This window comes from Mesobacillus maritimus, from assembly GCF_019749255.1.
GTDB lineage: Bacteria > Bacillota > Bacilli > Bacillales > Cytobacillaceae > Mesobacillus_B > Mesobacillus_B maritimus_A.
This window is the reverse complement of record NZ_JACWFH010000031.1, coordinates 139,032-196,702: the sequence shown is the minus strand read 5'-3', so window position 1 is coordinate 196,702 and position 57,671 is coordinate 139,032. Positions and strand designations below refer to the sequence as shown.

Annotated in this window: 49 protein-coding genes, 1 tRNA gene and 2 other annotated features (1 of these 52 only partly in view); of the genes, 6 read left to right on the top strand and 44 right to left on the bottom strand. The window is 40.9% G+C overall.

Annotation, left to right across the window (positions count from 1 at the left end; translation table 11 throughout):
* The 14 genes from H0185_RS20400 to H0185_RS20335 all read right to left on the bottom strand — a co-directional run.
* On the bottom strand, positions 1 to 493 hold the 5' end (the start) of the coding sequence (locus H0185_RS20400) for a rod shape-determining protein (protein ID WP_221875335.1). The gene continues 530 nt to the left of window position 1, outside the view; 493 of the gene's 1,023 nt are visible here — the first part of the coding sequence; it begins with the start codon at positions 491 to 493; its stop codon lies beyond the left edge, outside the window.
* Positions 494 to 649: 156 nt separating this feature from the next.
* Complete coding sequence (gene radC, locus H0185_RS20395; protein WP_221875350.1) at positions 650 to 1,321, bottom strand: RadC family protein; 672 nt, start codon at positions 1,319 to 1,321, stop codon at positions 650 to 652.
* An 84-nt stretch (positions 1,322 to 1,405) separates the two neighbouring features.
* The gene (locus tag H0185_RS20390) at positions 1,406 to 1,978 is read right to left on the bottom strand and encodes a Maf family protein (protein WP_221875334.1); all 573 of its coding nucleotides are present in this window, start codon (positions 1,976 to 1,978) and stop codon (positions 1,406 to 1,408) included.
* Positions 1,979 to 2,181: 203 nt separating this feature from the next.
* Positions 2,182 to 3,189 carry an SPOR domain-containing protein gene (locus tag H0185_RS20385; RefSeq protein ID WP_221875333.1) on the bottom strand — a complete coding sequence of 336 codons (1,008 nt, stop codon included), beginning with the start codon at positions 3,187 to 3,189 and terminating at the stop codon, positions 2,182 to 2,184.
* A 130-nt stretch (positions 3,190 to 3,319) separates the two neighbouring features.
* A complete protein-coding gene (locus tag H0185_RS20380; RefSeq protein ID WP_221875332.1) occupies positions 3,320 to 4,171 on the bottom strand; it encodes a hypothetical protein in 852 nt (283 codons plus the stop codon).
* Positions 4,168 to 4,896: a PilN domain-containing protein gene (locus H0185_RS20375; RefSeq protein ID WP_221875331.1), complete on the bottom strand. Its 729-nt coding sequence runs from the start codon at positions 4,894 to 4,896 to the stop codon at positions 4,168 to 4,170. Before H0185_RS20375 ends, H0185_RS20380 begins: the two co-directional genes overlap by 4 nt.
* A gap of 3 nt (positions 4,897 to 4,899) precedes the next feature.
* Positions 4,900 to 5,892, bottom strand: coding sequence for a type IV pilus biogenesis protein PilM (gene pilM / locus H0185_RS20370; RefSeq protein ID WP_221875330.1), 993 nt, complete (start codon positions 5,890 to 5,892; stop codon positions 4,900 to 4,902).
* Positions 5,893 to 5,909: 17 nt separating this feature from the next.
* Entirely contained in the window at positions 5,910 to 6,656 is a 747-nt protein-coding gene (locus H0185_RS20365; RefSeq protein WP_221875329.1) for a prepilin peptidase, read from the bottom strand.
* Between the two features lie 49 nt (positions 6,657 to 6,705).
* Entirely contained in the window at positions 6,706 to 7,134 is a 429-nt protein-coding gene (locus tag H0185_RS20360; protein ID WP_221875328.1) for a type II secretion system protein, read from the bottom strand.
* A 117-nt stretch (positions 7,135 to 7,251) separates the two neighbouring features.
* Positions 7,252 to 8,457, bottom strand: a complete 1,206-nt coding sequence (locus H0185_RS20355; RefSeq protein ID WP_221875327.1) for a type II secretion system F family protein — start codon at positions 8,455 to 8,457, stop codon at positions 7,252 to 7,254.
* A gap of 1 nt (position 8,458) precedes the next feature.
* Positions 8,459 to 9,499, bottom strand: a complete 1,041-nt coding sequence (locus H0185_RS20350; protein ID WP_221875326.1) for a type IV pilus twitching motility protein PilT — start codon at positions 9,497 to 9,499, stop codon at positions 8,459 to 8,461.
* Between the two features lie 12 nt (positions 9,500 to 9,511).
* On the bottom strand, positions 9,512 to 11,170 hold the full coding sequence (locus tag H0185_RS20345; protein ID WP_221875325.1) for a GspE/PulE family protein: 1,659 nt from the start codon (positions 11,168 to 11,170) through the stop codon (positions 9,512 to 9,514).
* Positions 11,171 to 11,193: 23 nt separating this feature from the next.
* Positions 11,194 to 12,546, bottom strand: coding sequence for a VanW family protein (locus tag H0185_RS24535; protein ID WP_221875324.1), 1,353 nt, complete (start codon positions 12,544 to 12,546; stop codon positions 11,194 to 11,196).
* 90 nt (positions 12,547 to 12,636) lie between these two features.
* Entirely contained in the window at positions 12,637 to 13,590 is a 954-nt protein-coding gene (locus H0185_RS20335; RefSeq protein WP_221875323.1) for a hypothetical protein, read from the bottom strand.
* Between the two features lie 250 nt (positions 13,591 to 13,840).
* Here H0185_RS20335 and H0185_RS20330 point away from each other — a divergent pair, with 250 nt between their 5' ends.
* The 3 genes from H0185_RS20330 to H0185_RS20320 are packed head-to-tail and all read left to right on the top strand — an operon-like array spanning position 13,841 to position 15,941.
* Complete coding sequence (locus H0185_RS20330) at positions 13,841 to 14,284, top strand: type IV pilus modification PilV family protein (protein ID WP_221875322.1); 444 nt, start codon at positions 13,841 to 13,843, stop codon at positions 14,282 to 14,284.
* Between the two features lie 3 nt (positions 14,285 to 14,287).
* Complete coding sequence (locus H0185_RS20325; protein WP_221875321.1) at positions 14,288 to 14,764, top strand: PulJ/GspJ family protein; 477 nt, start codon at positions 14,288 to 14,290, stop codon at positions 14,762 to 14,764.
* Positions 14,748 to 15,941, top strand: a complete 1,194-nt coding sequence (locus H0185_RS20320; protein ID WP_221875320.1) for a type II secretion system GspH family protein — start codon at positions 14,748 to 14,750, stop codon at positions 15,939 to 15,941. The genes H0185_RS20325 and H0185_RS20320 overlap by 17 nt, the downstream gene beginning before the upstream one ends.
* Before the next feature lie 45 nt (positions 15,942 to 15,986).
* Here the strand turns inward: H0185_RS20320 and H0185_RS20315 are convergent, their stop codons facing one another.
* The 3 genes from H0185_RS20315 to H0185_RS20305 all read right to left on the bottom strand — a co-directional run bounded on the left by H0185_RS20315 (position 15,987) and on the right by H0185_RS20305 (position 21,759).
* Positions 15,987 to 17,315, bottom strand: a complete 1,329-nt coding sequence (locus H0185_RS20315) for a bifunctional folylpolyglutamate synthase/dihydrofolate synthase (RefSeq protein WP_221875319.1) — start codon at positions 17,313 to 17,315, stop codon at positions 15,987 to 15,989.
* A gap of 84 nt (positions 17,316 to 17,399) precedes the next feature.
* Complete coding sequence (locus H0185_RS20310) at positions 17,400 to 20,039, bottom strand: valine--tRNA ligase (RefSeq protein WP_221875318.1); 2,640 nt, start codon at positions 20,037 to 20,039, stop codon at positions 17,400 to 17,402.
* Between the two features lie 54 nt (positions 20,040 to 20,093).
* Positions 20,094 to 20,337, bottom strand: a binding site (T-box leader).
* A 105-nt stretch (positions 20,338 to 20,442) separates the two neighbouring features.
* Complete coding sequence (locus H0185_RS20305) at positions 20,443 to 21,759, bottom strand: O-antigen ligase family protein (RefSeq protein WP_221875317.1); 1,317 nt, start codon at positions 21,757 to 21,759, stop codon at positions 20,443 to 20,445.
* Between the two features lie 214 nt (positions 21,760 to 21,973).
* Here H0185_RS20305 and H0185_RS20300 point away from each other — a divergent pair, with 214 nt between their 5' ends.
* Complete coding sequence (locus H0185_RS20300) at positions 21,974 to 22,165, top strand: hypothetical protein (protein WP_221875316.1); 192 nt, start codon at positions 21,974 to 21,976, stop codon at positions 22,163 to 22,165.
* An 18-nt stretch (positions 22,166 to 22,183) separates the two neighbouring features.
* On the opposite strand, the gene ysxE is transcribed toward H0185_RS20300, so the two are convergent.
* The 8 genes from ysxE to hemA all read right to left on the bottom strand — a co-directional run bounded on the left by ysxE (position 22,184) and on the right by hemA (position 31,447).
* Positions 22,184 to 23,245, bottom strand: a complete 1,062-nt coding sequence (gene ysxE, locus H0185_RS20295) for a spore coat protein YsxE (RefSeq protein WP_221875315.1) — start codon at positions 23,243 to 23,245, stop codon at positions 22,184 to 22,186.
* A 188-nt stretch (positions 23,246 to 23,433) separates the two neighbouring features.
* On the bottom strand, positions 23,434 to 24,747 hold the full coding sequence (gene spoVID, locus H0185_RS20290) for a stage VI sporulation protein D (RefSeq protein WP_221875314.1): 1,314 nt from the start codon (positions 24,745 to 24,747) through the stop codon (positions 23,434 to 23,436).
* 372 nt (positions 24,748 to 25,119) lie between these two features.
* The gene (gene hemL, locus H0185_RS20285; protein ID WP_221875313.1) at positions 25,120 to 26,409 is read right to left on the bottom strand and encodes a glutamate-1-semialdehyde 2,1-aminomutase; all 1,290 of its coding nucleotides are present in this window, start codon (positions 26,407 to 26,409) and stop codon (positions 25,120 to 25,122) included.
* Between the two features lie 131 nt (positions 26,410 to 26,540).
* Positions 26,541 to 27,521 (bottom strand): porphobilinogen synthase, encoded by a 981-nt coding sequence (gene hemB, locus H0185_RS20280; RefSeq protein WP_221875312.1) that lies wholly within the window; start codon positions 27,519 to 27,521, stop codon positions 26,541 to 26,543.
* Positions 27,518 to 28,306, bottom strand: a complete 789-nt coding sequence (locus H0185_RS20275) for a uroporphyrinogen-III synthase (RefSeq protein ID WP_221875311.1) — start codon at positions 28,304 to 28,306, stop codon at positions 27,518 to 27,520. The genes hemB and H0185_RS20275 overlap by 4 nt, the downstream gene beginning before the upstream one ends.
* Positions 28,303 to 29,238: a hydroxymethylbilane synthase gene (gene hemC, locus H0185_RS20270; RefSeq protein WP_221875310.1), complete on the bottom strand. Its 936-nt coding sequence runs from the start codon at positions 29,236 to 29,238 to the stop codon at positions 28,303 to 28,305. The genes H0185_RS20275 and hemC overlap by 4 nt, the downstream gene beginning before the upstream one ends.
* A 14-nt stretch (positions 29,239 to 29,252) precedes the next feature.
* Entirely contained in the window at positions 29,253 to 30,086 is an 834-nt protein-coding gene (locus H0185_RS20265) for a cytochrome C assembly family protein (RefSeq protein WP_221875309.1), read from the bottom strand.
* 14 nt (positions 30,087 to 30,100) lie between these two features.
* Positions 30,101 to 31,447 carry a glutamyl-tRNA reductase gene (gene hemA, locus H0185_RS20260; RefSeq protein WP_221875308.1) on the bottom strand — a complete coding sequence of 449 codons (1,347 nt, stop codon included), beginning with the start codon at positions 31,445 to 31,447 and terminating at the stop codon, positions 30,101 to 30,103.
* A gap of 296 nt (positions 31,448 to 31,743) precedes the next feature.
* On the opposite strand from hemA, the gene H0185_RS20255 reads away from it, so the two are divergent.
* The gene (locus tag H0185_RS20255) at positions 31,744 to 32,235 is read left to right on the top strand and encodes a LiaI-LiaF-like domain-containing protein (RefSeq protein WP_221875307.1); all 492 of its coding nucleotides are present in this window, start codon (positions 31,744 to 31,746) and stop codon (positions 32,233 to 32,235) included.
* 542 nt (positions 32,236 to 32,777) lie between these two features.
* On the opposite strand, the gene yihA is transcribed toward H0185_RS20255, so the two are convergent.
* From yihA to H0185_RS20160, 19 genes are all read right to left on the bottom strand, one after another.
* The gene (gene yihA / locus H0185_RS20250) at positions 32,778 to 33,365 is read right to left on the bottom strand and encodes a ribosome biogenesis GTP-binding protein YihA/YsxC (protein ID WP_221875306.1); all 588 of its coding nucleotides are present in this window, start codon (positions 33,363 to 33,365) and stop codon (positions 32,778 to 32,780) included.
* The gene (gene lon, locus H0185_RS20245; RefSeq protein WP_221875305.1) at positions 33,362 to 35,683 is read right to left on the bottom strand and encodes an endopeptidase La; all 2,322 of its coding nucleotides are present in this window, start codon (positions 35,681 to 35,683) and stop codon (positions 33,362 to 33,364) included. The genes yihA and lon overlap by 4 nt, the downstream gene beginning before the upstream one ends.
* Before the next feature lie 1,078 nt (positions 35,684 to 36,761).
* Positions 36,762 to 38,474, bottom strand: a complete 1,713-nt coding sequence (lonB, locus tag H0185_RS20240; RefSeq protein WP_221875304.1) for an ATP-dependent protease LonB — start codon at positions 38,472 to 38,474, stop codon at positions 36,762 to 36,764.
* Between the two features lie 157 nt (positions 38,475 to 38,631).
* Complete coding sequence (gene clpX, locus H0185_RS20235) at positions 38,632 to 39,894, bottom strand: ATP-dependent protease ATP-binding subunit ClpX (RefSeq protein WP_221875303.1); 1,263 nt, start codon at positions 39,892 to 39,894, stop codon at positions 38,632 to 38,634.
* Between the two features lie 360 nt (positions 39,895 to 40,254).
* On the bottom strand, positions 40,255 to 41,544 hold the full coding sequence (gene tig, locus H0185_RS20230) for a trigger factor (RefSeq protein ID WP_221875302.1): 1,290 nt from the start codon (positions 41,542 to 41,544) through the stop codon (positions 40,255 to 40,257).
* Positions 41,545 to 41,700: 156 nt separating this feature from the next.
* The gene (locus H0185_RS20225) at positions 41,701 to 42,723 is read right to left on the bottom strand and encodes a tetratricopeptide repeat protein (protein ID WP_221875301.1); all 1,023 of its coding nucleotides are present in this window, start codon (positions 42,721 to 42,723) and stop codon (positions 41,701 to 41,703) included.
* Between the two features lie 184 nt (positions 42,724 to 42,907).
* On the bottom strand, positions 42,908 to 43,492 hold the full coding sequence (leuD, locus tag H0185_RS20220) for a 3-isopropylmalate dehydratase small subunit (protein WP_221875300.1): 585 nt from the start codon (positions 43,490 to 43,492) through the stop codon (positions 42,908 to 42,910).
* 21 nt (positions 43,493 to 43,513) lie between these two features.
* Complete coding sequence (gene leuC / locus H0185_RS20215) at positions 43,514 to 44,929, bottom strand: 3-isopropylmalate dehydratase large subunit (RefSeq protein WP_221875299.1); 1,416 nt, start codon at positions 44,927 to 44,929, stop codon at positions 43,514 to 43,516.
* Between the two features lie 199 nt (positions 44,930 to 45,128).
* Positions 45,129 to 46,241, bottom strand: coding sequence for a 3-isopropylmalate dehydrogenase (gene leuB / locus H0185_RS20210; protein WP_221875298.1), 1,113 nt, complete (start codon positions 46,239 to 46,241; stop codon positions 45,129 to 45,131).
* A gap of 30 nt (positions 46,242 to 46,271) precedes the next feature.
* Positions 46,272 to 47,810: a 2-isopropylmalate synthase gene (locus tag H0185_RS20205; protein ID WP_221875297.1), complete on the bottom strand. Its 1,539-nt coding sequence runs from the start codon at positions 47,808 to 47,810 to the stop codon at positions 46,272 to 46,274.
* Entirely contained in the window at positions 47,797 to 48,816 is a 1,020-nt protein-coding gene (gene ilvC, locus H0185_RS20200; RefSeq protein WP_221875296.1) for a ketol-acid reductoisomerase, read from the bottom strand. The genes H0185_RS20205 and ilvC overlap by 14 nt, the downstream gene beginning before the upstream one ends.
* Positions 48,817 to 48,874: 58 nt before the next feature.
* Complete coding sequence (ilvN, locus tag H0185_RS20195) at positions 48,875 to 49,390, bottom strand: acetolactate synthase small subunit (RefSeq protein WP_221875295.1); 516 nt, start codon at positions 49,388 to 49,390, stop codon at positions 48,875 to 48,877.
* Positions 49,387 to 51,105, bottom strand: a complete 1,719-nt coding sequence (ilvB, locus tag H0185_RS20190; protein ID WP_221875294.1) for an acetolactate synthase large subunit — start codon at positions 51,103 to 51,105, stop codon at positions 49,387 to 49,389. The genes ilvN and ilvB overlap by 4 nt, the downstream gene beginning before the upstream one ends.
* Before the next feature lie 132 nt (positions 51,106 to 51,237).
* Positions 51,238 to 51,498, bottom strand: a binding site (T-box leader).
* A 6-nt stretch (positions 51,499 to 51,504) separates the two neighbouring features.
* A complete protein-coding gene (gene ilvE, locus H0185_RS20185) occupies positions 51,505 to 52,434 on the bottom strand; it encodes a branched-chain-amino-acid transaminase (RefSeq protein WP_221875349.1) in 930 nt (309 codons plus the stop codon).
* A 455-nt stretch (positions 52,435 to 52,889) separates the two neighbouring features.
* Positions 52,890 to 52,966 (bottom strand) — tRNA-Arg (locus tag H0185_RS20180).
* 135 nt (positions 52,967 to 53,101) lie between these two features.
* Positions 53,102 to 53,620, bottom strand: a complete 519-nt coding sequence (locus tag H0185_RS20175) for a metallophosphoesterase (RefSeq protein ID WP_221875293.1) — start codon at positions 53,618 to 53,620, stop codon at positions 53,102 to 53,104.
* Positions 53,617 to 54,222: an XTP/dITP diphosphatase gene (locus tag H0185_RS20170; protein ID WP_221875292.1), complete on the bottom strand. Its 606-nt coding sequence runs from the start codon at positions 54,220 to 54,222 to the stop codon at positions 53,617 to 53,619. Before H0185_RS20170 ends, H0185_RS20175 begins: the two co-directional genes overlap by 4 nt.
* Positions 54,223 to 54,234: 12 nt before the next feature.
* A complete protein-coding gene (gene rph, locus H0185_RS20165) occupies positions 54,235 to 54,990 on the bottom strand; it encodes a ribonuclease PH (RefSeq protein ID WP_221875291.1) in 756 nt (251 codons plus the stop codon).
* A 120-nt stretch (positions 54,991 to 55,110) separates the two neighbouring features.
* Positions 55,111 to 56,202 carry a GerMN domain-containing protein gene (locus H0185_RS20160; RefSeq protein WP_221875290.1) on the bottom strand — a complete coding sequence of 364 codons (1,092 nt, stop codon included), beginning with the start codon at positions 56,200 to 56,202 and terminating at the stop codon, positions 55,111 to 55,113.
* A 185-nt stretch (positions 56,203 to 56,387) separates the two neighbouring features.
* On the opposite strand from H0185_RS20160, the gene H0185_RS20155 reads away from it, so the two are divergent.
* Positions 56,388 to 57,299: a nuclease-related domain-containing protein gene (locus H0185_RS20155; RefSeq protein ID WP_246629314.1), complete on the top strand. Its 912-nt coding sequence runs from the start codon at positions 56,388 to 56,390 to the stop codon at positions 57,297 to 57,299.
* The last annotated feature ends 372 nt before the right edge of the window (positions 57,300 to 57,671 follow it).

Genomic DNA, 57,671 nt, shown 5'->3' with positions numbered 1-57,671 from the left:
CAGTCGTTCCTCCACCAATGTCGACTACCATGCTTCCTGTTGGTTCCCATACAGGGAGGTTGGCACCAATCGCTGCTGCGAACGGTTCTTCAATCGTGAACGCATCGCGAGCACCAGCTTGGCGAGTCGCGTCAACAACGGCACGCTCTTCAACCGCGGTAATTCCTGATGGCACACAAACCATAACGTACGGCTTGCCAGCAAACCAGCCTTTATTTTTCGTTGCTTGCTTAATGTAATACTTCATCATCGTTTCTGTTGTTTCATAATCAGCGATGACGCCGTCTTTCATTGGGCGAAGGGCAACAACATTCCCTGGGGTACGGCCAATCATGTTTTTCGCGTCATTCCCTACAGCGACAATCGATTTTGTATCCGTTTGGAATGCCACAACAGATGGCTCCCTAAGGACGATCCCCTTTCCTTTCACATAAATCAGTGTATTAGCGGTCCCTAAGTCAATACCCAGGTCTCTTGTCCCAATTCCTAGCATGGTTGTATCTCCCTTTCTTAACAAAAATGCATTTAAAAGTTCATTATCTATGTTCACAGCGATGTCGTATTTTAGGCCATTTTTAGATGAACATACTCATCCTCTAGTAAAAACCATAAGATATATTATAGCGTAACGATAATTAAAATCCTAGTCTCAAACATAGCCTTTTTCCTTAAGACTAACAAATTTATTATCACCAATAATTAAGTGGTCTAACAAGTCGATCCCAATCATTTTGCCGCATTCCACAAGACGCTTCGTAACCTCAATATCTTCCCGGCTTGGCGAAGCGTCTCCACTAGGATGATTATGTGCACAAATAATCGAAGCAGCCGAACGACGCACTGCTTCGCGAAATACCTCGCGCGGATGGACGATACTGGCATTCAAGCTCCCGATAAAAATCGTTTGGCGGTGAATGATTTGATTTTTCGTATTCAAATATAGGCAAACAAAGTGCTCCTGTGAGAGATATTTCATATCATTCATTAAATATTTCGCGCCATCCTCTGGTGAACGAATCACATAACGATCTTCATGAGTATGACTCGCTAGCCGTCTACCAATTTCGACAGCTGCTAGAAGATGAATCGCTTTGGCACGGCCAATTCCTTTGATTGCGGTTAGCTCTTCTAGCGTTGCATCTTTAAGTAATCTCAAGCCTTCGAACTCTGCTAGCAGTCTGTTAGCAAGCTGCAACACCGATTCTTCTTTCGTTCCGGTTCCTAAAAGAATCGCGACAAGTTCATGGTTCGATAGACTTTGCGCTCCATTAAGAATAAATCGTTCCCGAGGGCGTTCATTTTGTGGGTAATCCTTAATCATAATTGAAGTGGTTTGCAATCAACTTTCCTCCCTATCATGGTGACAGGGAACAGTTTTAGAAGAAGGATGTAATTGGAAAGTAAGTTAATACGGAAGGACGTACCCAGCGCGTCGCAGTTCACGGACGGTTCTAGCTACCGGTAAGCCTACTACTGAGAAATAATCTCCTTTTATTTCTCGGACAAGGAAGCTCCCAAAGCCTTGTATCCCATAACCGCCTGCTTTATCGAACGGTTCCCCACTGCTTATGTAGGCGTCCATTTCTTCTTGAGACAGCTCCCAGAATACCACGTCTGTTTTTTCATAAAACTGAATTTCTCGTTCTGGGCTAATAATACATACACCTGTAAAAACGGAATGCGTTTGCCCGGAAAGCTTTTTCAGCATGAATAAAGCTTCTTCACGGTCGCTCGGTTTTCCAAGTATGTCTCCTTCATGAACCACAACCGTATCCGAACCGATAACAAATGCATCTGGTTCTTTTTCAGCAACAAAGCTTGCCTTTCGCGAAGCAAGTTCCTTCACAGCTTCTTCAGGTGTCAATTCAGGACTGAAACTCTCGTCAACATTACTGCTGGAAATTTCAAAAGTTAAGTGGAGATTTTCAAGAAGTTCTTTTCGTCGTGGAGAGGATGAGGCTAAAATAAGTCGTTGCATAACATCACCTTTCATATTCTTTGCATTTTTTTGGAGAGATACAAGTTAATCGTATCAAATCTCAGCACTTCTCACAATCTTTAGGAGATAAAAGAAGACAAAAAATTCAGGGCCTGTCGAATAGGAAGACAGACCCTGTTATTATGTTGTATTTCCCAGAAAATATACCTAGGAACTCGAAGGATATTTGTAAGTTTTTGTCACTATTTCCCAAGTGATTGCCAAGAAGCGAGAAATGCCAGGCTTTCCTTTTGAACTCCACTGTTATCCTTTGCTAGAAAGGCAGTTGCTCCCTTTTCGAGATTTTTCTTAGCAGCCTTGATTTCTTTATTATTGATTTTAGCTTCGTCTACCTTTTTGAGTTTCGCAAGTTGATCTTCAACATCCTTTGAATTAGCATAATCTCCACCTGAAAGGATAGCGAACAGCTCTGGTGCAATCGTCAAAACACTACTTTCTTCTTTTGTTAGCCCCTCTACGCTGAAACCTCCAACCTCAAGGGGTTTCGAAAACACTTCCGCTCCTTTACTTGCAAACTCAGCACCTACCACTTTAGCGTCTTCAAGAGAACCAGCCATTCCTAATAGCAATAGAAACTGTCCATTCACTGACACCGCTTGGGCATCAATCCCTTTGCCTTCAAGTTCTTTTCCCGCGGTATTGGCGGATTCTTCAGTGGAAAAAGCACCTCCCTGAACTACAAAGGTCGACAATGTAGGAAGTTCCACACTCTCTGTTCCGGTTCCACCCTCAGCTGGTTTATCTTTTGCAGGCGCAGTTGTAGCAGGAACAACAGTTTCTACTGCATCTGGTTTAACCGTATTCAGGATAATCATTCCAAATCCAAGGCCTAAAACCACTGCAAAAAGAATATTCAAAGCAATTCGTGGGAAAACACCTGATGAGTTTCCACGTTTTTTATTAGGAGGTTGCGGCAATCCCGGCAAACGAAAACCTCTTTGCTTCGTATCCTTCGGTTTTGAAACCACCTGAAAATCATTTCCATCCTCTTTTGATACTTCTGGCAAAACCCAGTCAAACGAATCATCAGCTGATTCTTTCGCAGCAGCTGTTTCGTTCCAAGCTTTAATCTTAGGTTTAGCCTCTGATTGAGTTGTACTTTCGGTGTCCTTATTGCTCTTCGGCTCTTCGTCCTTATGTGGGCGTTCCTTGCCGTTGATCTTTATCGTAATGGTTTTGTGCTTGTCCAAATGTCAGCCCTCCCGATTCCTGCACATAAAATTGGTTTAATCCTATCATATGCATAAAAAAAAAGAACAAGACTTTTGTCGTCTTGTTCAGGAATGCTTTCGTCAAATTTTTTACTAGATTAGGTTACCATTATTCAGAGGTTGATTCTCCGATTACATCAGGAGAGCTTGCAAATGGATTGGATTTGTTTCCAGGAGCTGGTACTTCTAGCTCTGGGAGCTGGTCTTGTAAGTCTTCAAGCGTTGGCATGTAGAACGCTGAAAGAGTAATAGAGTAAGAAAACTCCTGGATCTTATCTTCAACATTCGTTAATTCAGTAGAACCAGAAAAAGCGACAGACTCAATCACCACTCGTCGATTTAAACCTTCAAGAGCACCTAAGAAATCCATCAAGTCCTTATAACTAGGGGAGGTGACGGATAGATTGACATTTAGCTTTTTGATTCCTTCTGGAAGAGGCAGAGGTTGATATTGCTCTTCACCCTCAGTAGCTTCAGTTTCTTGAGTAGACTGGGGATTTTGTGTAACCTCACTAGATTCATTGGTTGTTTCTTGAGTAGCTTGAGGATTTTGAGTTCCCTCGCCAGTTTGATCTGTTGTTTCTTGAGTATTCTCCGCACCTGCATCCTCTAAAGTTCTTGCTGCTACATCTCCTTCAGAGAAAGACATATTGGAGATTAAGCTATTAGATATAACCTCTGCTTGGTTTAAATCCAGGATTAGTTGCTCAAGCTGTTGTTTCACTGGTACTTTTTTTTGCAGTTCAGCTACACTTTGCGGTGATGGTGCACTTGTACCCGCCAGTTTCTCCTCAATTGTCGCAAGCAATTTTTCTTCGGTTTGAAGTTGCTGTTCTTTGTTACTAATCTCGGTTTTCTTTGGGTTTAAGAACAAATAGTTTCCACCGAAAATCACCGCAGAAACAATTACAACCGCCGCTATTAGCACCAATAGTTCTTGTTTCGATAAGCGAAGGCTCATGATTCTTCTCCTCCTTCGCTAGTAGCTACGGAGTTTTTATTGTTTTGCTCAGCATTGATGTATTTTCGATTTAACGTTAACTGATACTGGCCAATATATCTTGGAACAATATCCGTATTTGTTTTTGATTCTTCCACTTCTTTTTCTGGTTCCGTGTCAGTAGTGTTTTCATCTTCGCTTGTTTCCGGTGCCTCATCACCATCAGTATTTTCTTGCGTCTCAGTCGAACTAGATTCAGCTGTTGCCGGTTCACTTGTACTGACCGAACTTAACGTGACTGCCTCAAACCACTCGGAATCTAGCAATGTTTTTAAATAATAGGCTGCTTCTTTACTCGTATCAAATTGGACCGTTAAGTTGACAGTTCCTGATTCAGCGTAAGAAATATTTTCAATAAAGCCCCGTTTCGGCAACAGAGCTGTTACATGCTTAATGATTGGCACGGTTTTTAAAGGGTCCTCACTTGCCCATTTAACGGCCGTTTCAAGTGTGGCAACTGAGTTTGAAGCTTGATCGCTGACAACTTTTTCCTGTTGAATTTGAACCAATTGCTGAGTTGTGGCAATTTGATTATCCAATGCTACAAGTTCATTTTTGTAACTGTTTCCTTGCCATAAAAGTGTAATCCCTGCAACTAGCATTAAAAGAACAGCACCTAAGAGGATACCAATGAGTTTAAAATTTCTAGGTTGTTTTTTTGGTAACAGGTTAATTTCAACAAGCATCGGTTACACCTCTTTTAAAGCTAGTCCCAAAGCAAGATAATGCGAGGCTGGCAACGGTTTATTTTTAACAGTAGGAATATCATTATTATGAAGCATATTTACGGGAATCTCTAAACGGCTCTGCAATTCTACTATAATCCTCTTTAAAAGCGGATGGTCACCAATCAAGAGGATTTTCGACAGTTCATTTTTCCCTTGGTTTAACGAGAATTGATAGAAGTCAATCATCATATTAATCTCTTTCGTTACTTCTTCAAATTGCTCCATAAACTGTGTTTCATCCCCAATAAAAGTAAACTGTTGAAAGCCACTTCGACCAACTTGCGTATTCCATTGTTTATGGTCAAACGAAAGCTGATGGTGACGCGTAAAGAAGGGAATTTCATTTTCAAAAATACTCATCGTTACTAAGTCTAAATCATACTGGATAATAAAAAGGTTTTCATTTCCAGGCTTTTTAGCAAATTGATGGTAGAGTCGATACAGGGCAAGCGAAGACATATCGGCTGCCTCCGGGCTTAGTTTAACCGAAGAGAATAACTCTGAATACCCCAATATATGCTCGCGATGTGCAGCAAATAGTAAGATTTCACGCTTTTCTTCTTGCTGGGGTAGAACAATATAATCAAAGACCGGATCTTCAAATGGCAGATGGACACTTTCACCAATCTCCAAATACAGATAGCCTTCAATTTCATCTATCTCAACATCCGCAGGAATCGGCACTTTCCGGATCGTCACAAACGGATCCGGGACAAGAAACCGCACCTTGCGTCGTTTTATTTTCCAAACATCAATACATTCTTCAAGAATGATTTTCAGTGTTTCCTGATCAATAATTTTTCCTTCCTTAACAATCCCTGGCGGCAAAAAACGCTCTCCCCATTTTAAGGGAAGAGAGTCTTGTCCGTTTTTCAGTTCAATGTAGCGGATGCTATGATCATTAATCACAATCTCAACGGGACGAGATTTTAATGCTATGAGGGGCAATGCCATTTGAGTTCCCCCTTCAATTAGAAGTATAAGTTTAAGTATAGTGCAACCAATGTATCACCGAAGTAATAAGCGATTAGTGTTCCAACAGCAATAAATGGTCCGAACGGAATCGGTTTACCTTTCTTTACAAGCCCTAAGGCCATGCCTAATAAGCCAAGAACAGCTCCTAGTAGGGTCGAAAAAAAGAAAGATAAAAAGAACATTTTCGTGCCAACTACAAAGCCAATTAACGCAAACAACTTAATGTCCCCGCCACCCATGCCTCCTTTGCTGACTAGGGCAATCACGAGCAATAAGACAAATCCTAATGCTCCGCCTGCAAGTGAATCCCACCATGGCGAGAGCGGGATAAAAATTCGTTCCAATAAAAAAATCCCTGCAAATACAAGCAACACTTTATCAGGGATAATCATATAAGCGATATCAGAAACGAGAATAATAATAAATAAAGAAATCAGTGTTAACGCTATAATCAGTTCAGGCGTCCAACCAACAAGCAAAGGTGCAATGGCAAACAAGACACCAGTCAAAAATTCAATACTTGGATAAATAGGAGAAATCCGCGACCCACAGCCGCGGCATTTCCCCTTTTGAATGTAGTACGATAACACTGGTATTAATTCTAAGGCTCTAAGCTTGTGTCCACAGCTTGGACAATGCGAGCCTGGATAGACGATTGATTTTCCAACCGGGACTCTAAGACCAACTACGTTGTAAAAGGATCCTAGGGTAATTCCATATAGAAACAATAAGGAACTTATCAAAGTATTACCTCACTATAATAGTATACTAAAAAGCTTCCTAATAATAATGTTACTCTTCTGCTGATATACCAGTTCCACTATTAATTTCAGCTATAGTTGCATCACTGAAAGTGATTGATTTTCCACTTTTTGTGATTATACCTGTAATTGCTAACTGATTTTCGCCTGTCGCAGTGGTATCATAATTTACAGTGATACTAGGATCAGAATCTAATTCCACATCAATATATGGATCTAACATACCATAATTTATTCCACCACTAGGAACTTCTCCACCGGAAGCAACATATAATTTCGCGGAATTTAATATCTGTATTGCGTCAGACTTAATTGCATCCTTTTCAGATTTATCAATTACACCTAAAATACTTGGAACCGCAATCGCAGCAATAATTCCTAGAATAACAATAACTGCTAAAAGCTCTATTAATGTTAAGCCGCGTTGATCTTTAAGACGATTTTTGACCTTTTGTAACATGTTTTTCTCTCTCCCTTTTAAAATATCTTATTTTTTGTTCAATATCTTGAACTTAGTTCTATTATACTATGACTATTTGCCAATAAAAAAGTATTTTTTACAATATCCAACAAATTCCTAACCCACATGATTAAACATATCAAACATTGGTGTCAGTATCGCAAGAACAATGACACCAACGATACCAGCCAAAAAGACAATCATTAACGGCTCAATCAAAGACTTTAGTTTATCAGTACTATTCTCGACTTCTTTTTCATAGAATTCAGCTACTTTTGAAAGCATCGCATCTAAAGACCCAGTTTCTTCACCAATCGAAATCATTTGCGTTGTTAGGGGAGGGAAAGCCCAGTGCTCCTTCATCGGACCCGTTAATGAACGTCCACGTGCCAAGTCCTCTCTTGAAGCTTTAATGACACGGGAAATAACTTCATTTTCAACGACACCCTCAACAATTGAAAGTGCGTTTAAGATTGGAACTCCCGATGAGAATAATGAGCTTAGAGTTCTTGTCATTCTTGCTAATGCGGCTTTTTGTAGCATTTTACCAAATATTGGCATTTTAAGTTTGATTATATCCATATAATATCTTGTTTTTTTTCCATTGTTTAATAGGTTTAATCCCAGCGCCAAGGCAATAGCTAAAAATAAAATTAACCACCAATATACCTGTGTAAATTCACTAGCGTTCAAAACAAATTGCGTGATTGCAGGCAAGTCTGCACCGAAATCAGCAAACATACCCACAAATGTAGGGACTACTGAAACGAGCATAAAGATAACAACTGCGACAGCAATGATTCCAACAACAACAGGATAGGCCATGGCGGACTTAATCTTTTGTCGCGTATTATGTTGTTTTTCAAAATGCTCCGCTAGTCTCTCCAAAGTTTCTTCCATATTCCCGCCTGCTTCACCAGCGCGAACCATATTAATAAATATAGGTTCAAAGATCTTTTTATGCTTTTCGGCGGCATCAGAATAAGGACGCCCTTGACGAAGTTCGCTTTCTATATCTTCCAAGGCAATTTTTAACTTTTTACTTTCCGTTTGCATCGCGAGGATATTCGTTGCATCGACAATTGTTACCCCGGCCTTAATCAAAGTAGCAAACTGTCTCAAATATATTACTAAATCCTGAAGTTTGACTGGATTCCCAATCGAAAGATCCTTCGTCATAATGGTTTCTGGCACTTCGGTCATATCGACAATCCGGATACCATCAGCTCGAAGCTTTTCCATTGCCTCACGTTTTGAGGCTGCAGTCACTGTACCTGACTTTTTCCCTTTGCGGTCGCGACCGGAATATTTAAATCTCGCCATATTAGTTCGCCTGCTCGTCTAAAAATTGTTTGGCCGCATCTTTTGAGATGACACCAGATTGAACTAAATCTTTAATGCTCGTCTCAAGCGTATGCATCCCTTGTGCTCGCGACGTTTGAATCACGGTTTCAATTTGATGAATTTTATCATTTCGAATCAGGTTGGCAATCGCGGCATTATTGATCATAATCTCTGTCGCTGCCCGTCTACCTGAGTTGTCAATCGTTTTAAACAACCGCTGCGAAATAATCGCCAACAGAACACCAGCAAGCTGTGTTCGAACTTGGGGTTGCTGTGCTGGGTCAAATACGTCAATCATCCGCTCGACTGACGCTGGGGCACTTTGTGTATGCAAGGTACCAAACACTAAGTGTCCTGTTTCTGCTGCGGTGATGGCTGTTTGAATTGTCTCAAGGTCTCGCATTTCCCCAACAAGAATCGCATCTGGGTCTTGCCGTAATGCAGCTCGTAACGCATTTGCAAAGCTTTTTGTATCAGCACCGATTTCACGTTGATCGATAATGCAATTGCCATGATTATGGAGATATTCAATCGGGTCTTCAATCGTGATAATGTGCTTGCGCATGGTTTGGTTCATATAGCCAATCATTGAGGCCAAAGTTGTTGATTTCCCACTCCCTGTTGGTCCAGTGACAAGGACAAGGCCCTGAGGCTTCTCAGTAATATGCCTAATAATCGGGGGCATTTTCAAATCATCAATCGAAGGGATGTTGGTCGAAATTACACGGATTGCCAAGGCGACACTGCCACGCTGGGTGTACACATTGACACGGAAGCGAGAGATAGCTGGAACGGCATAACTAAGGTCAAGTTCTCCGAGTTCTTTAAATCGATCCCATTGATCTTCAGGAATCACTGCTTTTGCGATTCCTTCAGTATCATCTGGAAGCAGAATTTCTTTCCCGTATCGTTTTAACTCACCATTAATTCGGAACATCGGCGGGACGCCAACAGTTAAATGAATATCGGAGGCTTTCAATGCAAAACCAGCTTTTAAAATTTTGTCGATTTTTTCTTTCACATGTATCCACCTCTATTCAGGAATCGCGACACGAAGCACTTCTTCGGTTGTCGTTAATCCCTGTTTTACTTTTAATAGCCCATCATCAACGAGAAAGATTGTTTTATTTTGAATCGCAACTTGTCTTAACTTCGAGATAGGCTCCCCGTTCATAATTAAACGGCGAATTTCATCATTAATCATCAACACTTCTTGAATCGCAATCCGACCTTTATAGCCAGTCATACTACATGAAGCACAGCCTTTGCCGCGCATGACCTTTTCAATTTTCAAGCCGCGCTTGGCAAACATTTCAACTTCTGCTTTTGTTGGTTCATGAGCTTCACCACAGTCACGACAAACTTTACGAACAAGACGCTGCGCAACGATTCCGGACAAGGCTGTCGCCACTAGAAACGGCTCTACCCCCATATCGATAAGCCGATTAATTGAGCTAATCGCATCATTTGTATGGAGTGTACTTAGAACGAGGTGACCCGTCAGTGAAGCTCGTACTGCTGTTTCGGCTGTTTCACGGTCACGAATCTCCCCGACCATGACAATATCCGGATCCTGACGTAAAATCGCCCGTAGTCCGGCGGCAAAGGTCATTCCAACGTTCGTATTCACTTGAATTTGAGAGATTCCCTCAAGCCGAAACTCAACCGGGTCTTCGACGGTGATGATGTTAACACTTTCACTATTTAGCTTGTTTAAAGCAGCATAAAGCGTCGAAGATTTCCCTGAACCAGTGGGTCCGGTAATTAACATAATCCCATTTGGTTTTTCAATCAATTTATTAAAACGTTCAAGATTGATTTTGTTAAAACTTAATTTTTCAAGATCGGTAATCGCACTAGACAGGTCGAGAATCCGCATAACGATTTTTTCACCATACACAGTAGGTAAAGAAGACACTCGCAAATCAATTGGATGATAGTCAATCGTCACTTTAATCCGACCATCCTGGGGCACACGATGTTCGGTAATATCAAGATTCGACATGATTTTTAACCGGGCAATTAGCATGCTTTGCATTTGTTTTGGCAATGTTCGCTCCACACGTAATAAGCCATCGACGCGGAATCGGACAATCACTTTTGTCTCTTGTGGATCAATATGAATATCACTCGCTTTTTGCATCACAGCGCTTAGTAAAATTTGATTCACTAGTTTAACAATTGGAGACGATTCATCGGTGATACTTTCATCTTGACCTGAATCACCTTTAGTGGTTTCATTCAATTCATCGAACTCTTCACCAACATCGTAATATTTATTAACCGCTCGTATAATGTCGTCTCGCGTTGCAATTACCTTTTCAATTTGGAAGCCAGTTGATAACCGTAAATCATCCACTGCAAAGAAATCCATCGGATCGGCCATCGCAACGAGTAATTTATCTCCTTCACGGCGCAACGGAACCACGAGGTTACGTTGTGCTGTTTCCTTAGAAATCAGTGTAAAAAGGTTTGTATCAAAGGGATAACCATATAAACTAATATGTGGGATTCCAAGTTGAACTTCCAACACTTCAATCAATTGCTGTTCGGTAATTAATCCCTTTTTCACAAGCAAATCGCCGGTTTTCTGACTTGATTGCTTTTCCTGTAATGCCTCTTGAAGCTGTTCTTCTGTAATTAAGCCCGCTTCAACAATTAAGTCACCAAGCCGTTTTCTAGTTTGTTTCATTTAGAATCACCGCTTCAAATGGTTTATTTTTCACTTTCATTTGGCTTGCCCCAGAAGTCATTGTCTAGACTATCTTTTTGTCCTTGTCCTTGGGATTCTTTAGTAGATTCATTCGTATCAGTTGTTTCTTGATCAACTTCAGTCGAACTGTCAGCGTTAGTTGTGTCAGTGGCCGGTTCCGTATCATCTTGAATTGTGTCCGTAGTCGCGTCATCGCTCGTCGTACCTGCCTTTAATCCATGAACCTCTACTTTTTCAACTGGCACATAGAAATCCTCTGAAATGATTTCCTCACGTAACAACTCACCCTTTTCTCCTAGCACCTTACGTGAGATTTTAATCAGATAACCATGCTTCCCTGCTTCTTTAACCTTATTTTGTTCTGGAAGCAGCTGCGGGCTATACTGAATAATGGTTTTTGGCTTAAACTCTTTTTTGTCACTTTCTACAATTTCGTATTTGTATAAAAATGGGCTTCCTTTTAGTTGTACAGTCAATACAGGATAACTCCATTGAAGTTCAATCATATACTCTGTATCATTTGGGTTCCCAAAGACAAAATCCAAGTGATTATCAGGATTAATTTTTGCTTCATACCCCAACTCAATATCATCCGGTAATACTTGTCCGATATGGCGTTCAATAATTTCAAAGTTTGTAGAAAGGATGGTTGAGTAAATTCCAGAAGCAATCATACTGCTTATTCCTGATGGTATCGCAGTCAACTGACTTTCTTCTAATAATTTCACAAACGAAATTTGCGATTGAGCAGGAACGGTAATTGGTGATAACGCCTCAACCCAGTCCTTCATTGCCACGCTTGCACCGTGAAGAGTGAGTGTATTTTCACTAATTGTTTCATTTTCTGCATCTGTTTCAATTAATTGGTTAACCGAAAGTTCCTGCTGACCGATTGTTAAATTTTGCCCAAAAGCAAGCAATTCGTTTTTAATAGCTGTAATAGCTGTATTATCTAGTGCTAAGTTTGAAGATAGCTGGATTAGGAATCCATCTAGATCCTCTGAATCGATTGAAGCAAGCAATGGATTCTGTTGACCGTTTTGTGCAGTATCGATTGAACCTTGAATATCAAATTGATAGATATCCAGGTTAACAGGAATTTGTTTCTCTTTATATTTCACATTAATTTTGGCTTCTGCTTGCCATCTTTGGATATGGTCAGCAATGCTTGTTCCTGCATCAGCCTTTGCCTGTCCGGAAACATCAACAGAACCAATGGTTGTCCCTGATAAAAAGATGTCTTCCTCACTTGTGACCGCTTCATACGCAAGGGCACCAAAATGTGAAAAACTATAGATAAATAAAGTACTAAGCAAAAGTACGATAAACAGTTTCATTCCTTGTTGTTTGTTCACACCTGTTTCCCCCTACAAGCTGTCACGCGTGTTTTATTTCATGCTAAAAAAGGAAAGAAACAGCCTCTATTGACTGTTCAGTCCTAAGTTTTATTTTACTTTTTCTAATTCCTCATCATCAATGATTTCTAATTCATCTTCTTCTAGCAACTGATTCCAAAATTCCGCATCCAACGCAGTTTCTTTCGTTTGTTCTTTCGTGTCTTTGTTATGAAAATCAACTTCAGGAATCTCATCCAACTCATCTAAAAAGTCTTCCGATTTTTCTTGGCTTTTTAGAACAGCTGTTGGCTTGCTCTGAATCTCATTTACATTCACTTCATCGAAGCCAGGAATTTCTGCTAACTCATCTTCGTCTAGCGTTAAGTTGCCTTGTAATCTTGTTGGAGCACTTTTTACGTTATCAACTGGAATTTCAGCTAACTCATGTTTATCTGTTATAGGTTTTAAGCTTTCAACGTTCTCTTCGACTGCTAACAATTCTTCCATATCAGCAAGGTAACTAGTTTCAGACTCTTCTTGATTGATTTCATGATCCACAGCTTCACTTGTAGCGGCAATTTCTTCAGTAAATAATGTAAGATCGAGACCATCTTTATCAGACTTACCATTTCCAAAGAGGATGCTTGGTTTCGCTTCTCCAGCTTGTCTCAATGCTTTGGCTAAGATTCCAGTTTGTTCTGGCTCTGTCGTTTCTTTTTGCTTTTGATCGGATGTTGCAATATAGCTAAAGGCATCATTGACATTTTCCGGGATGACCGTTTGATTCACAGGTTGCAGCAACTCATTTCCTTCTTCTGTTGCAACCTCAAGAAATCGGTCCATTTTATTTCTTAGCAAATAGGCCGCGAGACCGACAAATAACAAAAGAATTAAACCGATTTGCCATAGTTGAAGAATAGGTGTAGCAATTAACCCTACTAACGAAATCAATAGGGATAGTGCAAAGATCACACCTTTCCCTTTTACTGAAAAGCCCAGTGGTAAAAAATATAAAATAGGTAAAAGGACCAGTATTGCAATACTGGCGAATAGAAAGCTCACCACTTCGACACCCCTAATCAATATTCAATCTATTTCTATCAATTTCTACATAATTAGACACAGTCCATTTTCCTTATTGTATTACACAAAAAAGTATTTTAAAAGAAGAATAGATAACAATCTAATGTCAATTAACACAAAAAAAGGGAAAAATTCCTTACTTTTTAACATAGTTCTTTTCTCTTATTTAATGTATAAATGATATGATAGAGTTGAAAATAGCGGAATACCCTTGAAGGGATTGGATCAGATGAAGGTTCTACGTAATAATAACGGAGTTACACTTATTGAAGTGCTGGCTGCACTAACTATACTATCAATTATTCTCGTATCTTTAATGAACATCTTCCCTCAAATGGGGAAGATGAATAAATATAATGAAGATAAGGTACAAGCCATTTCACTTGCTAAAGAATTATTAATTGAATGGCAAGAAAATAGTGAAATGATAACCTATATTTCGAATCCGGATACAACACTCTTATTAAGCTTGGATCCACCACAACTTGCGGATGGCTATTATGTCTTCAACACTACTAAAAATGATTTTAAAGCTACCATAAATATAAAAGAAGTGGCTAGTAAAATTTCAAAGCTTCATAATGCGCATCTAATTGTTGTTCGGCTTTTAAATGACAATGACAAGGTGGTTACTGAGACATATGGATATATCTTAGTTCCAAAGGCGGGATGATTAATGAGGAATGATCGCGGTTTAACCTTAGTCGAAGTACTGGCCACTATAACTATTCTATCTATTGCAGGAATTCTTATCTGGCAAGTATTCTTCCAAGGCTTTAATTATTCACAAAAATCAATTACAAAAAACATGATGATGCAGGAAGCCAACATTATTACTACCAGCTTACTGAAAGTACATCAAACAGTAAACTCATATGAAATTGGAAGTGTTCGGGAAGATTCACCTTGTGGAATTATTATCAAATATAATGGGGAATCTCAAATTTTTGACCCCGACCAAATTTGTGTCACATACACCACGACACTACCAATCTCCCAAACTGGTGGACAGATAGTGGGAGGAAGTGGAAATATGCCTGATGTCCCACTAACATTAACCCTGACAGATAAAAATAACACAAATAATTCTATAGACGTTAAAATAACGCTTTATCGTCTAGGGAGGGAGACTGTAGATGAATCGTCTGAATAACGAAAAAGGGTACGCTCTCGTCACGGTTTTATTAATCATCGTTGTATTTCTAATTGTTTTCCTTTCTTTCATGGGACAAGCTTTTAGCAGTGTGAAGCAAAATTCAATTGTTGAAAGTTCCTCACAGTCAACTGCTGTTGCCGAAGCAGGAATTGCATATTATAAGGTTGCCATTCAACAGATATTTGAGTCAAGCGGAGCTGAAGTAAATCAGAAAGTGAACGACAACCTAAATCCTCTTCCTGGTGAAGATATTGATGAAGCAGCAGCTAGAGAGGAAGCTATCCTTGCCACAGCAGAAATTATCAAACGTGAGCTACAGAAAGAAGGACCTGTCACCATCGAAGCTAATAATGACGCGATTTTTGAAATTAATAATATTTCAACTGCAGTTGATACTGATACGAATGAGGTAAAAGTTCATTTTTCTGTTAATGGAAGCGAGGGAGACAGTCATCCGACTGCCCTAGAAGCTGATGTACTGCTCAATTTAGAGTCGATTATAGTGAATCAAGACTCAATTAATTTTGTTTTACCTACATTTAATGAAGTGCCCTTGCCGGAAACCGGGTGTACATCGTTTACTTCTGGCTGTGACGCCATCTTAGTAGATGGCTCAAACCCACTACCTGGAAAAAACAATAATAATAACGGAAATAATAACGGTCTTTCAGATAAAATTGCCTATTCTACTAACCCTAATAATGTTTTTACAATTGATGGTAATGCAAATAACTCAGTTAATTTGAAAATCCATTCTGAAGGTGGGATTAAAATTGGAAGTAACATGAATGGTGCTTCCAAACTTACTATAGAAACTAAAAAGAACGCAACCTTTGAAGGAAACTTAAAAGTCGATGTAGGATCAAGGATATTAGTCGGAGGAAATATCATTAATGGTAAACATTTAGAGCTTGATAACGGTTCTTTTGTATATGTTGGAGGAAATGCAGTTATCGATAAATTGGATATTTCCGGCAACTCTACGATGTGTGTACAGGGAAATTTGACTGTCAATAATTCTCAACCAAATAAAATTAATGGAAATCTATTTGTTAAAAGTGAAGTTGGGGACGAGATATTTGAACAACAGTGCGGTAGCCCAGCATCAATCAATCTTACCATTAAATGGGGGCAAAATATTGAAGCGCTAGTCGATCGTGTTGAGTATAATTAGGTAAAAAGCTAAAGGGCCAGCCCTTTAGCTTTTTACATTTTTTTCTTATTGTTTTAGTAGAATTTTACTACTTTGTGAGGTTATTCTTAAATAAGATTTCACTTCCGAAATAAAATAAAGCGAACCTGTAATGACGAGTACTTCCTCTTCTTTTAGTCTGGCAACTTCCTCAGACAAATAAGTTCGCCAGTCTTCCACACCTAATTTATGTTCAGAATGACTTAACTTCACCAAAGCTTCTGCTGCTGCGGCACGTGGAAAATCAAACGACACAAAGGTAATCTGGTCAGCGACTTGATCTAGTTGAGCAATCATTTTATCTAGCTTTTTGTCTTTTAAGGCTGCGAATACGATATGGATAGAGCGATTGGCGTACCGTGTAGACAATGTCTCCACTAATTTTGAAACTCCTTCATCATTATGCGCCCCGTCAAGGATGACTAAAGGCTGCTCCGAAAGAACCTCAAATCTTCCTGGCCAATAGGCAGCGCTCAATCCGGTTCTGATTGATTGCTCAGTGACTGTAATAAGCTTTTGTTCGTCCAGATATTGTAGGGCAACTACCGCTAAACTGGCATTCTCAGTCTGATGCTTACCAATCATCCCTAACTCTAAATCGGTTAAATCGCCAAATTTACTTTTCAAAGAAAACTGCTCACCTTTAGTCAAACCCTGATACTTAACTATTGAAAAATCCTCATTTAACACGAGAATTGATGCATTTTTTTCACTTGCTTGATTTTTAATGACCTGCAATGATCCTTTATGCTGAACAGCTGTAAACACAGGCGTGTTTTCTTTAATAATCCCTGCTTTTTCAAAGGCAATTTCTTCATATGTGTTTCCTAAAATATTGGTATGATCAAGCCCAATATTAGTGATGACGGAGGCCATTGGCTGAATGATATTGGTTGAATCCAATCTTCCACCTAAGCCAACCTCAAACAATACAATATCTACTGGATGAACGTGTCCAAAATAATAAAAGGCCATTGCGGTAATAACTTCAAACTCCGTTGGTCCCCCTAATTCGGTTTCTTCCAACTTATGTGCTAGTGGGTGTATCACGTTAACAAGCTCCACAATCTCTCCGTCGCTTATTGCCTGGCCATTCACACTTATTCGTTCATTGAATTGTTCAATATATGGTGACGTAAACGTACCCACACTATACCCGCTTGCCTCCAAAATCGAGCGTAGAAATGTTACTGTGGATCCTTTGCCATTTGTACCACCAATATGAACAGCCTTCAGTTTTGTTTCCGGTGAACCTAGCTCTGACATCATTGCTTCCATTCGCTTTAGTCCTGGCTTGATTCCAAGCCTTAACCTTCCATGTATCCAGTCAAGGGCTTCCTTATAAGTAGTAACCATTCCTGTCACCCCCCGTATACTTACTCAAAATAAAGAGGAGACGAATCCATTGTTGGAACCGTCTCACCTTATTATACCTTTTATTTATCCTTTTAGCTCTTGTATTCTTGCTTCAACTGCGGCACGTTTTTCTGTATAATCTTTTTCTTTTGCACGTTCTTCTTCAATGACCTTTTCTGGTGCTTTTTTCACAAAGCCTTCGTTGCTAAGCTTCTTCTGTACGCGCTCTACTTCTTTATTAAGTTTCTCACGTTCTTTCTCAAGACGTGCAATTTCTTCATCAATGTTGATCAAACCTTCTAGTGGTAGAATAATTTCTAGTCCAGTAACAACGGCTGTCATCGCCTTGTCTGGTGCTTCCACGTTGATACCCATCTCTAAGGTTTCTGGATTACAGAAACGCTCGATATAAGCGCGGTTCTTTTCAACGATAGCAAGAACTTGTTCGTCCTTTGCTTTTAAGAACATGTTAATTTTTTTACTTAATGGTGTATTCACTTCTGCACGGATATTTCTTACGGAACGAATGACCTCCACTAGTAGCTTCATTTCGGCAGCTGCAGCCTCATCAGTAAGTTCAGCGTTAACTGTTGGCCATTGTGCAACTGTAATGGATTCACCGGAGTGCGGTAGGTTCTGCCAAATTTCCTCAGTGATAAATGGCATAAATGGATGCAATAAACGCATCGTATGATCCAGTACATAAGCTAGGATTGAACGAGTTGTTTTCTTCGCTGCTTCGTCTTCCCCGTATAATGGAAGTTTTGCCATTTCAATATACCAGTCACAGAAATCATCCCAGATGAAGTTGTAAAGAACACGGCCAACTTCACCAAATTCATAGCGATCAGACAATCTTGTTACATTTTCAATCGCTTCATTTAAACGAGTTAGGATCCACTTATCCGCTACGGACTTTTCACCTGTTAAATCGATTTCATCATATTTTAATCCGTTCATGTTCATTAATGCAAAACGTGAAGCGTTCCAAATTTTATTAGCAAAGTTCCAGGTGGATTCTACTTTTTCCGTAGAGTAACGTAGATCCTGACCTGGAGAGCTTCCAGTTGACAAGAAGTAGCGTAATGAATCAGCACCATATTGGTCGATCACATCCATTGGATCAACACCATTGCCAAGTGATTTACTCATTTTCCGACCTTCAGCATCACGTACAAGTCCATGAATGAGAACATCTTTAAATGGACGCTCCCCTGTGAACTCAAGCCCTTGGAAAATCATGCGAGATACCCAGAAGAAAATGATATCATAACCAGTTACGAGAGCTGCTGTTGGATAGTAACGCTTAAAATCATCTGATTCGCTATCGGGCCAGCCCATTGTGGAGAACGGCCAAAGCGCTGAACTGAACCATGTATCCAACACATCTTTATCTTGTTCCCAATTTTCAATATCAGCTGGTGGTTCATGGTCAACATAAACCTCACCAGTTTCTTTATGATACCAAGCAGGAATACGGTGTCCCCACCATAGCTGTCTTGAAATACACCAATCACGGATGTTTTCCATCCAGCGTAGGTACGTTTTCTCAAAACGGTCTGGAACAAAGTTTACTTTATTCTCTTTTTCTTGTAGCGCAATAGCTTTATCAGCAAGTGGCTGCATTTTAACGAACCATTGTGTAGATAGGTACGGCTCAACCACTGCCCCACTACGCTCTGAATGCCCAACAGAATGCATATGTTCTTCAATTTTAAAGAGAATGTCTTGCTCTTGAAGATCTTTAACAATCTGCTTACGGCATTCAAAACGGTCCATGCCTTGGTATTTCCCAGCTTTTGCATTCATGGTGCCATCTTCGTTCATCACAAGAATTCTTTCAAGATTATGACGGTTACCGATTTCAAAGTCATTCGGGTCATGTGCTGGTGTAATTTTTACTGCCCCAGAACCGAATTCCATATCAACATAATCGTCGCCAACGATTGGGATTTCACGTCCAACAATTGGAAGAATGACCGTTTTACCAATTAAGTGCTTGTAACGATCATCTTCTGGATGAACCGCTACAGCCGTATCACCTAGCATGGTTTCTGGACGAGTTGTGGCTACTTCAATGTGGCCGGAACCATCTGCAAGAGGGTATCTCATGTGATAGAACGCACCTTGAACGTCCTTATAAATAACCTCGATATCTGATAGAGCTGTCTTTGTAGACGGATCCCAGTTGATGATATATTCACCACGGTAAATTAGGTCTTTTTTATACAAAGAAACGAAAACTTCGCGTACGGCTTTTGATAAACCTTCGTCAAGCGTAAAACGCTCACGGCTGTAATCGAGTCCTAAACCAAGCTTCGACCATTGCTGACGAATATGACCAGCGTACTCTTCTTTCCACTTCCAAGTTTCTTCAACGAAAGCCTCTCGCCCAAGGTCATAGCGGCTTTTGCCTTCTTCTTTTAACTTTGCTTCAACTTTGGCTTGTGTCGCAATCCCGGCATGGTCCATTCCTGGTAGCCAAAGTACATCATAGCCTTGCATTCTTTTCATTCGCGTTAAAATATCTTGTAACGTTGTATCCCAAGCATGACCTAGGTGCAACTTACCAGTTACATTTGGTGGTGGGATGACAATGGTGTAAGGTTGTTTCTCGGAATCATCTTTCGCTTCAAAAAATTTGCCATTAATCCACCAGTCATAGCGACCTTTTTCAATGGACGCCGGATCGTATTTCGTTGGCATCGTTAAATTATCTTCCATGGTTCTTTCCTCCTGATTTTTCCAATTAAAAACAAAAAAACTCCATTCGCCTTGTAAAAGGACGAATGGAGTGCGATTCGCGGTACCACCTTTTTTCCAATCAATAATCAATATAATGATTGGCTCTCAAACAAGATAACGGATTTTATCCGTCTTTAACTACTAAGATGTGAAAATCTTTTCGCTAAAGAAGCTCGAGGGCGACCTTCCGATTGCCTAACTTAGGAAATCTCTCAGCATTTGATTTCCCTCTCTTAAAGTAGGTTATTATCGTACTCTTCCCTGTCATTGCATTCATCATTTAATTATATTGTATATACTAACCAAAAAAGGTTCATAACGTCAATATTCATTGCCAATTTTTTTATAATATATACACTATGATAACAAAACGACACTACATTTATGCACTTTTATTGACCGAATGATACTCAAAAGACTCATCATTTTGTTTAAGACATTTTTCAGCTCTAGCTAATGCAATCCCTAGGATAACCCAAAGGAAAGGTGCTACGGAAACAACACTAATATTAAAAAAGGCTTGAACAAGATATCCCAAAATGGCTGAAAGTAACCCATAGAGAATAATTTTTTCATATTCGGATGCAATCCTAATAGCCTGGAATGTTTTCCTCACTACAAAAACTACCAATGAAAGATAAAGAATTAAAGCAGGTACTCCTAGTGTAATAGCTAATTGTAAGTATTCGTTGTGGGCTTTATCTACAATCATAAAACGGTTACCCAAGTATTGTTCTCGCTCTTCCGGGGTGGCGGGAAAAACATACTTGAAGGTATCGGGTCCCGATCCAATCCAGAAATAGTCTTTTACCAATTGAAGTGAATTTCTCCAGATAAACCAACGGCTAGAGCCTTCGCGCCCTGTTGTTTCCTGTAGAGCTATTTTTGATGCGTCCGAAAAAATAGAACCGAATCTATTGGAGAAGTCACCTTGTTCAGCTAGATTTATCATTACTGTCAAAGACATTAAAACGGAAAACAACAATAGCCACTTTTTCCATAAGTTTCTTCTTTTTAAAATTACTAATACCGTTATAAAGAGAAGTGCGCAAAATACCCCAAGCCAGCCGCTTCTAGTTCCTGTAAAAAGCAAGGCGACATATCCTAAACTAACTGCTGTTATATAAAACAAAATAGTCTTTTTGTTTTTAGCAGTCAAATACAACGCTATCCCTAGCATTATGATTAATACCAGATACGACCCATAAAAGTTGGGGTTCCCAAAGAATGCATAGCTGCGGTCGTAGCCTATCCTGCCGCTGCTTCGAGGTAGAAAATCTAGTTGATAATGCTGAAGTATTCCATAAACCGAAACAAAAACAGAAACACCAACAATGCCCTTTAGAACATTATGTAAATGGTTGCCTTCTATAAATCGATACGAAAAAAGAAAAATACTCCCATAAGCAATAAAAGTAAAAAGCCCTTCCGAACGATTCTCTGTTCCATAAATGGATGTCATTGGATTTTCAGATAGAACAGTTGAAAGACAGACTAGACTTATAAAAATGGATAGTATGATTTCAATATGATACTTTTCCCTATCTAGTTGTATTGTTTGATATTTTCGTTTAAAGATAATTAGTAGCCAATAAATAAAAACAAACATTTGCAAATAGAAGTATTTAGGTGTAGTGAATATGGGATCATATCCCCAAGGGAAAATCATAAGCGGAAAAAGTAAGATAAACCAATACATTATGTGTTGACTCCTTCTGAAAGTCTAAATCATCGCTGTTACACTTGGCGTAAGTTCCCAGTTTTCTATGACTTTTTAATTATGTCATTCCTCCTAGAACAATTCAATATGAAATTGGAAACCCCTTGAAATTGATTATAGTTTTGTAGATTAGGCACATATCCTCCATTTGTGTCATAAACTAAAAAAAAGCATCCCAAGGAGGATACTGATTTTGAGGAAACGGTATAATCCCTACACTTATCCGCGGTGGTTGAAAAACTTAAGGGCGGCTTGTGCGCAGTTTATGATTCCGATATGTGTGTTTCAGAGTATTCGAACGCTGATTTTTCCAACTGGATTTGATATTTTGTTACTTATGATCATCATTTTCCTAGCGGTCGCGATTCATATGCAAATCATTTAAAAGAGCCCAAGCTCAGCATCAACTTTGGGCTCTTTCTTGTTCGGCCTGTTGTTTGGCTTGCTCAATCGCCGCTTGTTTCTGCCGCTCAATTTCTTCGAGTCTCATGGCGACATATTCGGTGTTTTTTAAATGCCAGAATTGCCTTTGAAGCTTTTGAACTGCTTTTCTCTCATCCTGTTTCGTCTTCTGCATAAAATAGACCTCCGCTGTTCGTAGCATTCCCGTTGGATAAGCGAGATAGCTGAGAAACAGCAGGCGCTCATCCTCCTTTAACGGAAAATAGTTTAAATACATACTAATCCATTCAACCGCCTCATCTGACCTCTTCGGCCTTGTTTTTAAATAACGAGACAAGTAGGGCAGGATATCTTGAATCGGAGAACCGACTCTCGCCTTTTCAAAATTGGTAAAATAGCCATACCCTTTTTCATCATAAAGGAAATGCTCTGTTGAGAGATTGCCATGTAGTTGCACCATCCGAGCTTTCTTTTGATCCTTTGTCTTTTCCCTCCAGCTTTCAAGTTTTTGCTTCGCAAACCCCATCGCCTGACGGATATTGTTATAATACAAACAAAACGTTAGTTGAAAAGGAGACATATACCATTCTTCTTCGCTGGCTTCAATAAATCCTTCTAAAAATTCTTCATCTTTTTCATATTGTTTGATGGTATTTTCATAATGCTCTTCCCGTGCTTCCTGACTGATTTCAAGCTCACGAGATGACAAGGTATGCATCCGCGCTAACTCTCGAAACATTTGCACTGGGCGCTCGTCTCGGTTTTCTTTTTCATCATTGGAAAGCCAGGGCATTAAATAATACAACCGATTCTTCGCATAAACCGCATAGCGCCCATCTCCTGTTGGAAAGATTGGAACAATCCGGTTGTAACCTTTTTGATATAGGAATTGCACTTGACGAATAAAATCGATTCCCTTATGTGGGTCAATTTGTTTAAGTGCATACGTTCCTGTATTGGCATAAACCTTTTTAATTTTGCCATAATCCTCAACATAATAAGGCTTGATTCCATAGTTTGTAAGGATACCTGCTGTTTCCTGAAGTGCATGATCGTTATCCATAGGATTCACTCACTTTCACATCGAAAAGCGTAAGCGCCAGTTTAGCGAAGGAGTCGGTGGGCGCTAGTGCTGGGAATTTCCCAAAATTAAAACCTTATATTTTCTAGTTAAAACCAAGGTGTACGTGCCCATTTCTAAAAAAAGATGTGAGCAGGTTCAAAAAACCTGCTCTACATCTGTTTATTTTCTTATCTCTTACCTTCTGTCACATATCCACTAGGAACATATAAAACCTGACCCTCAGCAACATCCTGATCTAAACCTAGTTGATTTTGACTGATGATTTGTTGGACGGAAACATCATATCGGTCGGCAATTTGTTGAATGGTGTCACCTTGTTGGACAATACACACACGCAGCTTTGCGACCTCTGTTTCTTCTTTTCTTGCTAAAAACTCAGCAATAGATAGACCCTTTTTCTTAGACATCTTTTTCTTCTTTTTAGGCTTTTCATCCTCAGAAGAAGACGAGGAACTTGAGCTTTCTTCTTCTACCTCCATCACTTCTTCTGGTTGTGCTTTTTCATTAATAATTGGGACCTGTTGGACTTCAGGCTGTTCGGCTTCAGCCCGCGCTAACTCCGGTTCTGGTTCCGTAGAAGCTACAGTTGGTAATTCTGTCACGTTCGATTGAACTGGTGCTGGGTTTTCATTTGTCTCAGCAGAAGATGCGCTTGCTGCCTCTTGTGAGGATAACAATGCCGGCTCCTGACTGGTTGGCTGTTCTTGACGAGAAAGTACTGATTCCTTATTATTTTCTCCCACGCTTGGTGGCTCCTTTCTAGCCTCCGCTCTGAAAGGCTCATAGAGTCCAGCAGTTTCCTGGTTGTCATTGTTCTCTTGAGTTTCCGGCTGAGGTATAAAGGAAAAATCCCTGTATTCTGATTCTTCTTGTTCTGCCTGATTTTCCACCTTTTGAAATGAGGTGAAGACCTCAACAGGCTGCTCTTGTGCTGTTTCAGCCTCTGCTTCTGCAGTCGCTGATTGACGATACAATGGCTCTAAATCTGCCACTTCAACTGGCGAAGCTGTTTCTTCTAACTCACCTTCTTCACTTCCATGCTGCTGTTCTCCGTATAAACCGGTGATCGCAAGCTCAGCTGTTAGCTTCATGCTGTTTCTTTCTGGAAAGTCATAATCGAAGGACTCGACCTGTATGTCGATATCATAAATGCTTTCAATCCGGTTTTGAGGGATCGTGATATCGACCGGGAATTGATGAAGGAATTCTAGAACTCCTTCTTCTTCTTCACGCTCATTCACCGAGTGAACCTGCCTGCCAGCAAATTTAGGCGCTTCTTCTCCCTCTTCTACCTGTTCTGGGCATTTATATTCGCCAGTCAGCTCCAGCGAACCTTTAATCGTCACATATTGATCGTTTTCTTGGATGGTGATATCTGGGTCTAGCGAAATGGAGATAAGCTCTGCGACTTCCTGTCCTCTTTGAAACCATACCGATTCCTCAAGGGAAAACCGCAGGCACGATTGATTTCCCGTAGACAAAGCGACTCCTCCTTTCGTTTCACAAGCGTAAAATCACTATGTCAATTACACTTTATGACTTGAGGTCGGTGTTTATGATAAAAAAGCATGTTATGCGAAGGTAACGATATAAAATTATTTGTATGGATTGAGGAAGATGTAACATGTGGATGACAACGGTTGATTGGAGCGGAAGGTGCTTGACTCCTGCGGGAGCAGCGGGACAGGTGAGACCCCGCAGGCGCTAAAGCGCCGAGGAGGCTCACCGCCCGCCCCGCGGAAAGCAAGCACCTGGAGCGGAAATCAACCATTCCTTTTCAATCAACAAGAACTTCGAGAACAGAAACAAAAAACCCACATCTCCAAATAGAAATGTGAGTCTCGATATAAATATTACCCTTTAAGCTTCGAAAATGCTTTTTCTGCTGCTGCAATGGTTTTCTGAATATCTTCATCAGAGTGTTCAGTAGACAAGAACAAGCCTTCGAATTGTGAAGGTGGTAGGAATACCCCTTCATTCGCCATTTCACGGTAATAGCTAGCGAAATACTCGAGGTTAGACGTTTTTGCTACATCATAGTTGATGACTGCTTCATTTGTGAAGAAGAAACCAATCATGGAACCAGCGCGGTTAAATGAAACTGGAACATCATACTTCTCAGCTGCCGCTTTGATGCCTGCCTCTAGCATATCTCCTTTTTTCTTGAAGCCCTCATATGATTCAGGAGTAAGCTGGCTCAACGTCTCGTATCCAGCGGTCATCGCTAGTGGATTCCCTGATAGAGTTCCAGCTTGGTAAATCGGACCGCTTGGTGCGATTTGCTCCATGATTTCTCTTTTTCCACCATAAGCGCCCACTGGAAGACCGCCGCCGATTACCTTTCCTAGACAGGTTAAATCAGGCGTTACCCCGAAATGACCTTGTGCACAGTTATAACCAACACGGAACCCTGTCATGACCTCATCAAAGATCAATAGTGAGCCATATTCACTCGTTACATCACGCAAGCCTTCGAGGAAGCCTGGAAGTGGAGGCACAACGCCCATATTCCCTGCAACAGGTTCAACGATGACACAAGCAATATCGTCGCCAAACTGTTCAAACGCGTAGCGAACACTCTCTAAGTCATTATAAGCGACCGTGATTGTATTTTTAGCAACACTCTCTGGAACACCTGGGCTATCAGGCAAACCAAGCGTAGCAACGCCAGATCCTGCTTTAATAAGCAAAGAATCGCCATGGCCATGGTAGCAGCCTTCAAATTTAAGAATCTTATTGCGTCCTGTATACCCACGTGCCAAACGAAGTGCACTCATCGTTGCTTCTGTCCCAGACGATACCATCCGGACCACTTCAATCGATGGCACACGTTCGATTACAAGCTCGGCCATTTTGTTCTCCATCTCAGTAGGCGCACCAAAGCTTGTCCCCATTTCAGCGACCTTTTTAAGTGCCTCAACCACTCTGTCGTTGCTGTGACCCAGAATTAACGGGCCCCAAGAAAGTACATAGTCGATATATTCATTGCCATCAATATCGTAAATTTTTGACCCTTTGCCGCGCTCCATAAAAATCGGATCCATCTTAACTGATTTAAACGCACGAACAGGACTGTTAACGCCACCAGGCATCATGTTTTTTGCTTTTTCAAATGCTGCTATTGATTTTTCATAAGATCGCATCAAAACATCCCTCACTTTAGGTGTTATCGGATTTTTTTGCCTATTTTGGATAGTACTCTCTGACTTCAGATAAATCAGGTCTATCGAAAAGAAGTGGGGGATGAAAGCCCCCACTAACAGAATTTATCTTATTATTGTTCTTTAAGCCAACGTGCGGCATCCTTCGCATGATACGTGATGATTAAATCCGCACCAGCACGCTTCATACCTGTTAGCATTTCCATCACGATTCGTTCCTCATCAATCCAATCGTTTGCGGCTGCTGCTTTAACCATGGAGTACTCGCCACTAACATTATAAATGACAACAGGTAAGTTGAAATTATTTTTCACATCACGAACAATATCAAGGTATGGCATTCCCGGTTTTACAATCAGGAAGTCAGCACCTTCATCCACATCTGATTCTGCTTCACGAATTGCTTCTAGGCGGTTTGCAGGGTCCATTTGGTACGTTTTACGATCCCCAAACTGTGGTGTGCTGTCCGCAGCGTCACGGAAAGGTCCGTAAAATGCCGAAGCATATTTTACCGCATAGCTCATGATTGGAATGTTATGAAAGCCTGCTTCATCAAGCCCTGCACGAATGGCTGCAACAAAGCCGTCCATCATGTTGGATGGCGCAATAATGTCTGCACCAGCTTGAGCTTGGCTAACAGCGGTTTGGACCAAAAGTTCAAGTGATGAATCGTTGTCAACATCGCCGTTTTCAATTAAGCCACAGTGACCATGACTTGTGTATTCGCAAAGGCAAGTATCCGCTACAACGATGACCTCTGGATAGTTTTCTTTGATATAACGAGTCGCAACCTGGACAATTCCGTGGTCATGGTAGGCTTGGGTTCCACATTCGTCTTTTTCATCTGGTACACCGAATAGTAAAACCGACTTAATCCCTAATCCAACTACTTCGTCCATTTCTGCCTTTAGATTATCCATCGATAGTTGATAAACACCTGGCATTGACTTTACTTCATTTTTTTTATTTTCCCCTTCAAGGATAAACAACGGATAAATAAAATCTTCTGTACGAAGATAGGTTTCACGGACCAACGACCTCATTGTCGCACTGCTTCTTAAGCGACGGTGACGAGAAAATTGGAGATCTTTCATTTTAGCTCCTCCTGTTCATTCTTTAAATATTCAATCACACTCTTCATCATTTCTTCGACGGTGTACGTCTTAGGACAAGCGTGCACCGTTAACCCGTACTCTTCTGCTTTCCGCTTGGAGACGGGACCGATGCAAGCGACAATACAGTTCTCTACTCTATCTTCTAATTGATAGTCTTTTACTGTTTTCATAAAATGATCAATGGTCGAGGGACTCGTAAACGCGAGGATTTCGAGCTTCCCATCAGTAATCATCTGTGCGAGCTTGCTGCGACTTTCTTCTGGCATATAGGTTTCATAGATAATCAATTCATCGACCAATACACCATGTTTTCTTAACGAAGAAGCAATATATTCTCTTGCTAGATTCCCCTTTGGAATCAGCACGCGCATTCCTTCACTAACTTGTGGAAGGAATTCCTTCACAAAACCTTCAGCTACATATTCTTTCGGTGTAAAACTAGCTTGATAATGTTTCTCTTCAAGCACTTCTCTTGTTTTTGATCCAATTACCGCAATCTTAGGAAAAGGTTCCCCACTATTTTTGTAGTAGGAAAAGAAAGTCTCAACCGTGACATTGCTAGTAAAAACAATCCAGTCGTATTTATGTACTTCTTTTAATATGTAAACTAACTCTTCAGATGCAGGAATTGGGCGAAAAGCGATCAGAGGGATTTCAGCCGGAATCCCTCCAAGCCTTTCTACCAATTCTGAGAAAGCTCTTGCCTGTTTTGCTCCTCTAGGAATCAAGACATGTTTATTTTGCAGAGGAGGCGCAGGTATCATTCCGAATCTAGCTCCGCTTTAACTGAATCGATTAGCTCTTTAGCACCCATACTAGTTAACTGTTCAGCGGCACGGTTTCCTACCACAACAGGATTTGTTCCAGTCACCATTTCTTTGTAAATTACCTTGCCATCTGGTGAACCAACAAGTGCGGTTAAGGTAACCTCATGTTTGTCATTGATGGAAGCATAGCCGGCAATCGGTACTTGGCAACCACCCTCCATTTTTGCAAGGAAAGTACGTTCAGCAATGACAGCATCAGCAGTTTTCAAACAAGTGAATTTTGCCAACCACTCAAGAAGCTCTTTGTCATCCTCGCGGCACTCGATTGAAAGCGCACCTTGACCAACAGCAGGAACACAAATATCTTGGTCGATGAACTCTGTCACAGTTTCTTCTGCCCAACCCATGCGTTTCAAACCAGAAGCAGCAAGGATAATTCCATCGTACTCACCTGATTCTAGTTTGGCCATCCGTGTATCAATGTTTCCACGAATCCATTTAATCTCTAAATCAGGGCGTCTAGCAAGAATTTGCGCACTGCGGCGAAGACTGCTCGTTCCAATCACGGCGCCACTTGGAAGATCATTTAACAGAACATTTCCTTTAGAAATCAGAACATCACGTGGATCTTCACGTTCAGGGATTGAACCAATCACAAGCCCTTCTGGCAGGACAGCCGGCATATCCTTCATGCTGTGGACAGCCATATCAATTCTTTTATCATACATAGCTTGTTCAATCTCTTTTACGAATAACCCCTTGCCGCCAACTTTAGAAAGCGTAACATCAAGGATTTTATCCCCTTTTGTAACGATTTCTTCGACGCGGAACTCAAAGGGTGCTCCAAGTTCTTTTAGTTGGTTGATTACCCAGTTTGTTTGTGTTAATGCTAACTTGCTTCGTCTCGATCCTACTACGATTGTTCTCATGAAGATCCTCCTTATTACTCATACCAGAAATGGAAAGATGATAGTTGACCAGATAAGAAAAAGTTTATTAATACGATTAAAAACGAACCTATATTCCAAAGCGCAAGTGACCTGCCATGCTTTCCCAGACCCACGCGCAAATAGAGATTTATGCTAAATCCAGCTAATACAATAAACGAAGTTATCACCTTTGGATCGAACCACACGAAATCATTAATTTTGATCCAGGCCCACTGCAATCCCAGAATGAGACTCAGAAGTAACAAAGGGACGCCAATCACATTTAGGACATAGGACATTTTCTCTAGTTTCGTTAAATCGGCAATTCTCCAAAGAAGCTTCACCCATTTCTTTCGCTTCAGTAATTCATATTGTAATAAATAAAGCATTGAGAAAACGAAAGAGATTGAAAAAGCGCCATAAGATAGAATGGCCAAGACAATATGGATAAGCAGCAATTCTGATACCAGCTGTTCCGACAATATATTTGATTCAAAATGCGGTGGAGCAAAAGTATGAATCGCCATAATAATAAAGCCCAATATATTGGTAAAAAAGACGATGAAATCGACTTTCATTAACCTGTTAATGATTAATGACAAGGTAACAAGTACCCAGGCATAAAAATATAACCCCTCAAACAAGGTCAGTACCGGAAATCTTCCTGTTTCACGCATATATAAAAACAGAAAAAGCGTTTGCAAAAGCCATACAAATGCAAGTAACCAGAAGGCAATTTGGTTTGCCTTCCGGTTACGGTTAAGGAAGTCAATAAAATATAAAAGGACGCTTGCGCAATAAATCAAAATCGTCAGCTCATGCAAACGGGTCATAAAAAGATCTGACATGACGTAGACCTCGCTCACGATTGAAAGGAAGCCTGAGGGACCTTGACGACGGTCTGTTTTGTTTCGGCCGTTTTCAATCCTTTTTGTTCAGCAACCTGCTCTTCTATATTAAAGATCTTCACAAATAAATCTAACGCTTCGTTGGCGTCATTACGTGAAGGAATCTCCTTCGCTTGTAAGATTGGGTCCTTAAGAAGTTGGTTAATAATACTTTTCGTATGCTTATTTAAAACCTTGATTTCCCGCTCTGTTAGATGCGGCAGCTTGCGTTCGATGCTGCTCATCGTTTCTTTTTGGATTTCAAGTGCTTTTACACGTAATGCTGAAATAACTGGAACAACACCAAGAGTATTAAGCCATTGTTTGAAGAGAACGATTTCCTCTTCAATATTTAGCATAATCTTCTCTGCTGCTTTTTTGCGTTCTTGAAGATTTGCTTCGACAATTCCTTCAAGGTCATCAATATCATAAAGGAACATATTTTCAAGCTCGGCAATCCCCGGATCAAGGTCACGTGGGACAGCGATATCCACCATGAACAATGGCTTGCCTTTTCTTAGGCCAGTAACCATGCCCATCATTTCCTTCGTGACGACAAAGTCCTTCGCTCCTGTAGAACTAATCAGAATATCGGCAGCGACTAGCGCACACTGAAGCTCTTTAAGAGTTTTCGCAACACCAGAAAAACGGTTTGCTAAATCCTCAGCCTTCTGGTAAGTACGATTAATAACCGTTACTTTCCTTGCACCATTGGCATGAAGATTTTGAATCGCAAGCTCACCCATTTTCCCTGCCCCAAGAATTAAGACATGCTTATTCTCTAAGGAACCGAAAATCTTCTTCGCCAACTCTACGGCAGCATAGCTGATTGAAACGGCATTGGCACCAATTTCAGTCTCAGAATGCGCACGCTTTGCTATAGTGATTGCTTGCTTGAAAAGTTGATTAAAAACCGTTCCAGTTGTTGTTTCCTCTTGTCCGATAAGAAAACTTGTACGTACTTGTCCAAGGATTTGAGTTTCCCCTAATACCATTGAATCTAAGCCACAAGCTACTTTAAATAGGTGTTCAACTGCTCCGTCCTGTTCATATACAAAAAGGTAAGGAGAAAACTCACTCTGTTCCATTCCGAACCATTCTGCTAAAAATTCTTTTATATAATATCGGCCTGTATGAAGTTGGTCGACCACAGCGTAAATCTCAGTTCGGTTACAAGTAGATATGATGATATTTTCAAGGATGCTCTTTTTGTTTTGAAGGCGTTGCATGGCATCCCTTAAATTATTCTCATCAAACGTTAACCGTTCGCGAATTTCGACAGGTGCTGTTCGATAGTTTAGACCCACGACCATGATATGCATTGTTCCCTTACACCCCCAAACAAAATTACCCTCGGCTCTTTTAGCTACGTTATATTATAACATCTTAAATTTAATAAACTTTTAATAAATGTGAACAAACTTTGAAAACCTTATGGGTAAAAACTACTAATATCACTCTTATTCACAAAGAGTTCCAATATGAAAAATCGTTGCCAGAAAAGGTATTATTCTGGTTAAATAATAAGATAAGTACATGAATTAAATTGTAATCTCCTTATGTACCGTACCAAAAATTCGACATAAATTCAAGTAAGCCTTACTGAAGGTGGGAAAGTATGAAAAATCAGAACATAGTACCAGGAATAATCCTCATTGGTTTCGGAATTTATTATTATTTGCTACAAATTAATCTAGTCCTATTTGACCAATTTTTTACGTGGCCGACGTTAATGGCCATTGTCGGTATCGCCTTTTTAGTCCAAGGCTATCGAGGCAAGGATTACGATTCCATTCTGCCAGGCGTCATTCTATTTGGCTTCGGGTGCCATCTACATATCGTGGGTCGGCTTGATATTTGGCCAGATCATTTAGGGGCCTTCATCTTAATAATGGCCCTCGCCTTTTTGCTTCGTTACCAAAAAACAGGCACCGGACTTTTCCACGGAATTCTCTTTCTTATTCTAGCCGCGATGTTGTTATTTTATGACCAAATTACCATTTGGCTGGCAAACATCGAAAGCGGACTAGCGACCATTTGGAAGTTTTGGCCGATCGCTCTTGTCTTAATAGGAATTTATTTGTTGTTCTTTAACAAAGGCAGACGCTAAGTCTGTCTTTATTTATTTCGTTAAGGATATTGAATGTGGTTCTTGCTCATGGACTTTTTTGGTTGACCGAACCTGGTTTTGTCTTTGAGAGCACCGCTCATGGACATTTTCTGGTTTTCGAACACGTTTTTGTCCTTGAGAGCTCCCCTCATAGACATTTTCTGGTTTTCGAACACGTTTTTGTCCTTGAGAACTCCTCTCATAGACATTTCCCTAGTTTTCGAATACGTTTTTGTCCTTGACAGCTCCTCTCATAGACATTTCCTAGTTTTCGAACACGTTTTTGTCCTTGACAGCTCCTCTCATAGACATTTTCTAGTCTTCGAACTGGTTTTTGTCCTTGAGAGCACCGCTCACAGACATTTTTTAGTATTCCGTACACACTTTGTCCTTGAGAACACCCCTCACAGACATTTTATGGTCTTCAAACAGGTTTTTGTCCTTGAGAGCTCCTTTATCCATGCTCCACATACTAACAATTTAACTTTGCCGTAAGTTAGTTTAAAAATTAACAATAAAAAAACGCTCATGTGAGCGTTTTTTTACTTTTTCATATAAGCCTGAAGAACACTCCAAGCTTTGTCTTTTCCTTCCCCTGTTTCGGAGGAGAAAAGAATCATCGTATCCTCAGGATCGAACTCAAGTGTTTCTTTGGCAATTTTAATATGCTTTTGCCATTTTGATTTTGGAATTTTATCTGCCTTTGTTGCCACAACGATGACAGGGATCTCATAATATTTTAGAAAATCATACATTGTCCGATCATCCACGGATGGTGGATGACGAAGGTCCACAAGGAGAATAACAGCTTTCAGCTGTTCTCTTGAGGTGATGTAGGTTTCAATCATTTTTCCCCATGCTTCACGTTCCTTTTTGGATACTTTGGCGTATCCATAGCCTGGAACATCAACAAAATATAAAATTTCATTAATCAAGAAAAAGTTTAACGTTTGCGTTTTACCAGGCTTAGAAGACGTTCTTGCCAATGCTTTCCGATTCAACATTTTATTGATGAATGATGACTTGCCGACATTGGATCGGCCGGCAAGTGCAAACTCGGGCAAGTCCCCTTCCGGATATTGAGCGGGTCTTACCGCACTGATGACGATTTCTGCGGAGTTTACTTTCATTTTCTATTTTCCTCTGCAAGGGCATGGTTTAAAACTTCATCTACATGAGAGACAAGCACAAACTCAAGCTGCTCGCGTACACTTTCTGGGATATCATCTATATCCTTCTCATTGTCTTTCGGACAAATAATCTTCGTTAAACCGGCACGGTGGGCACTCAACGTTTTCTCTTTCAATCCACCAATTGGCAGAACTCGACCACGTAGGGTGATTTCACCTGTCATCCCGACTTCACGGCGAATTGGTCTACCTGAGAGAGCTGATACAAGCGCGGTTGCAATTGTAATCCCTGCTGACGGACCGTCCTTCGGTGTTGCTCCTTCTGGAACATGAATGTGGATATCCAGCTTTTCATGGAAGTCCTCATCAATTCCTAGTTCCTTCGTTTTTGAACGAACATAGCTGAATGCCGCTTGAGCAGATTCCTTCATGACATCGCCTAATTTTCCTGTTAACACAAGCTTGCCTTTACCAGGAGATAGCGAGACTTCAATTTGAAGAGTATCTCCACCCACGGTTGTATAAGCAAGGCCAGTTGCTACTCCGACTTGATCCTCTAGTTCAGCTTCTCCGTAACGGAATTTCGGCTTTCCTAAATAGTCGACAACATTTTTATCATCGATGACAACTTGTTTTTCAGGGTCAGTCACAATAACTCTTGCGGTTTTACGGCAAATGGTTGCGAGTTGGCGTTCAAGTGAACGTACACCCGCTTCACGTGTATAATGGCGAATAATCTCCAACAAACCATCTTCGTTAATTTGGAGCTGTTCCTCTGTTAAGCCATGGTCCTTAATTTGCCTACGAAGCAAATGGTCTTTGGCAATATGAACTTTTTCAAGCTCTGTATAACCAGCAATCGTTATAATTTCCATCCTGTCTAACAATGGACCAGGTACTGTACTAAGGTTATTTGCTGTCGCCACAAACATAACCTTCGATAAATCATACGTTTCTTCAATATAATGATCACTGAAGTTACTGTTTTGTTCAGGGTCCAAAACTTCCAACATCGCAGAAGATGGATCGCCACGGAAGTCGCTCGACATTTTATCGATTTCATCTAATAAAAATACTGGGTTAATCGTGCCCGCTTTTTTCATGCCTTGAATGATTCGACCTGGCATTGCCCCTACATAGGTGCGGCGATGCCCACGAATTTCGGACTCATCGCGAACTCCACCTAAGGAAACGCGGACGAAGTTACGATTTAACGATTTAGCAATTGAACGGGCAAGACTTGTTTTCCCTACCCCAGGAGGTCCAGCAAGACAGAGAATTGGCCCTTTTAAGCTGTTTGTTAGCTTTTGGACAGCAAGGTATTCAAGGACACGCTCCTTCACCTTTTCAAGTCCATAATGATCGTCGTTTAAAATCGTTTCTGCTTTTTTGATGTCAAGGTCATCGTCCGTTGCCTTTGTCCATGGCAACGCGACAAGCCAGTCGATATAATTGCGAATCACCGCACTTTCAGCTGAAGTTGATGGAACCTTTTCATAACGATCCAATTCCTTCAACGCTGTTTCTTTTACATGCTCTGGCATTCCAGCTTTCTCGATTTTATCAGTAAGCTCCGAAACTTCTCCGGTTTTGCCTTCTTTATCACCGAGTTCTTTCTGGATGGCCTTCATCTGCTCACGGAGATAATATTCCTTCTGTGTTCTCTCCATTGAACGTTTGACACGTTGGCCAATCTTCTTTTCAAGATTCAGCACTTCTTTTTCATTATGAATGATTTCAATGACGCGGTTCATCCGCTCTTTTTCATCGAGTGTTTCGAGAATCTCCTGTTTTTCCTTTAACTTTAAAGGCAAATGTGAAGAGATGATATCAGCCATGCGGCCAGGTTCCTCAATATCTGTTACCGATGTATGAGTCTCCGCTGAAATCTTCTTTGAAAGTTTTATGTACTGTTCAAAATACTCGAGCATCGTTCTCATTAATGCTTCGTCTTCTACATCTTTTGTATCCCGATCCTCGTATGTTTTTAGGCTTGCAGAAAAGTTGCTTTCTTCATCATAAAATTCAACGATTTCCGCCCGCTTTAGCCCTTCTACTAACACTCGGATTGTTCCGTTTGGTAATTTTAGCATTTGCTTTACCTTGGTGAGTGTTCCCATTCGGTAAAGTTCATCTTCTGTTGGCTCGTCTATTGAGACGTCTTTTTGTGTTGTGAGAAAGATCAAATGATCATCCACCATAGCCTTTTCGAGCGCCTGTACGGACTTTTCTCGACCTACATCGAGATGAAGCACCATTGTTGGGTAAACCAACAGGCCACGAAGCGGTAATAATGGAACGGTTAACTGTTCCCCCATTGTTTTTGCACCTCCACATGTAACTAAGTAGTACATGGATTCTTTGTTCAATTTTATCTTATTTGCCTTCGAGTGTCTAATAACACGAGTCTTAAGGACTATTAGATAAAAATATTCACCTCTTATTAGTATCCTAAATAGGCAAGAAAATATGTTACCAATTCAGGTTTGGCGTAGAAAAAAAGTGGGTTGAGTGTGTGGGATTTTAAATTGGTTTTAATTTAAACCCTTTAGGTTTGATATTGCTATTGCTGGTTGATTTATTTTAGACTTACGGGGATTTTTTTTGACACACTAGGGTTCAACCTAGATAAGGCAAGGCGCCATTTACTCTCCAGTAACCTTTCTATTCCTAACTCTTGCCTAGGTAGGGTGTTCAACTGGACTCGTTGGTGACCTTTTTCTTTCTGGTTCTACTTAGTTTGGGCTTTCTTACTCATCGGCGACCTTTCTCTTCTTAATTCTACTTAGATAAGGCGGCTACCTTACTCATTGGCTACCTTTCCTTCCTAATTCTACTTAGATAGGGCGGCTATCTTACTCATTGGCTACCTTTCTCTTCTTAATTCTACTTAGTTAAGGCGGCTATCTTACTCATTGGTGACCTTTCTCTTCCTGATTCTACTTAGTTAGGGCGGCTATCTCTCTCATTGGCGACCTTCCTCCTTTTTCTTCTACTTAGTTAGGGCCTCTATCTCTCTCATTGGCGACCTTTCTCTTTCTAATTCTTCTTAGATAGGGTGTCAATCACACTCATCGCTGACCTTTCTCTTCCTAATTCTACTTAGTTAGGGTGTCTATCTTACTCATTGGTGACCTTTCTCTTCCTGATTCTACTTAGTTAGGGCGGCTATCTCTCTCATTGGCGACCTTTCCTATCTAATTCTTCTTAGTTAGGGCGTTTATCTCTCTCATTGCTGACCGTTCTCCTTCTGCTCCTACCTAGATAAGGCCCACGCACTCAAATAGTAACCTTTCTTTCCGCTTCCCTCTTCCCTTAATCAAACACGATAAAAGTTCGTTCCAGAACATCCAAAACAAAAAGCCCCAACCGAAGTCGGAACTTTTCCATCTGTTGTTATATACTTTCTTTCTTATTAATCTCAATCTCCGAGGCTACGGAAAGCATTCGATTTCTGTGCTCGATTTCCGCGGATGCAATGATCTCCTCTTTATTAGAAGGCTCTCTGACAAGCGCATGATCAAACACTTCAGTTAGATGGCTGACAGGAATGATTTCAATGTCTTTGATCTCCTGGAGAATGGATTGGACATTATCTTTGGGAATGATGACGCGCTTGGCACCAGCTTTTTTGGCTGCTTCTACCTTTGCATATACGCCACCAATTGGCTTCACATTGCCATGGATACTGATTTCACCTGTCATCGCGACAGTATGGTCCGTTGGGATTTTGTAAATGGCTGAATAAATTCCCGTTGCCATTGCGATTCCAGCTGATGGGCCATCAATCGGAACACCACCAGGGAAATTCACATGAATATCGTATTCGTCCGCTGGCACGCCCATTGAGCGCAACACCGTAATGACGTTTTCAATCGAGCCTCTGGCCATACTCTTTCTACGAATCGATTTGCCTTGGCCGCCAATGCTCTCTTCCTCAATGATTCCGGTAATATTGATACTGCCTTTTTCCTTTGCCTTGATTACGGTAACCTCGATTTCGAGAAGTGCCCCAGTATTTGGACCGTAAACAGCTAATCCATTAACAAGACCTACAGCTGCCTTTTCATTGATTTTGCGTTCCATTCTTGGAGAAAGTTGACTAGAATGGACCACCCATTCAATTTCTTCTTCTTTAATGTGGTCTCGCCCTTCAGTAATGGCCAAGCCAGCCGCAATTTGGACCATATTGACCGCTTCACGACCGTTGCGGCAGTATGAAGCAAGCACGGTGATGGCTTCTTCACTCATTTTCAAGTTCACTTTGTCTGCCGCATTTCTAGCTACTTCCGAAATCTCTTCTTGAGTTAGTTCTCTAAAAAACACTTCCATACACCTTGAGCGGATGGCTGGAGGAATTTCACTCGGAGTACGTGTTGTCGCACCCACCAGACGGAAGTCGGCAGGTAACCCATTTTTAAAGATATCATGGATATGCGTAGGGATTTGCGTGTTTTCCTCATTATAATAGGCACTTTCAAGAAAAACCTTCCGATCCTCAAGCACTTTTAAAAGCTTATTCATTTGGATTGGATGGAGCTCGCCAATTTCATCAATGAAAAGCACTCCACCATGTGCATTAGTAACAGCACCTTGCTTCGGCTGAGGAATCCCTGCCTGTCCCATCGCTCCTGCCCCTTGATAGATGGGATCATGAACAGAACCTATTAAAGGATCAGCAATTCCTCTCTCATCAAATCGAGCGGTGGTTGCATCCAACTCAACAAAAACAGAAGACTGTTTAAACGGTGATTTTTCATTTTTCTTTGATTCCTCTAATACTAGCCTTGCGGCGGCTGTTTTTCCGACTCCCGGTGGTCCATAAATAATGACATGCTGAGGATTCGGCCCACATAGTGCTGCCTTCAGTGCTTTTATGCCATCTTCCTGCCCAACAATATCTTTGAAACTTGCAGGTCTTACTTTTTCAGAAAGTGGTTCACTGAGAGAGATTGATCGCATTTTTCTCAACTGTTCCATTTCTTTTTTAGACTCACGGTCTATTGACACTTTTTGTGTGCGCTGACTTTTTAATAAGTTCCAGAAGTACAGCCCGATAACAATTCCAAAGAATAGCTGTACGAATATCGCGATCCCCGTCCAACTCAAAACAGATTCCCTCCTGACTTAATGCTTATGCTCCTCTTAGTATTTCCTGCAACGAGATGGAATAAACCAGAATCAATGTCAAAAATAACATTAACGAAAAGGACGCAAAAAAACCTAACAGCAAAAGCTGCTAGGTTTTTAAGTCGTTATTCAATCATCACGCAGAGTTTCGTTCGCCTTTGTCAATAGACCCATCTTCAAGCAAAAGTTGTGGTGGGCTTGATTGAGAAACAGTTTCCTTCGTGATGATACATTTTACGATATCATCTCTTGAAGGAAGATCGAACATAACATCAAGCATGATGCCCTCAATAATTGAGCGAAGACCACGTGCACCTGTTTTACGTTCAATCGCTTTATTGGCAATTTCACGTAATGCATCTTCTTCAAATTCAAGCTCAACATTGTCAAGCTCAAGCATTTTTTGATATTGCTTAACCAAAGCGTTCTTCGGCTTTGTTAAAATTTCCACTAGAGCCTCTTCATCTAATTGAGTTAGGCTCGCAGTGACTGGTAGACGTCCAATAAATTCAGGAATCAAACCAAATCTCAACAAATCTTCTGGAAGAACTTTTTGAAGCAATTGTTTTTGATCGATGTCTTCTTTCTTTGCATCTGAACCAAAGCCAATAACTTTCTGGCCTAGGCGGCGTTTAATAATGGACTCAATGCCATCGAAGGCTCCACCACAAATGAACAAGATATTTCCTGTATCAATTTGGATGAATTCTTGATGTGGATGCTTTCTTCCACCTTGTGGCGGTACGCTTGCCACAGTACCCTCAAGGATTTTCAGTAATGCCTGCTGTACGCCTTCACCCGAAACATCTCTTGTAATCGATGGATTTTCTGATTTTCTGGCAATTTTATCAATCTCATCAATGTAGATGATACCCTTTTCGGCTTTTTCTACATCATAATCTGCTGCTTGGATGAGCTTAAGAAGGATGTTTTCAACATCTTCCCCAACATAACCAGCTTCTGTTAACGAAGTCGCATCTGCAATGGCAAATGGCACGTTCAGAATACGAGCGAGCGTTTGGGCAAGAAGCGTTTTCCCGCTACCAGTTGGTCCAATCATAACAATATTACTTTTCGCAAGTTCGACATCGTCGATTTTGCTATTGGAATTGATACGCTTGTAGTGATTGTAAACGGCTACAGAAAGATTTTTCTTTGCCTGTTCTTGACCAATAACATACTCGTCAAGGATTTCACGGATTTCACGTGGCTTAGGTACATCTTTGAATTCAACTTCCTCTTCAGTGCCTAGCTCTTCTTCAACAATTTCAGTACAAAGCTCGATACACTCATCACATATATAAACTCCTGGTCCTGCAACGAGTTTACGGACTTGATCCTGGGTCTTGCCGCAGAAAGAACATTTGAGTTGCCCTTTTTCATCATTAAATTTGAACACTTTTTTCACCCCTTGGAAAACTTCTAACATACAAAGTGGCGGATCATATGCGAACATTCATTTTGGTTATTTTGTAAACGGATTAAAACGGGTATGTACTGCATTGTATCACATTTTTCCAGTTTGCAGGAAATGATAACACTTAGCAAGATAAGATGGTAAAACTGATCCGCAAATAATATGTACTCAACTAAGCTTAACCAAAATGCCGCTAGTTCAATCGGCTGTTCACGAATTACCAATGAATTTCAAGACCTGACCTCCGCTAGTCATGTCTTTCATTATATGTAAAAAACACCTTAATATGGTACAAAACAAGGCACGAATAACTCGCGCCTTGTTCTTATCTTGTTACTTCTATTATGCAACAGTTTTACTGTTTTCCACAAGGAATTCGACTGCTTTTTTTATTTGAAGATCAGCTTTAACAGTTTCAAGGTTTCCACCAAGAGCCGCTTTAATTTGATCAACAGTCATATTGTATTGAGTAGACATTGTTTCAAGCTCTTTGTTCACATCTTCTTCTGTTACTTCGATGTTTTCTGCTTTAGCAATTGCCTCAAGAGTTAGGTTCACGCGAACACGCTTCGCAGCATCTTCTTTCATTTGGCCACGTAGGGCAGCTTCATCTTGACCAGAGAACTGGAAGTAAAGCTCAAGGTTCATACCTTGCATTTGAAGACGTTGTTCGAATTCTTGTAGCATACGGTCTACTTCGTTCTCTACCATGATTTCAGGAACATCGATTTCAGCATTTTCTGCTGCTTTTTCCACGATTGTATCTTGGATATGATGTTCTTTCTGATGCTCTTTGTCATGCTTCAAACGGTTCTTTGTTTTTTCACGAAGAGCTTCGATTGTTTCAGCTTCTTCATCAACATCCTTCGCAAATTCATCATCTAGCTCAGGAAGTTCTTTGCCTTTGATTTCGTGTACTTTTACTTTGAATACTGCAGGCTTTCCAGCAAGCTCAGCAGCATGGTATTCTTCAGGGAAAGTGACTTCAACGTCTTTTTCTTCTCCTGCTTTTACACCAACAAGCTGCTCTTCAAAGCCAGGGATGAAGCTTCCAGAACCAATTTCAAGTGAATGGTTATCAGCTTGTCCACCTTCGAATGCTACTCCATCAACGAAGCCTTCAAAGTCTAATACAACTGTGTCGCCGTTTTCTGCTGGTGCATCTTCTTTCACAACTAGCTCAGCATGACGCTCTTGTAAAGATTTTAATTCTGCTTCAACTTCTTCATCTGTAACTTCTGTATCAAAAGCTTCAACTTCAAGACCTTTGTAGTCACCAAGTTTTACTTCAGGCTTTACTGTAACAGTTGCTTTGAAAACTAAGCTCTTGCCTTTTTCAACTTGATCTACATCAATTTCAGGACGATCAACTGGCTCAATTCCAGCTTCATCGATTGCATTTGAATATGCTTCTGGTAGAAGATAATCAATTGCATCCTGATATAATGATTCTACACCAAAACGCTTTTCAAACATTTGGCGAGGCATTTTTCCTTTACGGAATCCAGGAACATTAATTGTTTTCACAACTTTTTTGAATGCAGCGTCTAATCCTTCGTTAAACTTCTCTGCATCAACTTCAAATGTAAGAACCCCTTGGTTCCCTTCTTGTTTTTCCCATTTTGCAGACATACTTTTCCCTCCAACAAATCTATTATCATGACCTTACGGCGATGAATATCTCTTGAACATGCAAGCAAATATTCCAGTTTAAATGTAAAATAGATTAATTTTTACATAATACAACCACTACATTATAACACAGGATTCTTTCGTTTCAACAGCCTGCTAGATGATAGGGTAAGAAATTTCTTCTATCATCTTGATGAAATCCATTGCTTCTGCTGTCTCTTCCACAGTTGCGCCGTATCGATCAGCATACTTATCTATCGTTTCATCAAGTCCAAAATACGCATTTGCTAGGTAATGATAGGCCGCTGCACATGCTTTTTCAGAATTAGGCTTCGGATTAAAAGGATAGAGTAGAAAGAAGTTTCGCTCCAACAGACTTTTAATGTTTTCAAACAAGACTGGGTCATCGCTTTCAAGGCTGGACTGAAGAAGGTGCGATACATCAAGCAACATTTGAACTTCCTGAAGCTCAGGGAGCCTAGAAGGAATAAACACGTCCTTCATTCCAAGCTTTTCGACTTCTACTTCCTTGTCATATTCTTGTTCCCTTAAAATGTTCAGCAACATTGATTTCTGAAAGGGGTGCCCTTCTTTTGATTCTAGGTATAGCTTAATTTCATGTATGTATGGGCGAACATTTTCCTTGGCAAGTCTTGCGGCAATTTGCATTTGGTCTTTTGGATCCTGATAGGAAAACAAACTTAATCGTTCATTTTCTCGTTCTTGAACTGGTGGTTCTATGTCTTGAAGGTCTTGCTGGCCTTCTGCCATCTTCCGGCTAAAATGAAGCATTTTAGAAAAATGTTCAAATTTTTCTTTTGGCACTTCTTTTTCTTCGAGCAGAGCCTCAATCGTCGTAATGATTTCTTCATATTCATTCAACTGGACCATAATCATGATGTAAAGGTCCATGACTTGTATATAATTGCCGATTCCTTCCTTGAGCATCTCCGCTGCAATGACTTTTGCTTCTTGTGGGTGGCCTGATTCAAAATGAGCAAGAACTAATCCAGTGTACACCTCACTATTATGTGCATCAAGCGTACGTGCCTGTTCCAAATACTCGATAGCCTGTCGATACTTTTTCGCGTGGAGGTATTCCACCCCTTTTTCTAACAGACGTCGCTCTAGGCCCGGAAACAAAACAATATTATCTTTTTCAGAATTCTGTTTCATCATGCCTTCCCGCCTCTTTTTATTCATCAAATTTCTAGCACTTTCTATAACAAAGATTCTCTACGGTAACTCCTCTAACCTATGTCTATCCATCCCTTAAAGAGTGCTTTATCTTTGATTATAATCGATAGTTTAGCATGGATTGTACGAAAAACAAAAAGATTCACGGCTGGGGCCGTGAATCTTTTTAAATGAGTGACTCTTCATAAGCCAGGATTCGTTCATCTAATTGTAGAGTTAATTCAATCTCGTCCCACCCATTCACCAGCATCGTTTGCCAGTAATCAGAAATTGGGAACTCTGCTTGGAAACCTTCAGAGTCCTTTACCGTCTTGTCTTTCAACGATACCGTTAGCTCATAATTTTCATCCTTTGCCTTTTCAATTAAATAGCGTACTTCCTCATCCTTTAAGACAACTGGAAGCATTCCATTCTTTAAGCAGTTCTGATGAAAAATATCTGCGAACGACGGAGCAATTACGATTTTAATCCCATAGTCGAGCAAGGCCCACGGTGCATGCTCACGTGATGAGCCACAACCGAAGTTTTCATTTGCTACAAGTATCTCTGCTCCGTTATTTTCCGGACGATTCAATTCGAAATCAGGATTCGGTGTACCATCTGCTTGGAAACGCCAATCGTAAAAGAGATATTGACCAAAACCTGTTTTTTCTGTTCGTTTCAAAAACTGCTTTGGAATAATCTGATCGGTATCCACATTCACTCGATCCATTCCAGCTACTTTGCCACGAAATGTCGTTAGCCCTGCCATCTCATCTTCTCCTTTCTATTTTTAATGAACGGCTTCAGCACTCTCCATTGTTCTCACATCAACGAAACAGCCATTTACTGCTGCCGCTGCTGCCATTGCTGGGCTGACAAGATGAGTTCTTGCTCCGGCACCCTGACGTCCTTCAAAGTTACGATTGGAGGTTGATGCACAGTGCTCTCCAGCTGGGACAATATCCGCATTCATACTTAGGCACATGCTACAACCAGATTCACGCCATTCAAAGCCTGCATCAAGGAAAATTTTATCAAGACCTTCAGCTTCAGCTAAGACTTTTACATTTTGAGAGCCTGGTACCACGATTGCCTCTACATCTGGATGAACCTTTCTCCCTTTTGCGATCTCAGCAGCCAAACGCAGATCCTCTAGACGGGAGTTTGTACAGGAACCAATAAATACTTTTTGAATTTTAATATCGGCTATTCTTTGGCCTTCGATAAAGTCCATATACTTAAGGGCGCTTGCTACAGAACGCTTTTCATTTTCGCTCTCACATTCACCTAAGAAAGGAACCCTTCCTGTAACAGGAGCTGTCTGGGACGGATTGGTTCCCCAGCTAACCATTGGCGCAATTTCACTTGCCTCAATGTAGATTTCCTTATCATAAGTAGCGCCTTCATCAGAAGCAAGTGCCTTCCACTGTTCCGCTAGCTCCTCAAACTCTTGGCCAGCTGGAACATACTTACGGCCACGCAAGTATTCAATGGTTGTGTCATCCGGAGCAACTAGGCCTGCACGAGCGCCACCTTCAATCGACATATTGCAGACGGTCATTCGCTCTTCCATCGTCATGTTTTCAATCACATCACCACAATACTCAATGATATGACCAGTTCCAAAATTCACTCCATATTTGGATAACACATATAAAATCACATCTTTAGCGAGCACACCTTTACCAAGTTTGCCGTCAATTTGGACTTTAAGCGATTTAGGTTTAGACTGCCACAACGTTTGCGTTGCTAGCGTATGTTCAACCTCGCTTGTGCCAATTCCAAATGCTAGGGAACCGAATGCACCATGTGTAGAGGTATGACTGTCCCCACAGACAATCGTCATCCCGGGCTGTGTTAACCCTAGTTCAGGACCAATTACATGGACAATTCCCTGTTCTGGACTATTGATGTCTGCTAAAGTAATCCCAAATTCTTTGCAATTGTTGCGCAAGGTTTCCATTTGGTTTTGCGCGACAGGGTCGGTAATGTTAAAACGGTTTACGGTTGGGACATTATGATCGACGGTTGCAAAGGTACGGTCCGGTCGTCTCACTTTACGGTTTTTCATTTTTAATCCTGAAAAAGCTTGGGGTGAGGTTACTTCATGGACGAGATGAAGATCAATATAGATGAGGTCTGGTTTCCCCTCTTCGCGATGGACAATATGCTTATCCCAAAGTTTATCGATAATTGTTTTTGCCATTTTTCACCCTCCTTTTTTAATAGTAGCTTTGACAACGGTTGAATTCCGCTCCAGGCACTTCGCTTTCCGTGGGCGTGCCGGGGAGCCTCCTCGGCGCTTTAGCGCCTGTGGGGTCTCCCCTGCCCCGTACTCCCGCAGGAGTCTTCGTGCCTTCCGCTCCAATCAACCTGTTCCATCGTCAATAAACATTTAATTAGTGTTAAGAATAACAATTCATAATATTTAAGATTGCTTGATTATCTAGTATGGTTGCTTTGATTTCTTCGATCATTTCGGCTGTGCCTACAGTTGGTTGGCCTTTTTTAGCGATATCGGCTGTTTTTGAGCCGGATTCTAGTACTTGTTCTACTGCTTTTTCTACCGCAGTTGCCTCTTCTTCAAGGCCGAATGAGGTACGTAACATCATGGCTGCTGATAGAATCATTGCTACTGGGTTGGCAATGTTTTTACCTTCGATATCTGGTGCGGATCCATGGATTGGCTCATAAAGATGTGCACCGTCTGAGGAAATACTAGCCGAAGGCAACATCCCTAATGATCCTGTTAAAACAGACGCTTCATCACTTAAAATATCGCCGAACATGTTCTCGGTCACTAGGACATCAAAATGCTTTGGATTTTTAATCAACTGCATCGCCGCATTGTCAACAAGCATATGCTCTAGCTTTACTTCTGGGAAATCTTTCGCTACTTCTTCCGCTGTTTCACGCCATACTCGGCTTGATTCTAAAACATTTGCTTTATCTACTGATGTCACTTTTTTGCTTCGTTGTTCTGCTAGTTCAAATGCGAGACGAATGATACGCTCAATCTCTGATTTTTTATAAAAAAGTGTATCGACAACAGCATCTTCGCCGTCTGTTTTCGTTCTTTCACTTGGCTTTCCAAAGTAAAGACCGCCAGTCAGCTCTCTGACTACCAACATATCTGCACCTTCAATGACTTCAGGGCGAAGTGGTGAGTTTTCTGCGGTTGCCGCATAATAGCTGACCGGTCTCAAATTAGCATAGAGGTTCAACTCTTTCCTAATGCGAAGTAGACCTTTCTCTGGACGAAGATGTCCAGGAAGGGTTTCCCATTTCGGACCGCCTACTGCTCCGAGAAGGACGGCATCGCTTTTTTTGCAGAGTTCAATGGTCTCTTCAGGAAGCGGAGTACCGAGCGCATCGATTGCTCCCCCGCCAATACTTCCATAAGTGAAAGTAAATTGATGTCCAAAGCGCTCTCCAATTGCTTGGAGGACGCTCACTGCACCACCTGCTACCTCTTTGCCAATGCCGTCTCCAGGCAGGACTGCGATCGTCTTTTTCATGAGTTTCCCCTCCATTTTTTCATAAAAATATTAACTATTTACAACTGGCTCTGCAGTTTCTCTCATATATAGTACGCGGTTTACTGCGTTCAAATATGCTTTTGCGGATGCTTCGAGAACGTCTTGTGCAAGGCCTCTGCCGCTTGTTTCTTTTCCTGCATATTTCATTTTTACGTAAACCTGAGCAAGGGCATCTCTCCCTGCACCCACGGATTGAATTCGGTAATCTAGTAGATTAATGGTTTCGTCCATACATTTTTCTAATGTGTTGTAAAGAGCTTCGATACTTCCTGCTCCAGTAGCAGCTTCTTGAATCTCTTCGTTATTTTCACCTGAAAGACTGACAGTGGCAGTTGGAACCTGATTAGTTCCATATTGAACCTGAATGGACTTCAATTGATAGAAGCTTTCATCTTTTGATAGTCTTTCTTCCAGAACAATCGCGACTAAGTCTTCGTCGGTCATTTCTTTCTTGCGGTCAGCCATCTCTTTAAAGACACCGAATAGACGCTTAATATCTTCTTCTGGCACTGATAGGCCTAACTCCTGCAGGCGATTGCGGAATGCATGTCGGCCAGAATGCTTTCCAAGTACCAAGGAATTATTCTGGACTCCTACTAATTCAGGAGAAATAATCTCATAAGTAGTTTTTTCTTTTAAGACGCCATCCTGGTGAATGCCCGATTCATGTGCGAAAGCATTACGCCCAACAACGGCTTTGTTAGGTGGAACTTGAATCCCTGTCAATTTCGAAATTAGACTCGACGAACGGCTAATTTCTTGTAAATTCATCCCTGTTTCTAAGTTATAGAAATCTTTCCGGATATGAAGCGCAACCGCTAATTCTTCAAGTGAAGTATTTCCGGCACGCTCACCAATGCCGTTGATGGTCCCCTCAACCTGTCTTGCGCCATGTCTGACAGCCGCAAGCGAGTTCGCCACTGCAAGCCCTAAATCATCATGACAGTGTGTTGACAATTCTACCTTTCCAATAGAAGGAACATGTTCGAATAAGTAATCAAATAATGCTCCGTACTCTTCTGGAGACGTATATCCAACTGTATCAGGAATGTTGATCACGCGTGCTCCTGCTTGAATCACTTTTTCAATGATTTCCGCTAAAAATGGAAGCTCAGTACGAGTTGCATCTTCAGCAGACCATTGAACGACAGAAAACTTTGAAGCGGCATATTTCACCGTTTGTACGGCTGTTTCAACCACTTGTTCTTTTGTTTGCTTTAATTTATATTGGCGGTGGATTGGTGAAGTCGCGATAAATGTATGCAATCTTGGTTCTGCGCCTTCCTTAAGAGCTTCCCAAGCAGCGTCAATATCCGAAATGACTGCACGTGCAAGTCCAGTAACCGATGCACCTTTAATCGTTCTGGCAATCTCTTTAACCGATGCTAGGTCTCCAGGAGAAGCAGCTGGAAAGCCTGCTTCAATAATGTCAACATGTAATCTTTCCAGCTGGCGAGCAATTTCTAGCTTCTCGGACTTATTCAGATTAACCCCGGCCGACTGTTCCCCATCTCTTAGCGTCGTGTCAAAAATCTTAACCTTTTGCAACTGCTGCCACCTTCTTTTTATCTTTATTTACAAACGGCATCATCGCTCTTAACTCTCTACCTACAACTTCAATTGGATGCTGTTTTTCATTTTCATTGATTGCAGTGAATTCTGGACGGTTTGCTTGGTTTTCTAAGATCCAACCTTTTGCAAAACGACCTTCTTGGATATCTTTCAATACTTCTTTCATTTCTGCTTTCACAGCTGGAGTCACGATACGTGGTCCGCTAACAAAATCTCCCCATTGAGCTGTGTCAGAGATGGAATAACGCATTCCTTCAAGACCGCCTTCGTACATAAGGTCAACGATTAATTTTAATTCGTGTAGACATTCAAAGTATGCAAGTTCAGGCTGGTAACCAGCTTCTGTTAATGTTTCGAAACCAGCTTTTACTAGGGCAGAAACGCCTCCACAAAGGACAGCTTGCTCTCCGAAAAGGTCTGTTTCTGTTTCTTCTTTAAAAGTAGTTTCTAGTGCACCAGCGCGAAGTGATCCGATTCCGTAAGCATAAGATAGAGCAAGTTCTCTAGCTTCTCCAGTAACATCTTGGTAAACCGCGAATAGTGCAGGTACACCAGCGCCTTCAGTATATACACGTCTTACAAGGTGACCAGGACCTTTAGGAGCTACTAATAGAACATCACATTCTTTTGGCGCTTTGATTTGGTTAAAGTGAATATTGAATCCATGTGCAAACATTAATGCTTGGTTTGTTAAGTTTGGTTCAATTTCATTCTTATAAACTGTTGGTTGTAGTTCATCTGGAAGAAGAATCATGACTACATCTGCTTGAGCCGTTGCTTCCCCTACTGTGTAAACTTGGAAGCCATCTTCCACTGCTTTATTCCAAGAATTTCCCGGACGGAGACCAATGACAACTTCAACACCACTGTCACGTAGGTTTTGTGAATGAGCATGACCTTGTGATCCATATCCGATTACGGCTACTTTCTTTCCTTGTAGGTACTGTGGGTTTGCGTCTCCGTTATAATACATCTTTGCCATTTTAAAATCTCTCCCTTTATGGTTATAGTTTTTGTTTTAGTTGTATTAGTTGCTTGGTTTAGACAATTGAATAATTTGTTTTCTGAGTTGAACGTTGGCTGCTACGTGGGAAAGCGGTTGTTCCTGTGCGCGCTAACTCTTTGATTCCATATGGCTTAATCAACTCAATAAAGGCTTCAATCTTCTCTGATTCACCGGTAATTTGGATAATCAAGCTGTCTTTCCCAACATCGATGACCGATGCACGGAACGGCTCAATCAGTGAATAAATTTCATTGCGATTTTGCGGAGTAGACTGCACTTTGATTAGTGCGAGTTCACGGGCGACAACCGCCTGGTCACTGATATCAGCAACCTTTAATACATCAATTTGCTTGTTAAGTTGTTTCGTAATTTGTTCAATGATGCGGTCGTTATCGACATTAACGACACAAGTAATCCTTGATACTCCCTCTTGTTCTGTTTCTCCAACCGAAATACTTTCAATATTGTAATTTCGCTTCGAAAACAAGTTGGTGATTCGATTTAGGACACCTGGTCGGTTTAGGACGGTTAGAGTAATGATTCGTTTCATTTTTTCACCCCTACCATTTCATGAAGCCCTTTTCCTGGAGCAATCATTGGATAAACATTTTCGTTTTCAGCTACTCTGAAGTCTAGTAAAACAGGTTCGTTGTCATTCATCACTTCAGCTAATACCTTTTCTGCTTCACTTTCCGATGTGATCTCATATGCTTTGATTCCATATGCATCAGCTAGTTTTACAAAGGAAGGTTGTGAAGGGATTAGGCTATGAGAGTATCTTTCTTCATAGAAAATTTGCTGCCACTGTCTGACCATTCCTAGAGAACGATTATTGAAGATTGCGATTTTTATAGGTAGATTCAACTCTCTGATAACTGCTAGTTCCTGTGTTGACATTTGGAAGCCGGCATCTCCTAAAATTGCCACCACTGTTGCGGATGGGTCGGCAATTTGCGCACCAATCGCTGCTGGTAATCCAAAGCCCATCGTACCAAGTCCACCAGAGGTTACAAAGCGGTCTGGATTTTTAAATGGATAATACTGAGCAGCCCACATTTGATGCTGTCCAACATCGGTAACGACAATTCCTTCACCGTTTGTCTTTTCATACAACATCTCGGTAACACGCTGCGGCTTAAGTGGTGAGTTGGAATCTTCATACCAATATGGATTTTCTTTCTTCCACTCATTTAATGTCTGAATCCATTCGCTATTTTCAGGCGGCTTGCCATTTTGCTTGACGAGCATGCTTAGCGCTACTTTTGCATCACCAACGACTGGAATTGCAGTTGGAACATTTTTACCAATTTCAGCAGGGTCAATATCGATGTGAGCGACCGTTGCTTTTGGTGCAAAGTGCTTCAAGTTTCCTGTTAAGCGATCATCGAATCGTGCGCCAATATTAACCAGTAAATCACATTCAGATAGTGCCATATTGGCCGTATAACAACCATGCATGCCGCCAAGACCCATAAACAATGGATGATCAGCCGGAAATCCGCCTAAACCAAGAAGTGTATGAACAACTGGAATGTTTTGTTGTTCAGCATACTCAAGCAATAGCTCTGATCCCTTGGAGAATAAAATCCCAGCTCCTGCGAGAATTACTGGTTTTTTCGCTCCACTTACTGCTTCTGTTAGTTTGCGAATTTGCAAATAGTTTGGTTCAATAGTCGGCTGATAGCCTGGTAAATCAATTTCCGCTTCAGCAGGCTGTTCAACTAAGCCTGCGGCAATATCCTTTGGAAAATCGATTAAAACTGGGCCAGGTCGGCCGGTTGTTGCGATATGAAAAGCTTCCTTAATAATTCTCGGAATGTCTTCAATATTCCGAACTTGACAATTATGTTTGGTTATCGGAGTGGTGATCCCTAATATATCTGCTTCTTGGAAAGCGTCAGTTCCGATGACCCCTGTAGCTACCTGCCCGGTAAAAACCACTAACGGCAGAGAATCCATCATGGCATCCGCTAAACCTGTGACAACGTTCGTTGCCCCTGGTCCTGAGGTGGCAATTACGACACCTGCATTCCCGCTAATCCTCGCATACCCTTCTGCTGCATGAATCCCGCCTTGTTCATGGCGAGGAAGAACATGAAGAATGCCGCAGTCATAAATTTTGTCGTAAATCGGAAGGACTGCCCCTCCTGGATATCCAAAAATGACTTCTACTTTTTCCTTTTTGAGAGCCTCTATCAAGAGATCCGCGCCAGTTACAGTTTTCTTCTCAGCTTCTACGTTTGTAAAAGCAGTTTCTTGCAGCATTATTCCAGCCTCCTATCAATTGAAAAACTCTAGCCTGCTATTTTTATATTTTGTTAGCACCAGGCCCATTTTTTTTACAAATAAAAATAGCCCTCCCCATCGCCAAATGCCTGCGCAACAAAAATTGTCAGGCAAAGGGATGAAAAAGGCTATTGTTAACCTGTTCCACGGTACCACCCTCATTCACGCAGATTGGAAAACCTGCGTGCACTCTAGGACTGTGTTCAGTCCGTTTTGATAACGGGTGACTGACACCCGACCGGTTCTACTTGAAACCCTTTCAAACCGGCGCTCCGAGGTGAGTTCATTCTTTGCGCCAACACCGGTTCACAGCACTACCGGCTCTCTGAAGATGGCATGCAAGGAATTACTTGTCCTCGTCCACACTTTCTCATATCTTTAACTTACATTCGAATCTGTCTTTAAGGAGTATATTTTAACTCCTTCACTTATAACTCTTTTTCTAAATTCTTCTAGAATTTTATTTGTATGAATACCAGGTTTACCGTCGCCGATTACTCTGCCGTCTACTTTCACAACAGCGATTACCTCAGCGGCTGTACCAGTTAAAAACACTTCATCAGCGGTATACACATCATGTCTTGTAAAAGGTTCTTCTTTCATTTCATAACCTAAATCTTTCGCAATATCCATGACGGCATTCCTTGTAATTCCTTCTAGTGCCCCAATATAACCTGGAGGTGTATAGAAGGTATCCCCTTTAACAATAAACACATTATCAGCGGAACCCTCAGCTACATATCCTTGATCATTCAGCATTAGTGCTTCATTCACATTGGCTAACTGAGCTTCTATTCTAACTAATATGTTGTTAAGGTAATTTAATGACTTCACCTTTGGACTTAACACATCTGGACGATTTCGCCTTGTAGCGACTGTCACAATTTCAAGTCCTGTTTCATATAGTTCTTTAGGGAAGATTGATAGTGGCTCAACAATGATGACCACATTTGCTCCATGGCAGTTTCTTGGGTCTAAACCAAGATCTCCAGGCCCCCTTGATACCACCGCCCGAATATAGGCGTTTTCCAATTGATTCTTCTCTACTGTTTCAGCAATTAAGTTTGTAAGTTCTTCCTGGCTATGAGGAATTTCAAGCATGATAGACTTTGCTGATCTATACAGACGATCCATATGCTCTTCCATTCTGAAAATATTCCCGCCATATACGCGAATCCCTTCAAATACGCCGTCCCCATATAGGAACCCATGGTCATAAACGGAAATTTTTGCATTTTCCTTCGTGACGAATTCACCGTTTAAATAAATCCATTGCTCGGGCACCGAAAAACATCTCCTTTTGATCATTAAACGCTTTAAACAATTAAAATTAAAAGGTACAAAAGATTCTGACAAAGAAATCCAACCTCTAATTTCGCTTGCCCGTTTGGTAGATTATCTGACTAACAAAATCATTTAATTGAAGACTATCTTACGCCGTTTCTAAGCCTACGTCAACGGGTTTTAAAGAAATTTTTGATAATTTCGATTTATGTAAATTACTGTATCCGCTTCCATTATTGTTTTCTTCGGATTTTTCAGTTAAAAAAATTTTTGAAGAGTTCGTCAGTTTAACATTAAGAAATCTCTTGTTGGGAAGTGCGTAATAAAAGGGAGCTAATTTTGGTGTAACAGAAAGTTTAGCTGGCTTAGGAAACAATTGTTCTGAGGTGTCGGTCCGAGTGAGGGTTCTTTTTAAAGGACACAATCTCAAAAACGCAAAAAAACCCACCTTGGTTAAGGTGAGTTAATATGTAGGATAATGGCGTCCCAGGAGAGATTCGAACTCCCGACCGACGGCTTAGAAGGCCGTTGCTCTATCCAGCTGAGCTACTGGGACATTTTTTTAATGTATTTGTTTTTCAAAGACAAGATTTATTATATTAGGCTAACGATTAAAAGTCAACAGCTATTTAATTTTTTTTACTAGAGGAAGAAAATAATTCTTCCTCTAGTTATTATATAACGTTTGGCTCTACTTTGAAACCATAAACTCCTGTGTTAGCGAGCCTATTTCTCCACTATCATAGTCAAAAACATGACGGACTGCGCTCTCGCCTTTTAGTTCAAGGATAACGTAGGTTCTTTCGCGACGCCCCCGCGGCAATCTAATGCTACCAGGATTAATAAAAAGCATATCTTGAATTTTCTCAGCGCCAAGGAGGTGAGAATGCCCAAAACAAACAATATTGGCACCCAATTCCTCAGCTCGATACGATAGGCTTAGCATACTCGATTTAACCGAATATAAGTGGCCGTGAACGACTAATATTTTGTAGCCATCTATCTCCACCATCGCTTCTTCAGGAAAGTCCCCATAAAAGTCACAATTCCCCTTCACGGTGGTATATCCGCTAATTGAATGGTTGTCAACGGTAAGTTCCGAATCACCGCAATGAATCATCAGATCGACTTCGCCCTCATGTTTTTCTTTAATCACATCCAGTATTTCTGTGGATCCATGGCTATCACTCACGATTAAAATCTTACTCATGAGTCTTCTCCGAAGTTTAGGGTTAAATTTTGTTCTAGCTTTTTTATCGCCATAGCCCGATGACTGATTTTGTTTTTTTCCTCAGGTGCAAGTTCAGCCATTGCCTTTCCTTTTGCCTCGATAAAAAAGATTGGGTCATAACCAAAGCCATTAGTCCCTTTTCGCTCTGTTAGAATGAGTCCTTCACATGCACCTGCAAAGGTTACTGTTTTTTTACCAGGCTGCGAAACGGACAATACACATCGAAACCTCGCTGTTCGTTCGTTTTTAGGAACACCATGTAACTCTTCTAGTACTTTGTCGATATTCTCTTCATCGTTTTTTTGCGGTCCAGCATAACGTGCAGAATACACCCCTGGTCGCCCCTCGAGTGCATCGACTTCTAGTCCCGAATCATCAGCAATTACCATCTTTCCTAAAAGATTTGCGATTGTTTCAGATTTAATTTTCGCATTTTCTTCAAAGGTCGTTCCAGTTTCTTCTACATCTTCTATTTCTGGAAAATCGAGCAGCGTTTTTACAATCATTCCTTTTTCATGAAAAATCCGCTCAAACTCCTTTGCTTTTCCGCTATTTTTTGTCGCAATAATGACTTCTTCCATCGATTTATTCCCCTATCTTTTTTTCGCATTGGTGATGAGCCCTGTAAGCTCTTCGCCAAGCGCCTGTTTTTGATAGTCAAACAACTCAACTAAACCTTCCTGTGCGCCTTTTAGAAGCTCTTGTAGCTGATTGTATGAAAACGTCGCTTCTTCCCCTGTTCCCTGGAGTTCAACGAACTCGCCGTTTCCAGTCATCACCACATTCATATCAACTTGCGCTGCAGAATCTTCCACATAATTTAGATCAACGACCACTTTCCCATCCTTTAAAATCCCTACGCTTGTTGCGGCTAAAAAGTCTGTTATTGGGAAACTTTTCATTTTTTTATTTTTATAAAGCTTATGAAAAGCGTGCGCCAATGCCACAAATGCACCTGTGATGGATGCTGTGCGCGTTCCACCGTCTGCTTGGATGACATCACAATCGATCCAAACAGTACGTTCACCAATTGCCTCGAGATTTACGACTGCCCGTAAAGCACGTCCAATTAAGCGCTGAATTTCCATTGTTCTTCCCGTTACTTTCCCTTTTGAAGATTCACGGATATTCCGTGTTTCGGTAGCGCGTGGGAGCATTGAATACTCAGCAGTAATCCACCCTTTCCCTTGTCCACGCATAAAATGCGGCACTTTGTCTTCAATGCTAGCAGAGCAAATCACTTTTGTATCTCCCACTGTAATTAGTACTGAACCTTCTGGGTGCTTTAAATAATCAACTTCAATATGTATAGGCCTTAATTGCTGTGGTTCTCGTCCATCATAACGCATAGCCCAATTCCTCCTTCGGTCGTTCTGGTAAAGCTTTATTTTCTAAAAAAAACAATAAAGAAGAGGCAGCATATTGACTGCCTCTTTACCATTCAGTATTAGTATAACAAATTTCTCCAATTAAAAACTACCAGTGTTGACTTTTTGCGGACGGGTAACTGGTTCAGTCAGGTCTGCACCCTCTTCCGTTTTAAGACCCGCTTCCCCATTTACTGTAACGGCTACGCTCTCAATTCCTTTTTGTTCAGTTAGAGAAAGAACCAAAGTGTTCAGTACATGTTCTGATACCAATTTCTCTTCGAAGCTTCCATAAATAGATTCATTGAAATCAAGCGTAACTTTTCCATCCTCAATTTTAGGATCAGCTAATAGCTTTACATCGGACTGGAACTGAGATAGTAAGCCTGTGCCATGGCCTGGTCCAGCTGCGAGTTCATTAATGGTTGCTTCTATCTCATTGACACCATCATTGTTTACCCGCTTTGTTACTGGTACGTAGTAGTAGTTTTCAGCCTCCCCACCGATATAATAAACGGTAACTGGCGAGGTATTGGTGATATCCACGGCGCCTGTTGTATTCAGATTGATTCCATCTGCTCTAGTTAGCTCATCACCAATCGGTGTTCCCCCTACCGGCATGCTATCTAGTTCTTTTCCGTTTAATTGAATCTTTACCTTATCAATTGCATCAAACTGCGTTAATGTCCATGTAACAGATTCAAGGATTCGTTGCTCATCTTCCTCCTTATAAGTCGCGAATTCATTGGAGAAATCGACTGTTGCTGTACCGTCTTTAACGTTTACAGTCATTTCGGTATCTGCTGGCAACACAGCTCTAAAGTCGTTTGGAAGCAATTGACTGACTGGACCGTTTTCAACCAGATATTCAAGTGCTTGCTTGGCCACTCCTTCCGTTTTCGGAAGATCCATTGTTTGAGAGACTACGTATCCATTTTTATCAATAAGATAGAGTTCGGTTGGTACCGTTGTTTCAACTGCTTCTTCTGTTCCCTCTGTTTCTGTTTTTGTTTCTGTTTCTGCCCCCACTGATTCTTCAACCATTTCCATTTCACTTTCCTCTAGGTAGGAGGCATTCTGCGGCGGGTCAATTTGCTTTTTCTCTTCTCCTCCAAACAAACCACAGCCCGAAAGTAATACCGCGGTTGCCAATGCCGATGCCGTCACCAAAGTTGTTTTTCTATTTTTAGACATATAATCCCCTCCATAAGACAGTTTGTACTATCATTTATACGAGCCTATTTTAAAATTAGACCGAGCTTGGCAAAATTTTTTCGTGAGATTGGACAACTTCTTCTCTAGTTTTGTAAAAGTCATAAAAAGTTCGCTTGTATAAGGGAAAGTTCAGAATTAAATTAAGGGAGAGAGGACGTGATCGTTTGATCATCAAACATAGGCAAGTTTCAGATGAATTAAAGCTTCTACGAATCTTAAACGCTCGCATGGAGTTAGCAGAAACGGACAAACAAAATTATCTAAACCTTGAGAAAGGATTTGAAGGGGAGATAAAATTTGATGTTTTAATGGAAAACCTTCAGCAAGAGAGACTCATTTTAAATGACTTATTACTAGAAAAGAACACAACTAAATTTCAACTAGATTCCCTCCATATTGCTCAAGAGACGGTTTATCATTTTGAAGTTAAAAACTTTGAGGGAGATTACTATATGGAGAAGGACCGGTTTTACACGTATTCCGGAAAAGAAATCCTCAACCCCTTGCACCAATTACGACGAAGCGAAACCCTTATTCACCAGTTACTCCAACAACTAGGATATTCCTCCTTCCAAGTTGAATCGTACTTGATCTTTGTAAACCCCACATTCACCTTATACCAAGCCCCCAAAAATCCATCTATTATATTTCCAACACAATTACAGCGATTTTTACTAAAAATGAATCGAGTGCCCTCTTCAAATCTGAATTACAGACATACTAGGCTGGGTGAGGAATTATTGGCTGTTCATCGGGGGGATGATCCTTATAAGCGGTTGCCAGCTTATAGTTATGAGGGGTTACGTAAGGGGTTTTACTGTGATTTATGTTACTCATTTAAAATTGCCCTTAAAGAGAGAAAACTAGTTTGTATGGATTGTGGGTGCAAAGAGGATATAACGCATGCTTTGCTTCGTAGTATCCAGGAGGTCAAGTTGTTATTTCCTAATTTGCCAATTTGCACGAATACCATGCATGATTGGTGCAATATGACTATCTCTAAGAAAACCATACTGAAGCATCTAAAGCACTACTATGTCCCTAAAGGGTATGGTAAATGGATGTATTTCGAATAATACGTTATTTTTTATAATTTATTTTGGTTTGTAACCTTTCTCTTTCGTTTAAAACCTAGATAGGGTGCCTATCGCTCTTATTGGCGACCTTTCTCTTTCGCTTACAACCTAGATTGGGTGCCTATCGCTTTCATTGGCGACCTTTCTCCTTCAGTTACAACCTAGATTGGGTGCCTATCACTCTCATTGGCGACCTTTCTCCTTCGCTTACAACCTAGATTGGGTGCCTATCACTCTTATTGGCGACCTTTCTCCTTCAGTTACAACCTAGATTGGGTGCCTATCACTCTCATTGGCGACCTTTCTCCTTCAGTTACAACCTAGATAGGGTGCCTATCGTTCTTATTGGCGACCTTTCTCTTTCGCTTACAA

Excerpts from the sequence above, each read along its gene's own strand:
- radC (WP_221875350.1), bottom strand. The coding sequence starts at position 1,321 with ATGATTAAGGATTACCCACAAAATGAACGCCCTCGGGAACGATTTATT.
- H0185_RS20390 (WP_221875334.1), bottom strand. The coding sequence starts at position 1,978 with ATGCAACGACTTATTTTAGCCTCATCCTCTCCACGACGAAAAGAACTT.
- H0185_RS20380 (WP_221875332.1), bottom strand. The coding sequence starts at position 4,171 with ATGAGCCTTCGCTTATCGAAACAAGAACTATTGGTGCTAATAGCGGCG.
- H0185_RS20375 (WP_221875331.1), bottom strand. The coding sequence starts at position 4,896 with ATGCTTGTTGAAATTAACCTGTTACCAAAAAAACAACCTAGAAATTTT.
- pilM (WP_221875330.1), bottom strand. The coding sequence starts at position 5,892 with ATGGCATTGCCCCTCATAGCATTAAAATCTCGTCCCGTTGAGATTGTG.
- H0185_RS20360 (WP_221875328.1), bottom strand. The coding sequence starts at position 7,134 with ATGTTACAAAAGGTCAAAAATCGTCTTAAAGATCAACGCGGCTTAACA.
- H0185_RS20355 (WP_221875327.1), bottom strand. The coding sequence starts at position 8,457 with ATGGCGAGATTTAAATATTCCGGTCGCGACCGCAAAGGGAAAAAGTCA.
- H0185_RS20345 (WP_221875325.1), bottom strand. The coding sequence starts at position 11,170 with ATGAAACAAACTAGAAAACGGCTTGGTGACTTAATTGTTGAAGCGGGC.
- H0185_RS20330 (WP_221875322.1), top strand. The coding sequence starts at position 13,841 with ATGAAGGTTCTACGTAATAATAACGGAGTTACACTTATTGAAGTGCTG.
- H0185_RS20325 (WP_221875321.1), top strand. The coding sequence starts at position 14,288 with ATGAGGAATGATCGCGGTTTAACCTTAGTCGAAGTACTGGCCACTATA.
- H0185_RS20320 (WP_221875320.1), top strand. The coding sequence starts at position 14,748 with ATGAATCGTCTGAATAACGAAAAAGGGTACGCTCTCGTCACGGTTTTA.
- H0185_RS20315 (WP_221875319.1), bottom strand. The coding sequence starts at position 17,315 with ATGGTTACTACTTATAAGGAAGCCCTTGACTGGATACATGGAAGGTTA.
- H0185_RS20310 (WP_221875318.1), bottom strand. The coding sequence starts at position 20,039 with ATGGAAGATAATTTAACGATGCCAACGAAATACGATCCGGCGTCCATT.
- H0185_RS20305 (WP_221875317.1), bottom strand. The coding sequence starts at position 21,759 with ATGTATTGGTTTATCTTACTTTTTCCGCTTATGATTTTCCCTTGGGGA.
- ysxE (WP_221875315.1), bottom strand. The coding sequence starts at position 23,245 with ATGGATAACGATCATGCACTTCAGGAAACAGCAGGTATCCTTACAAAC.
- hemL (WP_221875313.1), bottom strand. The coding sequence starts at position 26,409 with ATGCGATCTTATGAAAAATCAATAGCAGCATTTGAAAAAGCAAAAAAC.
- hemB (WP_221875312.1), bottom strand. The coding sequence starts at position 27,521 with ATGAAAGATCTCCAATTTTCTCGTCACCGTCGCTTAAGAAGCAGTGCG.
- H0185_RS20275 (WP_221875311.1), bottom strand. The coding sequence starts at position 28,306 with ATGATACCTGCGCCTCCTCTGCAAAATAAACATGTCTTGATTCCTAGA.
- hemC (WP_221875310.1), bottom strand. The coding sequence starts at position 29,238 with ATGAGAACAATCGTAGTAGGATCGAGACGAAGCAAGTTAGCATTAACA.
- H0185_RS20265 (WP_221875309.1), bottom strand. The coding sequence starts at position 30,086 with ATGTCAGATCTTTTTATGACCCGTTTGCATGAGCTGACGATTTTGATT.
- hemA (WP_221875308.1), bottom strand. The coding sequence starts at position 31,447 with ATGCATATCATGGTCGTGGGTCTAAACTATCGAACAGCACCTGTCGAA.
- H0185_RS20255 (WP_221875307.1), top strand. The coding sequence starts at position 31,744 with ATGAAAAATCAGAACATAGTACCAGGAATAATCCTCATTGGTTTCGGA.
- yihA (WP_221875306.1), bottom strand. The coding sequence starts at position 33,365 with ATGAAAGTAAACTCCGCAGAAATCGTCATCAGTGCGGTAAGACCCGCT.
- lon (WP_221875305.1), bottom strand. The coding sequence starts at position 35,683 with ATGGGGGAACAGTTAACCGTTCCATTATTACCGCTTCGTGGCCTGTTG.
- tig (WP_221875302.1), bottom strand. The coding sequence starts at position 41,544 with ATGTCTGCAAAATGGGAAAAACAAGAAGGGAACCAAGGGGTTCTTACA.
- H0185_RS20225 (WP_221875301.1), bottom strand. The coding sequence starts at position 42,723 with ATGATGAAACAGAATTCTGAAAAAGATAATATTGTTTTGTTTCCGGGC.
- leuD (WP_221875300.1), bottom strand. The coding sequence starts at position 43,492 with ATGGCAGGGCTAACGACATTTCGTGGCAAAGTAGCTGGAATGGATCGA.
- leuC (WP_221875299.1), bottom strand. The coding sequence starts at position 44,929 with ATGGCAAAAACAATTATCGATAAACTTTGGGATAAGCATATTGTCCAT.
- leuB (WP_221875298.1), bottom strand. The coding sequence starts at position 46,241 with ATGAAAAAGACGATCGCAGTCCTGCCTGGAGACGGCATTGGCAAAGAG.
- ilvC (WP_221875296.1), bottom strand. The coding sequence starts at position 48,816 with ATGGCAAAGATGTATTATAACGGAGACGCAAACCCACAGTACCTACAA.
- ilvN (WP_221875295.1), bottom strand. The coding sequence starts at position 49,390 with ATGAAACGAATCATTACTCTAACCGTCCTAAACCGACCAGGTGTCCTA.
- ilvB (WP_221875294.1), bottom strand. The coding sequence starts at position 51,105 with ATGCTGCAAGAAACTGCTTTTACAAACGTAGAAGCTGAGAAGAAAACT.
- ilvE (WP_221875349.1), bottom strand. The coding sequence starts at position 52,434 with ATGATCAAAAGGAGATGTTTTTCGGTGCCCGAGCAATGGATTTATTTA.
- H0185_RS20175 (WP_221875293.1), bottom strand. The coding sequence starts at position 53,620 with ATGAGTAAGATTTTAATCGTGAGTGATAGCCATGGATCCACAGAAATA.
- H0185_RS20170 (WP_221875292.1), bottom strand. The coding sequence starts at position 54,222 with ATGGAAGAAGTCATTATTGCGACAAAAAATAGCGGAAAAGCAAAGGAG.
- rph (WP_221875291.1), bottom strand. The coding sequence starts at position 54,990 with ATGCGTTATGATGGACGAGAACCACAGCAATTAAGGCCTATACATATT.
- H0185_RS20160 (WP_221875290.1), bottom strand. The coding sequence starts at position 56,202 with ATGTCTAAAAATAGAAAAACAACTTTGGTGACGGCATCGGCATTGGCA.